The 49,008-nt window shown below is 63.6% G+C and carries 47 protein-coding genes and 1 riboswitch (1 of these 48 running past the window's edge); of the genes, 35 read left to right on the top strand and 12 right to left on the bottom strand.

Annotation, left to right across the window (positions count from 1 at the left end):
• Positions 1–1,231 carry the 5' portion of a M16 family metallopeptidase gene (locus KBZ14_RS04095; RefSeq protein WP_255117023.1) on the bottom strand. 50 nt of this gene lie to the left of the window's left edge, so the window shows 1,231 of its 1,281 coding nt (coding positions 1–1,231); it begins with the start codon at positions 1,229–1,231; its stop codon lies off the left edge, out of view.
• Between the two features lie 8 nt (positions 1,232–1,239).
• Positions 1,240–2,535 (bottom strand): M16 family metallopeptidase, encoded by a 1,296-nt coding sequence (locus KBZ14_RS04100; protein WP_255117024.1) that lies wholly within the window; start codon positions 2,533–2,535, stop codon positions 1,240–1,242.
• A gap of 42 nt (positions 2,536–2,577) precedes the next feature.
• Between KBZ14_RS04100 and KBZ14_RS04105 the strand changes: the two genes are divergently transcribed.
• The 11 genes from KBZ14_RS04105 to KBZ14_RS04155 all read left to right on the top strand — a co-directional run bounded on the left by KBZ14_RS04105 (position 2,578) and on the right by KBZ14_RS04155 (position 13,427).
• Complete coding sequence (locus KBZ14_RS04105) at positions 2,578–3,309, top strand: phycocyanobilin:ferredoxin oxidoreductase (RefSeq protein WP_255117025.1); 732 nt, start codon at positions 2,578–2,580, stop codon at positions 3,307–3,309.
• Positions 3,309–4,217, top strand: coding sequence for an HlyD family efflux transporter periplasmic adaptor subunit (locus tag KBZ14_RS04110; protein ID WP_255117026.1), 909 nt, complete (start codon positions 3,309–3,311; stop codon positions 4,215–4,217). The genes KBZ14_RS04105 and KBZ14_RS04110 overlap by 1 nt, the downstream gene beginning before the upstream one ends.
• A 28-nt stretch (positions 4,218–4,245) precedes the next feature.
• Entirely contained in the window at positions 4,246–5,415 is a 1,170-nt protein-coding gene (gene devC / locus KBZ14_RS04115; RefSeq protein WP_255117079.1) for an ABC transporter permease DevC, read from the top strand.
• Positions 5,415–6,089 (top strand): DevA family ABC transporter ATP-binding protein, encoded by a 675-nt coding sequence (locus KBZ14_RS04120; protein WP_255117027.1) that lies wholly within the window; start codon positions 5,415–5,417, stop codon positions 6,087–6,089. Before devC ends, KBZ14_RS04120 begins: the two co-directional genes overlap by 1 nt.
• A 92-nt stretch (positions 6,090–6,181) precedes the next feature.
• The gene (locus KBZ14_RS04125) at positions 6,182–6,337 is read left to right on the top strand and encodes a hypothetical protein (RefSeq protein WP_006171625.1); all 156 of its coding nucleotides are present in this window, start codon (positions 6,182–6,184) and stop codon (positions 6,335–6,337) included.
• 96 nt (positions 6,338–6,433) lie between these two features.
• Entirely contained in the window at positions 6,434–7,366 is a 933-nt protein-coding gene (locus tag KBZ14_RS04130) for a glycosyltransferase family 2 protein (RefSeq protein ID WP_255117028.1), read from the top strand.
• Between the two features lie 157 nt (positions 7,367–7,523).
• Positions 7,524–8,246: a 30S ribosomal protein S2 gene (rpsB, locus tag KBZ14_RS04135; protein WP_255117029.1), complete on the top strand. Its 723-nt coding sequence runs from the start codon at positions 7,524–7,526 to the stop codon at positions 8,244–8,246.
• Positions 8,247–8,356: 110 nt separating this feature from the next.
• Positions 8,357–9,013, top strand: a complete 657-nt coding sequence (tsf, locus tag KBZ14_RS04140; RefSeq protein WP_255117030.1) for a translation elongation factor Ts — start codon at positions 8,357–8,359, stop codon at positions 9,011–9,013.
• A gap of 9 nt (positions 9,014–9,022) precedes the next feature.
• The gene (locus KBZ14_RS04145; RefSeq protein WP_255117031.1) at positions 9,023–10,228 is read left to right on the top strand and encodes a hypothetical protein; all 1,206 of its coding nucleotides are present in this window, start codon (positions 9,023–9,025) and stop codon (positions 10,226–10,228) included.
• On the top strand, positions 10,180–12,678 hold the full coding sequence (gene recG / locus KBZ14_RS04150; protein WP_255117032.1) for an ATP-dependent DNA helicase RecG: 2,499 nt from the start codon (positions 10,180–10,182) through the stop codon (positions 12,676–12,678). The genes KBZ14_RS04145 and recG overlap by 49 nt, the downstream gene beginning before the upstream one ends.
• A gap of 26 nt (positions 12,679–12,704) precedes the next feature.
• On the top strand, positions 12,705–13,427 hold the full coding sequence (locus KBZ14_RS04155) for a M15 family metallopeptidase (RefSeq protein ID WP_255117033.1): 723 nt from the start codon (positions 12,705–12,707) through the stop codon (positions 13,425–13,427).
• A 163-nt stretch (positions 13,428–13,590) separates the two neighbouring features.
• Here the strand turns inward: KBZ14_RS04155 and KBZ14_RS04160 are convergent, their stop codons facing one another.
• Positions 13,591–15,375, bottom strand: coding sequence for an NADPH-dependent assimilatory sulfite reductase hemoprotein subunit (locus tag KBZ14_RS04160; RefSeq protein WP_255117080.1), 1,785 nt, complete (start codon positions 15,373–15,375; stop codon positions 13,591–13,593).
• Positions 15,376–15,477: 102 nt separating this feature from the next.
• Here KBZ14_RS04160 and glyS point away from each other — a divergent pair, with 102 nt between their 5' ends.
• Complete coding sequence (glyS, locus tag KBZ14_RS04165; protein WP_255117034.1) at positions 15,478–17,643, top strand: glycine--tRNA ligase subunit beta; 2,166 nt, start codon at positions 15,478–15,480, stop codon at positions 17,641–17,643.
• A 116-nt stretch (positions 17,644–17,759) separates the two neighbouring features.
• On the top strand, positions 17,760–18,872 hold the full coding sequence (locus KBZ14_RS04170; protein ID WP_255117035.1) for a fatty acid desaturase: 1,113 nt from the start codon (positions 17,760–17,762) through the stop codon (positions 18,870–18,872).
• A gap of 74 nt (positions 18,873–18,946) precedes the next feature.
• On the opposite strand, the gene chlP is transcribed toward KBZ14_RS04170, so the two are convergent.
• Positions 18,947–20,335: a geranylgeranyl reductase gene (gene chlP, locus KBZ14_RS04175; protein WP_255117036.1), complete on the bottom strand. Its 1,389-nt coding sequence runs from the start codon at positions 20,333–20,335 to the stop codon at positions 18,947–18,949.
• A gap of 111 nt (positions 20,336–20,446) precedes the next feature.
• Between chlP and KBZ14_RS04180 the strand changes: the two genes are divergently transcribed.
• The 8 genes from KBZ14_RS04180 (at position 20,447) to ccsB (ending at position 29,798) form a co-directional block, all read left to right on the top strand.
• A complete protein-coding gene (locus KBZ14_RS04180; RefSeq protein ID WP_255117037.1) occupies positions 20,447–21,193 on the top strand; it encodes a M15 family metallopeptidase in 747 nt (248 codons plus the stop codon).
• The gene (locus KBZ14_RS04185; RefSeq protein WP_255117038.1) at positions 21,193–23,724 is read left to right on the top strand and encodes a U32 family peptidase; all 2,532 of its coding nucleotides are present in this window, start codon (positions 21,193–21,195) and stop codon (positions 23,722–23,724) included. Before KBZ14_RS04180 ends, KBZ14_RS04185 begins: the two co-directional genes overlap by 1 nt.
• A 206-nt stretch (positions 23,725–23,930) precedes the next feature.
• Positions 23,931–25,739 (top strand): translational GTPase TypA, encoded by a 1,809-nt coding sequence (typA, locus tag KBZ14_RS04190; RefSeq protein WP_255117039.1) that lies wholly within the window; start codon positions 23,931–23,933, stop codon positions 25,737–25,739.
• A gap of 23 nt (positions 25,740–25,762) precedes the next feature.
• On the top strand, positions 25,763–26,146 hold the full coding sequence (locus tag KBZ14_RS04195; protein WP_255117040.1) for a DUF309 domain-containing protein: 384 nt from the start codon (positions 25,763–25,765) through the stop codon (positions 26,144–26,146).
• A gap of 388 nt (positions 26,147–26,534) precedes the next feature.
• On the top strand, positions 26,535–26,900 hold the full coding sequence (locus KBZ14_RS15820) for an LptA/OstA family protein (protein WP_315856125.1): 366 nt from the start codon (positions 26,535–26,537) through the stop codon (positions 26,898–26,900).
• Positions 26,897–27,625 carry an LPS export ABC transporter ATP-binding protein gene (gene lptB / locus KBZ14_RS04205; RefSeq protein WP_255117041.1) on the top strand — a complete coding sequence of 243 codons (729 nt, stop codon included), beginning with the start codon at positions 26,897–26,899 and terminating at the stop codon, positions 27,623–27,625. Before KBZ14_RS15820 ends, lptB begins: the two co-directional genes overlap by 4 nt.
• Before the next feature lie 11 nt (positions 27,626–27,636).
• Positions 27,637–28,827 carry an LptF/LptG family permease gene (locus KBZ14_RS04210; RefSeq protein ID WP_255117081.1) on the top strand — a complete coding sequence of 397 codons (1,191 nt, stop codon included), beginning with the start codon at positions 27,637–27,639 and terminating at the stop codon, positions 28,825–28,827.
• A gap of 56 nt (positions 28,828–28,883) precedes the next feature.
• A complete protein-coding gene (ccsB, locus tag KBZ14_RS04215; protein WP_255117042.1) occupies positions 28,884–29,798 on the top strand; it encodes a c-type cytochrome biogenesis protein CcsB in 915 nt (304 codons plus the stop codon).
• Positions 29,799–29,883: 85 nt separating this feature from the next.
• On the opposite strand, the gene rpe is transcribed toward ccsB, so the two are convergent.
• Positions 29,884–30,567 (bottom strand): ribulose-phosphate 3-epimerase, encoded by a 684-nt coding sequence (rpe, locus tag KBZ14_RS04220; protein WP_255117043.1) that lies wholly within the window; start codon positions 30,565–30,567, stop codon positions 29,884–29,886.
• 209 nt (positions 30,568–30,776) lie between these two features.
• Here rpe and glpX point away from each other — a divergent pair, with 209 nt between their 5' ends.
• From glpX to KBZ14_RS04255, 7 genes are all read left to right on the top strand, one after another.
• A complete protein-coding gene (gene glpX / locus KBZ14_RS04225) occupies positions 30,777–31,781 on the top strand; it encodes a class II fructose-bisphosphatase (protein ID WP_255117044.1) in 1,005 nt (334 codons plus the stop codon).
• 36 nt (positions 31,782–31,817) lie between these two features.
• A complete protein-coding gene (locus tag KBZ14_RS04230) occupies positions 31,818–33,125 on the top strand; it encodes a glutamyl-tRNA reductase (RefSeq protein WP_255117045.1) in 1,308 nt (435 codons plus the stop codon).
• Between the two features lie 142 nt (positions 33,126–33,267).
• Complete coding sequence (locus tag KBZ14_RS04235) at positions 33,268–34,563, top strand: glucose-1-phosphate adenylyltransferase (RefSeq protein WP_255117046.1); 1,296 nt, start codon at positions 33,268–33,270, stop codon at positions 34,561–34,563.
• Between the two features lie 106 nt (positions 34,564–34,669).
• Entirely contained in the window at positions 34,670–36,088 is a 1,419-nt protein-coding gene (gene gndA, locus KBZ14_RS04240; RefSeq protein ID WP_255117082.1) for an NADP-dependent phosphogluconate dehydrogenase, read from the top strand.
• A gap of 13 nt (positions 36,089–36,101) precedes the next feature.
• Positions 36,102–36,824 (top strand): 6-phosphogluconolactonase, encoded by a 723-nt coding sequence (gene pgl, locus KBZ14_RS04245; protein ID WP_255117047.1) that lies wholly within the window; start codon positions 36,102–36,104, stop codon positions 36,822–36,824.
• 34 nt (positions 36,825–36,858) lie between these two features.
• Positions 36,859–37,428: a CIA30 family protein gene (locus KBZ14_RS04250; protein ID WP_255117048.1), complete on the top strand. Its 570-nt coding sequence runs from the start codon at positions 36,859–36,861 to the stop codon at positions 37,426–37,428.
• A gap of 20 nt (positions 37,429–37,448) precedes the next feature.
• The gene (locus tag KBZ14_RS04255; protein ID WP_255117049.1) at positions 37,449–37,847 is read left to right on the top strand and encodes a DUF8659 family protein; all 399 of its coding nucleotides are present in this window, start codon (positions 37,449–37,451) and stop codon (positions 37,845–37,847) included.
• Here KBZ14_RS04255 and ilvD read toward each other — a convergent pair whose 3' ends face one another.
• The 3 genes from ilvD to upp are packed head-to-tail and all read right to left on the bottom strand — an operon-like array spanning position 37,848 to position 40,561.
• Positions 37,848–39,524: a dihydroxy-acid dehydratase gene (gene ilvD / locus KBZ14_RS04260; RefSeq protein WP_255117050.1), complete on the bottom strand. Its 1,677-nt coding sequence runs from the start codon at positions 39,522–39,524 to the stop codon at positions 37,848–37,850.
• A 46-nt stretch (positions 39,525–39,570) separates the two neighbouring features.
• Positions 39,571–39,870 carry a hypothetical protein gene (locus tag KBZ14_RS04265; RefSeq protein WP_255117051.1) on the bottom strand — a complete coding sequence of 100 codons (300 nt, stop codon included), beginning with the start codon at positions 39,868–39,870 and terminating at the stop codon, positions 39,571–39,573.
• A 19-nt stretch (positions 39,871–39,889) separates the two neighbouring features.
• Entirely contained in the window at positions 39,890–40,561 is a 672-nt protein-coding gene (gene upp, locus KBZ14_RS04270) for a uracil phosphoribosyltransferase (RefSeq protein ID WP_255117052.1), read from the bottom strand.
• A 57-nt stretch (positions 40,562–40,618) separates the two neighbouring features.
• Here upp and KBZ14_RS04275 point away from each other — a divergent pair, with 57 nt between their 5' ends.
• The 3 genes from KBZ14_RS04275 (at position 40,619) to cobW (ending at position 42,997) form a co-directional block, all read left to right on the top strand.
• Positions 40,619–41,116, top strand: a complete 498-nt coding sequence (locus KBZ14_RS04275; RefSeq protein ID WP_255117053.1) for a pentapeptide repeat-containing protein — start codon at positions 40,619–40,621, stop codon at positions 41,114–41,116.
• A 16-nt stretch (positions 41,117–41,132) separates the two neighbouring features.
• Positions 41,133–41,281: riboswitch (cobalamin riboswitch) on the top strand.
• 23 nt (positions 41,282–41,304) lie between these two features.
• Positions 41,305–41,931 carry a HupE/UreJ family protein gene (locus tag KBZ14_RS04280; RefSeq protein ID WP_255117054.1) on the top strand — a complete coding sequence of 209 codons (627 nt, stop codon included), beginning with the start codon at positions 41,305–41,307 and terminating at the stop codon, positions 41,929–41,931.
• Position 41,932: 1 nt separating this feature from the next.
• A complete protein-coding gene (gene cobW / locus KBZ14_RS04285) occupies positions 41,933–42,997 on the top strand; it encodes a cobalamin biosynthesis protein CobW (protein WP_255117055.1) in 1,065 nt (354 codons plus the stop codon).
• A 14-nt stretch (positions 42,998–43,011) separates the two neighbouring features.
• Here the strand turns inward: cobW and KBZ14_RS04290 are convergent, their stop codons facing one another.
• Positions 43,012–43,329 (bottom strand): hypothetical protein, encoded by a 318-nt coding sequence (locus KBZ14_RS04290; RefSeq protein ID WP_255117056.1) that lies wholly within the window; start codon positions 43,327–43,329, stop codon positions 43,012–43,014.
• Positions 43,330–43,422: 93 nt separating this feature from the next.
• Here KBZ14_RS04290 and purS point away from each other — a divergent pair, with 93 nt between their 5' ends.
• Together purS and purQ are read left to right on the top strand one after the other, a co-directional pair.
• On the top strand, positions 43,423–43,692 hold the full coding sequence (gene purS, locus KBZ14_RS04295; protein ID WP_255117057.1) for a phosphoribosylformylglycinamidine synthase subunit PurS: 270 nt from the start codon (positions 43,423–43,425) through the stop codon (positions 43,690–43,692).
• Between the two features lie 3 nt (positions 43,693–43,695).
• A complete protein-coding gene (gene purQ, locus KBZ14_RS04300) occupies positions 43,696–44,349 on the top strand; it encodes a phosphoribosylformylglycinamidine synthase subunit PurQ (RefSeq protein ID WP_255117058.1) in 654 nt (217 codons plus the stop codon).
• A 61-nt stretch (positions 44,350–44,410) separates the two neighbouring features.
• Here the strand turns inward: purQ and KBZ14_RS04305 are convergent, their stop codons facing one another.
• Positions 44,411–45,001, bottom strand: coding sequence for a peroxiredoxin (locus KBZ14_RS04305; protein ID WP_255117059.1), 591 nt, complete (start codon positions 44,999–45,001; stop codon positions 44,411–44,413).
• Between the two features lie 159 nt (positions 45,002–45,160).
• Here KBZ14_RS04305 and KBZ14_RS04310 point away from each other — a divergent pair, with 159 nt between their 5' ends.
• Together KBZ14_RS04310 and KBZ14_RS15905 are read left to right on the top strand one after the other, a co-directional pair.
• Positions 45,161–45,544: a hypothetical protein gene (locus KBZ14_RS04310; RefSeq protein ID WP_255117084.1), complete on the top strand. Its 384-nt coding sequence runs from the start codon at positions 45,161–45,163 to the stop codon at positions 45,542–45,544.
• A gap of 441 nt (positions 45,545–45,985) precedes the next feature.
• On the top strand, positions 45,986–46,174 hold the full coding sequence (locus KBZ14_RS15905; RefSeq protein WP_399210816.1) for a transposase: 189 nt from the start codon (positions 45,986–45,988) through the stop codon (positions 46,172–46,174).
• A 342-nt stretch (positions 46,175–46,516) separates the two neighbouring features.
• On the opposite strand, the gene KBZ14_RS04315 is transcribed toward KBZ14_RS15905, so the two are convergent.
• Positions 46,517–47,551: a VOC family protein gene (locus KBZ14_RS04315; protein WP_255117060.1), complete on the bottom strand. Its 1,035-nt coding sequence runs from the start codon at positions 47,549–47,551 to the stop codon at positions 46,517–46,519.
• A 160-nt stretch (positions 47,552–47,711) separates the two neighbouring features.
• Positions 47,712–48,128, bottom strand: coding sequence for a VOC family protein (locus tag KBZ14_RS04320; protein ID WP_255117061.1), 417 nt, complete (start codon positions 48,126–48,128; stop codon positions 47,712–47,714).
• Between the last annotated feature and the right edge of the window lie 880 nt (positions 48,129–49,008).

Below are 49,008 nucleotides of genomic sequence, written 5' to 3' on the forward strand. Positions count from 1 at the left end.
CCCGCGCGGGGCCGCAGAGGCTCAGGCAGGGCCGGGCCAGCAGGCTGCGTGCAGCTGTCTGCAGATCTGTTGGGGTAAGGGCCTGGGCTTGCTCCAGGCAGCGGTCTGCAAAATCGAAGTCCAGGCCGTGGCCCAGCACCAGGGCATGGCGGTCGGCCACCTGGCTGCAGGTCTGGCGACCCAAGGCCTCCTGGCCACTGAACTTGGCTAGGGCCAGCTCGAGTTCCGCGACGCTGATCGGCACCTCCAGTAACCGCTGCCACTCATTCAGTAGTTCACGGGTGGCCTCTTCGGCCCGTTCGCTGGAACTGGAGAGGTGGAACACAAACGGGGCGTCTCCCAGGCGGGCCGGGTGATGCACCCCCACGTCGTAGGCGAGGCCATGCTCTTCGCGGAGTGCCACGAACAACCGGCTCGACATGCCGATGCCCAGGTGGCAGTGGAGCAGCCGCAGGGCCAGGGCCTGGCTGGCGCCCAGGGGCACGGTGGTGGCCCCCAGCATGAGCACCAGCTGTTCCGTTTCATCGCCACTGGCGGTAAACCGCTCCCCGGTGCATCCGGCTGGACCCTGCCGGCGTTGGGGTGCCGCCACCGTCCAGACCGGTTGCCCCGCGCCCTCCAGCAGTCCCTCGACATCCATGGGGATCTGGCCCGCCAACACCAGCACGGCTCCGTCGCTACCGAGCCGACTGGCATGGCGCTCTAGGGCAGCGCGATCCAGGGTCCTCAGCTCCTGCTCGACTCCCAGGGCGTCGTGGCCGTACGGGCCGTCGCCATAGAGCTGCTGGCGCAGCTTGTCGTGGGCCAGCTGAAAGGGGTCTTCCTTCTGGCGCTGCAGGGTCTGCAGATTCAGTTGGCGCTCCAGGGCGATCTGGTCGTCCACCAGCCAGGGTTGTTGCACAAGTTGCCTCAACAACGGCAACAGCTGCGGCGCATCCTCACTGGCGCACTTGAGGCTGATTAGGGTGCCGTCCTCGGCGGCCTCGCAGCGCAGCCCAGCGCCCAAACCCTCCACCAGGTCGGCGAGGGCATCGCCGCTGTGGGGCCCGCAGCCGCGGCTGAGTACCCCGGCCAGTAGCTGGGCCGCTCCCCGCTCGCCTGGGCGGTCACCACTGCTGCCTCCTCGCAGCCACAACTTGGCCGAGAGGATCGCGGGTCCTGGGCGATGCAGCAGCCACAGTGGGCATCCGCCTGGTAGCTGGCGACTCTCCACTTGGGGATGCAGGGGCATGACAGCGCTCATGCGGGAACCGCCCGTAGGCAAAAGGCCTGCTCGGGGTTGAGCAGGGGCAGCACCTCCTGGCTGAGGCGAGCGCTGTCCCAGTACTGCATCCAGTCCAGCGGGGCCTGCAGGTTGTGGCGCCTGCCCCAGAGGCTGCTGTTGCCCAGCATCCCGGCCACGGAGCCGGCCGCCTCCAGTCCGAAGCGATAGCCGTTGGCCACCAGACGGCGGGCTCGTTCCACTTCAGCCTCCTGGGCTGGGTGCTGGCTCAATTCCTCCCACACGCGCCTCACTTCGGCCTGCACCCGCTCGATGACCTCGGCCTCGCACACCGCCTCCAGCAGGACAAGGCTGCCGGATTCCAACACGTTCAGGTCGAGGTCAATGCTCTCCACCAACCGCAGCTGTTCCCGCAAGCGCTCCACCAGCCGGCTGCGCCGCCCCTCCGCCATCAGGGTGGTAAGTAGGTCGGCGCCCACCACGGCATCCTGCTGGGCTGCAGCGGGCAACCTCCAGGCCATCAATAGGCGGGCCGCTTCCAGGCGAGGCAGCTCCAAGGTGTGGTCGCCTGGCTGCAGAACCAGGCCGGAGGGTGCAGTGGTTTCTGTGCTGGCCTGCAGGCGGCCGAGGGGAGAATCCTCCAGTTGCGCCAACAGATCAAGTCCCGCGAGGGGGCCTGCCAGCGCCAGACAACAGCGATCTGCCCTGTACTGGCGCTGGTGGAACCGGACCATGCTGTCCGGTGTGTGGTCCTCGAGGGCCTCGCGCCTCCCCAAGATCGGCAGCCCATAGGCATGGTCTGGGCAGGCACGCCGCAGCAGCTCCTGGAACGCCACTTCCTCAGGTTGGTCTTCGCTCTGGGCCAGCTCCTCGAGCACCACCTGGCGCTCCATGGCGAAATCGCCCCCATCCAGCCGCGGTTGCAGCACCAGATCCAGCAGCAACTCCAGGGCCTTGGCCGCTGCTGCAGGGGGAATCAGCACGTGGTAGTGCACGTCATCAAAGCCGGTGGCCGCGTTGCTGTTGCCACCGAGGGCCTCCACCTGCCGATCGAATTCACCGGCTGGCAGCTGATTGCTGCCCTTGAAAACCATGTGCTCGAGGAAGTGGGCCAGGCCGGATTCCGCCGGCCTCTCCCAGGCGCTGCCGGCGCGGCACCAGAAATCGATGCAGATCACCGGAGCCTGGGGCAGGTCGAGCTGCACCAGCTCCACCCCATTGCTCAACTGCTGGCGCAGCGGTTCCGGCAAAGGTGAGGCCGCAGGTGAGGGCGAGTGGGGCAAAGCCGTGACGGGCTGTGTCGTGATCTGCATTCTGCTGGCAGGATCACGGAGCTGGTGGCAGGGAGATTGCCGATGACCACATCTGCCCTGGGCATTCATCCCCTGGTGGACGCTCTGGCCGACCGCATCCGCGGCTGCTGGGACACGCTGCCGGACTTGGCCCCGTTGGCGGTGGACCCTGAGCTGGAGGCCATCAGCGGCAGCCTCGACGGCGAGGCCCTGTTCATTCGCAATGAACTGCGTCGCAGCCGTGGCCTGCGCAAACTCCACCTGGAAACAGCGCGCCTGGGCGCCGGGCTGCAGATCCTCCACTGCGTGTTTTTCCCGGACCCCCGCTACGACCTGCCCGTGTTCGGAGCCGACATCGTGGCCGGCCGCGGTGTGGTGTCTGCGGCGATTGTGGATCTCTCCCCCGTCACGGCTCAATTGCCCGCCGCCGTGGCGGCCCCCCTGGCGGCTCTGCCCCAGCGGCGGTTCAGCCAGGAACGGGAGCTGCCTGAGTGGGGCACGATTTTCTCCCCTTACGTGCGCTTTGTGCGCCCCGCCGACGCCGAGGAAGAGCAGCAGTTCATCGCCGTGGTGGTGGAGTTTCTGGAGGTGTTGGCCCAGGCCAGCCGCACCGCTGAACCGCAGGCGATCGACCACCCCGATACGGTGAAGCGCTATCAGGGTCAGTTGAGCTATTGCCAGCAACAGAAACGCAACGACAAGACGCGGCGGGTGCTCGAGAAGGCCTTCAATCCACAGTGGGCGGATCGCTACATCGAGGAGCTCCTGTTCGACGATCCGGTGCTGGCGGGGTGATGGCCAAGAGGTTGACGCGACGCCCCTGGCTGTTCGCCGGTGGGGTTCTGGTGCTGTTGTTGGCCCTAGGCGCCTTGCTGCGCAGCAAGCCGGCCGCCAAGCCTCGGCCTGCACCATCGCCGGCTCAGCTGCGGCCGGAAGGCGTCTCTGCCCTCGGCCGACTTGAACCCGCTGGTGATGTGCGCAGGCTGGCCGCTCCGATCACAGGCATGGGCGGCAGTCCTCGCATCACGGAGCTGTTCGTGCAGGAAGGGGATCGGGTGCAGCAGGGGCAGGTGCTCGCCAACTTCGATAACCGGCCGGGCCTGGTAGCCGATCAGCACCTGTTGCAAACCCGCATCGCCAATCTCAGTCAGCAACTCACCCTGTTGGAGCGCGATACCCGCCGCTACCGGGGCCTCGCCAAGGGTGGCGCCACCCCCACCGGCGACCTCGACAACCGTGAGATCAAGCTGATCGCCCTGCGGGGTGATCTCTCCCAGGCCCGGGCCCAGCTCACCAAGGTGCAGGCTGATCTGCAGCTCAGCCAATTGCGAGCGCCCATGGCCGGCACGGTGTTGCGCATCACCAGCCGCCCCGGAGAGCGTCCTGAGGCCTTGGGGATCCTCGAGCTGGGTGCCACCGACCGCATGGAGGCCGTGGCGGAGGTGTACGAGAGCGATATCGATCGCGTGCGGGTAGGCCAGAGCGTGCGCCTCACCAGTGAGAACGGTGGTTTCGACGGCTCCTTGCAGGCCAGGGTTCTGCGCATCAGTCCCCAGGTGCGTCAGCGTCAGGTTCTGTCCACCGATCCCACCGGCGATGCCGATGCCCGGGTGGTGGAGGTGAGGTTGGAGCTGGATCCCAGTGCCGTGGCCAAGGTGCGTGATCTGGCGGGTTTGAAAGTGATTGCCCGCTTCACCCCATGAGCTCTCCAGCGTGAATCCTCTGGCCTCTATGAGTGCCCTGTGGAGGGCACGAGGAATTCCCCTGTCGTGGTTGCTGCTGACTCGTCAGCCGGTGCGCCTGCTGGTGGCACTGGCGGGCATCAGCTTCGCTGGAATCCTGATGTTCATGCAGCTGGGATTCCGCGATGGCCTGTTCGACGCCAGCGTGACGGTTCACAAGCTCTTCGATGCCGATCTGGTGCTGATGAGCCCCCGCACCATGAGCTCGATCAGTATGGCCGGCTTCCCCCGCCGCCGCCTAGTGCAGGCCATGGCCGACGCGGATGTGGAGGGGATCACCCCCGTTCACTGGAATTTTCTGCTCTGGCGCAATCCCGAAACCCGCGCCACCCGCTCGATCCTTGCCCTGGGCTTTGAGCCGGTGGATCCCCTGTTCACCGATCCGGCCCTGGCCCAGAAGGTTCAGGTGCTCAGCCAGCGGGGCCGGGTGCTGTTCGATGAGCGCTCGCGTCCCGAATTCGGACCGGTGGCCGATTGGTACCGCCAGGGCCGCACGGTGGAGAGTGAGGTGGGGGGCAAGCGGGTTCGGGTGGCTGGCCTGGTGAGCCTGGGCCCCTCCTTCGGCGCCGACGGCAATTTGATCACCAGCAGTGAGACCTTCCTCTCGCTGTTGCCCAACACCCCACCGGGCAGCATCGAACTGGGTTTGATCCGCCTTCGACCTGGTGCAGACCCTGCCGCCGCGGCCTCCCGGCTGCAGGCCACCCTCCCCCAAGACGTGAAGGTGTACACGAAAGCTGGTTTTGTGGAGTTCGAGAAGAACTACTGGCGCACCAGTACCTCCATCGGCTTCATCTTCACCCTCGGGGCTGGGATGGGCTTTGTGGTGGGCTGCGTGATCGTGTATCAGATCCTCTATTCGGATGTGAGTGATCACTTGCCGGAATACGCCACCTTGATGGCCATGGGCTACAAGCTCACCAGCTTGCTGGGGGTGGTGGCGCGGGAGGGCCTGCTGCTGGCCGTGCTCGGCTATCTGCCCGCCTATGCCACGGGCCAGGGGCTTTACCTGATGATCCGCAACGCCACCCAGCTGCCGGTGGCCATGGACACGCCCCGGGCGCTCACGGTGTTCACCATGATTCTGGTGATGTGCATGGGCTCCGCCACCCTTGCCATGCGCCGCTTGGCGGACGCTGATCCCGCCGAGATCTTCTGATGGCGATCCAGGTACGCGATCTCAACCACTGGTACGGCAGTGGTTCCACGCGTCGTCAGGTGTTGCAGGGGGTGGATCTCGCGGTAGCAGCCGGTGAAGTGGTGTTGCTCACAGGGCCCTCGGGCTGCGGCAAAACCACTCTGCTCACTCTTGTGGGCGCCCTGCGCCAGGTGCAGGAGGGTCAGGTGCGGGTTCTGGGCCAGGAACTGGCCCACTCCAGCCGTGATCGACGCCAGCAGCTGCGTCGTTCCATCGGCATGATTTTTCAGGGGCACAACCTGCTGCGCTGCCTCACCGCCGAGCAGAACGTGCAGATGGGCGCCGATCTGCTGCCTGGGCTTGGCTATCGCGCCCGCCGCGATCAGGCGCGCGAGTGGCTCCGCTCGGTGGGTCTGGGCGATGAGCTGAACAAACTTCCCCATGATCTCTCCGGCGGCCAGAAACAGCGCGTGGCCATTGCTCGAGCCCTGGCCGCTCAACCGCGGTTGTTACTTGCCGATGAACCCACAGCCGCCCTGGATTCCCGCACGGGTCGTGAAGTGGTGGAACTGCTGCAACGCCTGGCCCAAAACCAGGGCTGTGCCGTGCTGATGGTGACCCACGATCCGCGCATCCTGGATATCGCCGATCGGCTCCTGCGCATGGAAGATGGCCGCATCGTGGAGGCCAACTGACGCCCCTGGCGCTCTCACAGGCCTGACTCACACCCCCCTAGCTGCACGCCATTCAGTAGGGTGGTGGTTCTCCCAGATCTTTCGCCGCCGCTATGGCCAAGCGCCGCAACCTCAAGAAGGAAAAGCAAGAGCGCAATCGCGCCTACGCCCGCAAGTTCAAGAAGCGCAAGCTGCGCAATGACGGCCGTGGCGAAGGCGCTGGCAACGGCGTCACCGGTACCGCCAACAATGGTGGTGCCGCCGACTGATCGGCTGCCCCGCGTGTTGGTTCAGTCTTGGGGATCCTGCGGGGTCCCTTTTTTGTGACCTCCCTGGCCTCTCCCTCCTCCCCCGTCGACCTGGTCATGTTTCTCAGCGTCGTCATTCCTACCTACAACCGCAGGCCGATCCTCGAGAAGTGCCTGAAGGCCCTCGAACAGCAGCGGCTGGAGGCCTGCATCAGTGGCTACGAGGTGGTGGTGGTGGACGACGGTTCCACCGATGACACCGTGGCCTGGTTGCAGCGGGAGGCGCCTCGTTATCCCCATGTGCGGTTGATCCAGCAGGACCACGGCGGACCAGCGGCGGGTCGCAATCGCGGTGTGGAGCATGCCGATGGTGACGTGATCGTGTTCATCGACAGCGATCTGGTGGTGACGGAGACGTTTTTGCTCAGCCATGCCCGCGCCCTCCAGCGACAGTGGCAGCAGACTGGCAACCGCCTCAGCTTCACCTATGGCGCGGTGATCAATACCGCCAATTTTGAGAACCCCACCAGCGAGCCCCACAAGCTCCGGGATCTCTCCTGGGCCTATTTCGCCACCGGCAATGTGGCGATCGACCGACAGGTGCTAGAGACGAGCGGACTCTTCGACACCCACTTCCGCCTTTACGGCTGGGAAGATCTGGAGCTCGGTGAGCGCCTGCGGCGCATGGGTGTGGTGCTAGTGCGCTGCCCTGAGGCGGTTGGCTACCACTGGCACCCTGCCCTGAGCCTCGAGCAGGTGCCACGCCTGATCCAGGTGGAGGGTGAGCGAGCCAAGATGGGCCTTGTGTTCTACCGGAAGCACCCCACCCGCAGGGTCCGTTTCATCATTCAGTTCACGGTGCTGCATCGGCTGCTCTGGGAACTGCTCACCCTTGGTGGCCTGGTGAATGAGCGCAGTCTGCGGCCGCTGTTGGCCTGGCTGATCCGCCACGGCAAGCCCGGACTGGCGATGGAGTTGCTCCGCCTACCGCTCAACCGCATCGGTGTGCGGGCGTTGTTCGCCGAAGCCCGGGCGGAGGGTCTGGCCTGAGTGACTCCAGGCCATTTGGTAAGGTGATGGAGTCCACATTCACTCCGCACACCTGCGTGTTTCGGGTGATCTGAGCGACACCAGCCTCGGCGAATTCTCTGCCTTGGCTTGCTCCAGATCCCTGGCAGGTGGAGGCGAACCCGAAACCCCTCAAACAATGGCTGTTGTTACCCTCGCCGAAATGATGGAGGCGGGTGCCCACCTCGGGCACCAAAACCGCCGCTGGAACCCCCAGATGTCGCGCTACATCTACTGCGCGCGCAACGGTGTTCATATCATTGATCTCGTGCAGACCGCCGTCTGCATGAACAACGCCTACAAGTGGACGCGCAGCGCCGCTCGTAGTGGTAAGCGCTTCCTGTTCGTTGGCACCAAGAAGCAGGCCTCCGAGGTGATTGCCCAGGAAGCCACCCGTTGCGGTGCCTCCTACGTGAACCAGCGCTGGCTGGGCGGCATGCTCACCAACTGGACCACGATGCGTGCTCGTATCGACCGCCTCAAGGACCTGGAACGCATGGAGAGCTCCGGTGCCATCGCCATGCGTCCCAAGAAGGAGGCCGCAGTGCTGCGCCGTGAACTAGAGCGCCTGCAGAAGTATCTGGGCGGTCTGAAGAACATGCGACGCCTGCCCGACGTGGTGGTGCTGGTGGACCAGCGCCGCGAAACCAACGCTGTGCTCGAGGCTCGCAAGCTCGATATCCCCCTGGTGTCGATGCTGGACACCAATTGCGATCCCGACCTTTGCGACGTGCCCATCCCCTGCAACGACGACGCTGTGCGTTCCGTGCAGTTGGTGCTTGGTCGTCTGGCCGATGCGATCAACGAAGGTCGCCATGGCGCCAATGACCAGCGCGGTGGTTACGACGAGGAAGAGGGCTGATCTGCGGCGTGATGCCGCACCTCTCCTGGGCCCCTTGGAGCTTTCCTACGGGGGAGCTCCAGGATTTTTGATTCCGTTTGAACCCGCCCCAACCGATTCCCACCCCACCCATGGCTGAGATTTCCGCCAAGCTCGTTAAGGAACTGCGCGACAAGACTGGCGCAGGCATGATGGATTGCAAGAAGGCCCTTGCTGAGTGCGCCGGTGACGCCGATAAGGCCGTCGAATGGCTGCGCCAGAAGGGCATTGCCACAGCCGAGAAGAAGTCTGGCCGCACGGCCGCTGAAGGTGCTATCGGTAGCTACATCCACACCGGCGCCCGCGTGGGGGTGTTGGTGGAAGTGAACTGCGAAACCGACTTCGTCGCCCGTGGCGAGGTGTTCCAGGAGTTACTGCGCAATGTGGCCATGCAGATCGCGGCCTGCCCTGGCGTCGAGTTTGTGAACGTCGCGGATATCCCCGCCGATGTGTCCGAGCGTGAGACGTCCATCGAGATGGGTCGTGACGACCTGGCTGGCAAGCCCGACCAGATGAAGGTGAAGATCGTTGAGGGCCGCATTGGCAAGCGCCTCAAGGAACTGGCTCTGATGGATCAGGCTTTCATCAAGGACACCTCGATCACCGTTGCTGAAATGGTGAAGCAGGTGGCCGGCAAGGTGGGCGAAAACATTCAGGTGCGTCGCTTCGTGCGTTTCAACCTGGGTGAAGGCATTGAAGTGGAGAAGATGGACTTCGCCGCTGAAGTGGCTGCTATGCAGGCGGCCTGAGTTCTGGCCTTGGATCCCAATGCCAGCCCCCTGATCGAGGCCAATCGCCAGCTCGCTCTGCTGCTGGAGCGGCAAGAGCAGTTGGCGCCCGGTCTATATCGCGAGCTGGCTCTCTATCTCCAGGTCCTGCGTGATGGCCTGCTGCATGCCGTGCAGCAGGCCTGTTTTCATTTGGCTACCCAGGTGGTGCCAGAGCGCTACGGCCAGCTGTCCGGCGAACGCCGCACGGCCCTGCAGCAGCGCCTTCAGGGGCTGGTGCAGCGTTGCTGCACCCTGCTCACCGTGGAGCAACTGATGGGGCTTGCGGCTCAGCAGCAGCGCCGTGAGCAGCAGCGGCAGCGTGCTCAGCGGCAGCGCCTGATCGATGCCCTCGTGGCCGATCAAGACCCTGAGCCCCCGCTCGCTTCTTTGGCTTCGGCTTCCGAGCCAGCTGCGACCCAGGGCTCCATCACCCTCGGGTTGGACCTTCCCTTGTCCGCTGATCTGTTTGAGGCAGGATTGCCTGGCCTGGCTGGGATGAACCGCACGCCCCCTGAGCGCGAGGACACCGCCTCCCCCCCCACAAGGGGCGAGGAGCTGGAGTTGCTGCAATCGCTGTTTGCCATGGCCGCCGAGGGCCTGGGCCAGGAGCCCATGCCCGCCGTCGCTGATCCACCGGAGCAAGCTCCTCAAGTGGAGGAGGCCTCGTTGCAGTTGTCGGTGGCGGTGCAGCCCGAACTCAGCCCTCACGACCAAGCCGTTACCGGTACCCAGCTACCCCGTGATCCCCTCCTGCAGCTCCGCTGGTGGGCTCACCTGGACCAGGCCCTCAGCCGCCGCTTGCGCAACCTTTCCCACGCCGTGAACGTGGAACTGATGCGCTCCGGCCTTGCCCAGGGACTGCTGCCCCTGAACCTGCTGGATGCGGTGCTGCAGGGCCAGGTGGAGGTGTTGCCAGCGCCCATGAACCTGCTGCGCCTGCCTCTGCCCATCCCGGCAGCCGCCTCCGGCACGGCTCCAGCGGAAGTCCTGTCGCTGTTGGTACGCAGCGGCGACCTGGAATTTCAGCAACCAAAGTTGCGCACCTGTCGCAAGCGGCTCCAACAGCGCCAGCGTCAATTGCGCACAATGGCCGAGCGCTACCGCTACTGGCAGCGCCGGGTTTCGGCCCTCGAGGCGGAGCAGCAGTGGTTGCAGGACAGTGCCCAACCCCAGAACCCGGCGGACCGGCCCTAGTGCTGGAGGCCTGGCTGCGCCCCTTGCAGCAGGCCCTTCAACTGGAGGTCGAGCGCGGCTTTGAGAATCTCCAGGGGCGGCGCGAACGCTTTCATGCCTTTATGGCTCGGGAGTTACGGGTCCATCCCGGGAGTGTCACCCCACCCCAGGGCCAGGCCTTGGTGGAGCTGGCCGGGGCCTTTGATGCCTACCCCGAGCGGAGCCTGGCCAGCCGCCAGATCCTGGTCCGGCGCAGTCGCCAGCTGTTGCACGAGCTGCACCGCTCCCAGCAGCCTGTGTTGCCGGTAGCTCCCCCGCGGCTGCGGTTGGTGCAGACACCGGCCGTTGTTCAGCGGATCCAACCGGACACCCCCCTCTCGCAGATCCGGGGGGTGGGTCCGAAGACGGCCGAGAAATTTGCCGTGCTGGGTCTGTTTGTGGCGGCAGATCTGCTCCGCTACTACCCGCGCGACTACCTCGACTACGCCAATCTCGTGCGGATTGCGGCGCTGGTGCCTGGCAGCACCGCCACGATCGTGGCCACCGTGCGCCGCACCAATAGCTTCACTAGTCCGCGTAATCCCAATCTCTCGATCCTGGAGCTGCAGCTCCAGGATGTGACAGGCAGGCTTCGCGTGTCGAAGTTCTTTGCAGGCAAGCGGTTCAGTTCGCCTGGCTGGTTGAAGGGGCAGCAGCGCCTGTATCCCCCCGGCGCCACCGTGGCGGTGAGTGGCCTGGTGAAGGAAACGCCCTACGGGCCTGTGTTTCAGGACCCTCTGATGGAGGTGCTGGAGAACCCCAACGCTCCCCTCCAGAGCCGCGACATCGGCCGGTTGTTGCCTGTGTACGGACTCACTGAGGGGCTCAGCGCCGAGAAAGTGCGTGCTGCCGTGGAGTCGGTGGTCGCGGCTGCCCTCGCTTGGGGCGATCACCTGCCGCCAGCCCTGCTGGAGTTGGAGGGCTTGATGGTCCTGTCCCTGGCCCTGGCCCAGATCCACCAGCCCCAAAGCGAGGAATCCCTCAGTGCCGCCCGGCGGCGGCTGGTGTTTGACGAATTCCTGCTGCTGCAGTTGGGCCTGCTGCAGCGACGCCGCGAGCTAACCACCCGGCCGGCGCCCCCCCTGGCCCTGCCCAAAGCCCCTGGCTCCACCAGCCTGGTGGCTGACTTTCTGGACCTGCTCCCCTTCTCGCTCACCGGCGCACAGCAACGGGTTCTGGCGGAGATCCAATCGGATCTGGCGGGCGAGCAGCCCATGGCACGCCTGGTGCAGGGGGATGTCGGGAGCGGCAAGACCGTGGTGGCTATTGCCTCACTCCTCACCGCCATCGATGCGGGTTGCCAGGGGGCACTGATGGCCCCCACCGAGGTGTTGGCGGAGCAGCACTACAAGAAGCTGTGTGAGTGGTTGCCGCAGCTGCATGTCACCTGCGCTCTGCTCACGGGATCAACGCCGGCCCGGCGGCGTCGGGAGCTCCTGGCAGACCTGGCCCAGGGCAACCTCAAGATGCTCGTGGGTACCCACGCCCTGCTGGAGGATCCCGTGCAGTTCGCCCGCCTGGGGCTGGTGGTGGTGGATGAGCAGCACCGCTTCGGCGTGGCCCAGCGGAACCGGTTGCTGGATAAGGGGCTTCAGCCCCACCTGCTCACGATGACCGCCACCCCGATTCCGCGCACCCTGGCCCTCTCCCTCCACGGCGACCTGGAGGTGAGCCAGATCGATGAGCTTCCCCCTGGGCGCACGCCGATCCGCACCACCATGCTCAAGGCCGGCGAGCGGGATCAGGCCTACGGCCTGATCCGCCAGGAGGTGGCCCAGGGGCAGCGGGCCTACGTGGTGTTGCCCCTGGTGGAGGAATCGGAAAAACTTGATTTGCGTTCTGCCGTGGACGTGCATCGCCAGCTGAGCGAGGAGGTCTTCCCCGACCTCCAGGTGGGGCTGCTGCATGGCCGCATGCCCAGTGCCGACAAGCAGGGCGCCATTGGCGCCTTCGCCCGCGGCGAATGCCATGTGTTGGTGAGCACCACCGTGGTGGAGGTGGGTGTAGATGTGCCAGAAGCCAGCGTGATGGTGATCGAGCATGCCGACCGCTTCGGTCTGGCCCAGCTGCACCAGCTACGGGGCCGTGTCGGCCGGGGTGCAGCCGCCTCCCACTGTCTGTTGATCAATGACAGCCGCAATGTCATGGCACGGCAGCGCTTGGAGGTGCTTGTGCACTCCACCGATGGCTTCGAAATAGCTGAGATGGATCTGCGACTGCGGGGGCCCGGAGCCGTCCTGGGAACGCGCCAGAGCGGCCTGCCGGATCTGGCACTGGCAAGCCTCACCGACGATGGCGATGTGCTCGAGCAGGCCCGCAGCGTTGCCCAACGCCTGATGCAGCAGGACCCCACGCTGCAGCACCACCAGCCCCTCGCCACCGTTCTGGCTCAGCAGCGCCAGAGGGTGAGCCAGGGCGCGCGGTTGAATTAGTCACCCTTCGGCGCCGCCTTCCCGCCATGGCTCTGCGTCCCTGGAGTCCGGTTCCCATCCACGACTGTGCTGAGCCCCTGGTGGAGCTCCCCGCCGGTTTGCTCCGGCTCGAGCCCCATCCCTACGCTGGCCTCGGAGCCCCCTACGGAGCGGGTGCCTCGCCCTTCCGGTTGCGAGCGGCCGTGGTGGAACGCCTGCTAGAAGCGCAGCTGGCGCTGCAGGCCGCAGCCCCAGGTTGGCGACTCGCCATTTTCGATGCCTGGCGGCCCTTGGCGGTGCAGCGATTCATGGTGGAGCACACCATCGGCGAGGAATGCGCCCGGCTTGGTGTGGATCGTGAGCAACCCTCTGCCCTGTTGGACGCGGTGGTGGCGGAGGTGGGGCGCTTCTGGGCCCCGCCCAGTGAGGATCCCGCCACACCGCCACCCCACAGCACCGGTGCCGCGGTGGACCTTACCCTTGCCGATGGCTCCGGCATGGTTGCGAGCATGGGCTCCGCCATCGATGCGATCGGAGCCGTATCAGCACCAGATCACTACCTGGAGGTTGCTGACTCAGTCCAGGAGATCTCCGTGAAGCAGCAAGCCCAAGAATGGCATCGGCGGCGATGCCTGCTGCGGCATGCCATGGGGGAAGCCGGTTTTGCCCAGCACCCCAACGAGTGGTGGCACTTCAGCTGGGGGGATCAGCTGTGGGCTTGGCGCCAGGATCAGCCCCAAGCCTGCTACGGCCGTTGGCTGGAGAGCTGAGGGGAAGGGCTGGACTGGCTTGTAGCCAACGGTTCAGCGATCTCGCTCGATGCCATGGAGCTCGCCAGAGCGCTGGCCTACGACTTGCTGAGCCCAGTAGCGGGCGCCATCGCCAGCACTGGTGCAGCAACCGGAGGGCGACTGACCGTCATCGCGGGGAGCTTCATCCCGTGGTGAGGAGATGTTCAACCTGTTCCCGGCCCAGTTTGGCGACGTAATCCCCGAAGCTGCGCCGACCGCCAACGGCCTTCCAGCCCAGCAGCAGTGGCTCCAGTGTGGTTTCCAGCTTCTCCAGAGGCATGCGCTCTACGTAGGGCTCGGCCAGCCGGCTGAGGTTCGGGGTGCCCCCTAGCCAGAGTTGGTATTGGTCAACGCCATCCCCCACCAGGCCCAGTTCGGCCATGTAAGGCCTGGCGCAACCGTTGGGGCAGCCGGTCATGCGCACGAGGATCGGCTTCTCGATCTCCAAGCGCCGCAATTGGCCATCGAGCCGCTCCAGCACATCCGGCAGGATGCGCTCAGCTTCGGTCACCGCCAATCCGCAGAGGGGCAGGGCGGGACAGGCGATTGCGTGGCGGGCCAGGAGGGGGGGAGCCTCCGGAGCCGTGATGCCGAGGGCTGCCAAGGCCTCTCTCACACTGCTGCGCTGGGCGGTGCCAATGTTGCAGAGCAGCAGATCCTGGTTTGGGGTGAGACGGATTTCCAGTTGGTAGGTGTCCACCAACTGCCGCAGTCCCTGTTTCAGTTCACCCTGTAGGCGGCCGCAGAGCAGGGGTAGGCCCACAAACCACTTGCCGGCGCTCTGGCGATGCCAGCCGAGGTAATCCTGCAGTTTGGTGGTCGGTTCAAGCCGTAACCCCTTGATCGGGTGCGGGAAGTAGTTGGTCTTGAGCTCCTTCTTGAACCAGGCAATGCCCCGATCGTGGATCAGATATTTCATGCGGGCGTGCCGCCTGGTCTGGCGGTCGCCGTAGTCCCGTTGCAAGGCTGCGATCGCTTGAACCAGGTCGAGCACGTGCTCAGCAGCTACGTAGCCGAGGGGATCGGCCGTGCGCGCGAAGGTTTCCTCCTTGTTGTGGGTGCGCCCCATGCCGCCACCCACGTACACATTGCAGCCCTTAAGGGCGCCACTGGCATCGGCGAAGGCCACCAACCCGATGTCCTGGGTCAGCAGATCGACTGAGTTGTCGCCGGGCACCGTCACGGCGCACTTGAACTTGCGGGGCATGTACGTGCCGCCGTACAGGGGTTCGTTGGTGTCGCCGCTGAACACCTTGCCCTCCAGCTGACGGGCACGCACCTTCTTCACCGGTGTCGAGGGCTTGATGCGGTACGACAGTTCCCCGTCCACCCAGAGGTCGAGGTACGACCCCTCGGCGGCCGTTGGTGTGAGCAGATCAGCCACGTCGTCCGCCAGTTGGCGTGCAGCCGGATAGGCCCCCTTCTCGTAGGGCGCGGCCGGCGCCATCACATTGCGATTGATATCACCACAGGCGGCCAGGGTGGAGCCCATGGAGCGCACAATCGTGCCGATCACCTCCTTGAGGTTCTCCTTGCGGATGCCGTGCATCTGAAAGGCTTGGCGGGTAGTAGCCCGCAGGGTGCCGTTGCCCAGGCGATCGGCCAGATCATCCATGGCCAGATACAAGGCGGCAGGGATTCGGCCCCCCGGGCTGCGCAGACGCAGCATCATCTGCCAGTCCTTGTCCTGGCCCTTGACCCGGTTTTCGCGGTTGTCCTGTTGATAGCTGCCGTGGAACTTCAGCAGCTGCACTGCCCCATCGGTGAAATGGTGACTGTCGTTGGCCAGCTCGGTGGCCAAGGGCTCCTTCAGATAGCCACTGTCGGCCTTGAGTTGCTCAAACTTGGTGCGCTCGGCTCCAGTGGCGAGGCAGGGAGAGAAGGCCGGATCGGCAGCGGTGCCCTCTGAGGTCTGCCCTGGAGTCACGGTCACGGCGTCGCCACTTACCTCGCTCGACCGTAGCGAAACGGGCGCAGGGCTTCGGGCGCAGGGCTTTCAATACAGTGCTTGGCTGCCGTGGCCTGCTCTGTGTCGACCTTTCTTCTTGAGATTGGAACCGAGGAGCTCCCCGCCGATTTCGCACGCCTTGCCCTGCCACAGCTGGAGCAGAGGGTCCGCTCCGACCTGGCAGAGCAGCGTCTGGGCCATGGGTTGATCCACTGCACCAGCACCCCACGCCGGCTGGCTCTGCTGGTGGAGGAGTTGCCAGCCAACGCCGCCGATCTCGAGGAAGACCGCAAGGGGCCCCCCGCAGGCCAGGCCTTCAAGGATGGGATGCCCACCCAGGCGGCGATCGGCTTTGCCAAGCGCTGTGGCATTGAGCCCGCTGCCCTGGAGGTTCGCGACACTCCGAAGGGCCCGTTTGTGTTTGCCCGTGTCCTGGAGCAGGGACGCTCCAGTGTGGAGGTGCTGGCCGAACACATTCCCCAGTGGATCCAGGCGTTGCAGGGACGTCGCTTTATGCGTTGGGGCGAGGGGGAGAGTCGTTTTTCCCGCCCGGTGCGCTGGTTGGTGGCGCTGCTGGATTCAGCCGTGATTCCCGTCACGCTTCAGGGCAGTGATCCGCTGGTCCAGGCCGGCAACCTGAGCCGTGGCCATCGCCTGCTGGCCGACTCCGTGGTGATCCCTTCTGCCCAGGCTTACGCCGAGACCCTCGCGGGGGTGGGCGTGGAGGTGCAACGCAGCAGTCGAGCCGATTCCATTCGCTCTGCCGTTACCCAGGCGGCTGGCGCCCTGCAGGGCCGTCCCGACCTGCCAGACAACCTCTTTGAAGAGCTCACGGACCTGGTGGAAGCCCCTATGCTGATCGAGGGTTCTGTGGATGGCCACTACCTGGGCCTACCCGCGGAAGTGCTCAGCACGGTGATGCGATCCCACCAGCGCTATGTGCCCCTCTACCGCCAAGACGCTGCGGTTGACCCCCTCGCCCTGGAGGCCAGCACCAGCCTGTTGCCCACGTTCCTGTTCATCGGTAATGGCCTGCCCGCCGCCACCGAGACGGTGCGCCGTGGCAATGAACGCGTGCTCAAGGCACGCCTGGCGGATGCCGAATTCTTTCTGCAGGCCGATCGAGCCGTGCCCAGCATCGACCGCCGTGATCAGCTCGCCCGGGTCACCTTTGCCGAGGGGCTCGGTTCCCTCCGCGATCGGGTGGAACGGCTGGAGTGGCTCACCGATGTGGTGCTCGAGCAGCTGAACCTGGCCCAGACGGCCGCAGAGCATGCCCGCCGTGCCGCGCACCTCTGTAAACACGATCTGGTGAGCCAGATGGTGGGCGAGTTCCCCGAGCTGCAGGGGCTGATGGGGGGCAAGTATCTGTTGGCCGAGGGTGAACACCGTGGGGTGGCTCTGGCCGTGGTGGAGCACTACCTGCCCAAAGGTGCTGGCGACCAGCTGCCCAGCTCCGACGCCGGCGCGGTGGTGGCACTAGCCGAACGTCTTGAGCTGTTGTTAAGCATCTATGCCAAGGGGGAGCGTCCCAGCGGCTCCTCCGATCCTTATGCCCTGCGCCGGGCCGGCAATGGCCTTTTGCAGATTCTCTGGAACCGCGGCTGGAGCTTCGATCTGCTGGCCTTGCTGGAACGGGCCACCGTTCATTGGGGCCAGTTGCTGCCGCACTTCCAGGTGGATGCGGCTGGCCTTAGCGCTGAATTGGCTGAGTTTTTGCGCCAGCGCCTGGTGAGCCTGCTGGAGGAGGAGAGCTTCGATCCGGATCTTGTTCAGGCCGTGGCAGGTGACGGCGTGGCTCTGGAGAGGGTGATCCGAGATCCCGGCGATGTCCGCCAGCGGGTGGAGCTGCTTTCAGAGCTTCGCCTCACGGGGGATCTCGCCGCTGTTCAGGCTGTGGTGACTCGAGCAGCCCGTTTGGCGGACAAGGGAACCCTGGAGCCTGCCGTGCTCAGTGCCACTGGGGTTGTGGATCCTGCGCTGTTTGAACAGCCCAGTGAAGCCGCCATGCTCGCGGTGCTGAGTGGACTGGAGCCGATCGCCACCGGACCCTCCGCTAATCGCTATCGCGAGTTGGCGGTGGGGCTGAGCGCCGGTGCAGAGGCCCTGGCCGCCTTCTTTGACGGAGATTCCAGCGTGATGGTGATGGCCGACGACGCAGCCGTACGGACGAACCGACTGAATTTGTTGGGTGTGCTGCGCAACCAGGCGGCAGTTCTGGCGGATTTCCGCCGGATTTCCGGCTGATTGCAGGTCAGAGCTGCGTAGGCTGAGGCTTGAGCAGGTGACCTGGTGCACCTGAGTGCCAGGGCAATCACCTGAACTCCACGTCTTCCAGCCTCCAGGGCGTCACCGTACGTCCGATGTCCGTTCAGCCCCGCAGTCGCCGGGATTTCAACCTGGTGGGCTTCCGGCAGCGCGACAACCGCATCGCGGCCTGGCAACTGGTCACAACCCTGGTGCCAACCGCAGTGCTCTGGGCGATGGTGCCCTCCCTGGCAGCAGCACCCGGGGTCGTACGCCTGCTGCTGCTACCCGTCCTGGCTCTGCTGGTGTTGTTCTCCGCCCGCAGCTTTTCGCTGATGCATGACTGCGGCCATGATTCGCTGTGGTCGAGTCCCCAACTGAATCGCCTTACTGGCTTCCTGCTGGGTGGCGTGAATGCCATCCCCCAGTACCCCTGGTCACGGGGCCATGCCTTTCACCACAAACACAATGGCAACTGGGAGCTCTATCGCGGGCCCTCAGCGCTACTCAGTGTTGAGCAATTTCGAAAGCTGTCACCCGCTGAACAACGGCGCTATGCCATCACTAGGCATCCGTTGATGCTCTTCCCCGGTGGCTTCTTCTATCTCATCCTGCGGCCGAGGTTGCAGTTGATTCTGGGTGTGTGGCAATGGGGGGGCACCATGCTGCGGCATCTGGCCACCAATGGATGGCGAAAATGGACAGAGCTTCCCAGGCTCACCCGTGAGTTTCGTTCTGGCCATTGGTACACCGCCGGTGAGTTTTACGATCTCGTGCTGAACAATCTTGTTGTTCTCGGTAGCTGGTGGCTGATGGGCCGCTGGCTGGGCTACGGCCTGTTCTGGTCGTGCTACGCCACTGTGATGACCTTCTCGGCAGCCATCTTCATCTGTATCTTCTTTGTCCAGCACAACTACCCTGGTTCCTATGCCCATGGAACGGATGGGTGGAGTTATTTCAAGGGTGCCATTGATGGTAGTAGCAACCTGCTGCTGCCGCCAATTCTGAACTGGTTCTCCGCTGATATTGCCTTCCATAGTATTCACCATCTCTGTGAGCGGATTCCCAACTACCGGCTACGGGCCTGCCACGAAGCCCATGCCCACCTCCTAGAGAGCTGCACCTATTTGCGAATTCGAGATATTCCAGCCTGCTTCAGGCTGATTCTCTGGGATAGCCAAGCCAAGCAATTGGTGTCGATTCATACGGCTCTTCAAGCCAGTTTCTAGGCATAAAAAAGAACCTGGCTCCAGCCAGGTTCTTTTGAGAACTGACGCGCTAGCGCTTTGTCAAACGCTGAATCTCAGCCTTTGCCTGCGAGGGCCGGTTCACGCTCATCGTTTTCGGCTGCTGCTGAGGCGGTTTGGGCTGCTTTCTGCCCGCGCACCTTGATTCCGCCTTTGATGGTGCTCACTGCCAGCATCGCGTTCACTTCTGCGTCTTCGCGCACAGCGCTGGGTACGGGCTTGTAACCCTGAGGTGCCAAGGCGTTGCCGCGGAGAACAGACCCGAGGGTGAGCAGGGTGAGCTTGAGCTGCTGCCAGGGGTTCATGGTTACCACCCGCTTGTACAGGTAGCTGTCGAAGGTGAGGCGCTGCACGTCTTTGTCATCACACATCTCCACGAAAGCCTCGCGAGCCGCATCGTTGCGGTAGAAGATGTTTTGCAGGATTTCCAGAACCTTGTAGGTGGCACCGTATTGGCGGTCCCACTTCTTCAGGTATTTCTTGAGATCAGCCTCGGTGGGCACCTTGGTGCCACCTGCGCTGGATTCCACGATTTGCTCGGCACACATACGGCCGCTCTTAGCGGCAAAGTAGATGCCTTCACCAGAGCTCTTGGTCACGTAGCCGGCGGCATCACCCACGAGGGCCATGCGACCCACAACCCGGCGGGGGCGTGGATGCTCAGGAATCGGATGGGCTTCTACCTTGATCACTTCACCGTTCACGAGGCGCTTCTTGGCACGCTCGCGGATGCCCTCCTGCAGGCTCTTGATTAGGGCCTGATTGTTCTGCATGGTGCCGGTGCCCACCGCCACGTGGTCGTACTTGGGGAACACCCAGGCATAGAAATCAGGAGAAACGTCGGTGCCGACGTACATCTCAGCCAGGCTTTCGTAATACTTCATCTCCTCGGCAGGAAGCTTGATGCGCTCCTGAAAGGCGATGGCCACGTTGTAATCGCCGGCATCCATGGCCTTGGCCACACGGCTGTTGGCTCCGTCGGCGCCAATGATCAGATCCACCTCAAGGGTTTTGGCCTCACCGGTGGCCTCACCGGCGGCGTAGTCCGAATAGGTGAGGGTGTAAGGGCCCTGGCGGTTGGCACCGGTATCAATCTTGGTTACGAGACCGTTCACCAGGTGAGCACCCAGATCGGCGGCACGGTCGCGAAGGAAGGCATCCATCACCTCGCGACGGCACATGCCGATGTATTCGCCCTCGTTCTCCAGGTTGATGTCCACCTCGCGGTTGGAGGGGGAGATCATCTTCATGTTGCGGACCTTGCGGTCGATGATCGACTCAGGCAGGTCAAATTCGGCCACCATGCACAGGGGAATGGCGCCACCACAGGGCTTGGCGTTATCGAGTTTGCGCTCGAAGATCCAAGTTTGGATGCCGGCCTTGGCCAGCACTTCCGCAGCACAGGATCCGCTCGGGCCGCCGCCCACCACCGCGACTCGCAACATCTTGAAACCCGCTCCGCCAGAAGGATGTTGGGGCGAAGCTAACACTGTTGATTCGTCTGCTGCTGGCGTGTGTGAGCCATCGGCCTACGATCGGCCAACGCCAATGCTGGGGTGAGTCGGTTGCCAAGCGCCGGTCGGGTTCCGTCAGCCCTGAGGGACGACATCCCCCTGGCCCGTCGCACCGTGTCCCCGGCGCTCCGCCGCACGGGCGGTTTCCGCCGTGGCCTGGTGGCCGCCGCCCTGTTGCTCGGTGGCTGTGCCGCTGGACTGATTGTGTTTCCCCAGCCCCTACGTCGGCTGCTGGCACCGCCTCCCGTTCAGGGTTTGAGCGCTCGCCCGGGATTGGATGGCCGGTTGCTCGGCCACTTCCCCTATGGCGAGGCCACGGACGCTGATCTGGTGAGCATTGCCCCTGGCCTGGAGCTCCATGCCGATGCCGCAGAAGCTCTGGTGGCCATGCAGGAGGCAGCACGAGCTGAGGGCATTGACCTGCTGGTTCTGAGTGCTTTCCGTTCGATCGCCAGCCAGAAGCACATCTTTTTTGACGTGAAATCCGAGCGCAACCAGAGCGCCCAGCAACGGGCTCAGGTGAGTGCTCCACCTGGGTATTCAGAACACAGCACGGGCTATGCGGTGGATTTGGGCGATGCCCGCCGTCCCGCCACCAACCTCTCGGTGGCGTTTGAGACCACCGAGGCCTTTGCCTGGTTGCAGACCCATGCCAATCGCTTTCACTTTCGCCTGTCCTTTCCCGTTGGCAATGGCCAGGGCGTGAGCTACGAACCCTGGCACTGGCGCTTTGAGGGTTCGGCCGAGGCCCTCAAGACCTTTGAGCCAGCCCAGCGGTTGGATCGCTGATGGAGCCCCGCAAGGTCTTGCCGGAGTTGCTCGCTCCCGCTGGGTGCTGGGAGTCCCTCAAGGCCGCGGTGGCCAACGGTGCCGATGCGGTGTATTTCGGTGTTGAGGCGTTCAACGCCCGCCTGCGCGCTGAGAACTTTCGACAGGCCGACCTGTCGGAGGTGATGGACTGGCTGCATCGCCGAGGGGTGAAGGGGTTTCTCACCTTCAACGTGCTGGTGTTCCCGGATGAACTGGAGCAGGCGTCTCAGCTGTTGCTGGCGGCAGAAGCGGCTGGGGTGGATGCCCTGATCGTGCAGGACATCGGCCTCACCCAACTGGCCCAGCAGCTCACCCCCAGGCTTGCCCTGCACGCCTCCACGCAGATGTCGATTACCAGCAGTGCTGGGGTGGCCATGGCAGCGGAGCTGGGCTGTGAGCGGGTGGTTCTGGCCCGCGAGCTCACCCTCAAGGATTTCCGCCGGATCCGCCAGCAACTGGATCAACGCGGCCTACCGATCCCCCTGGAGGTGTTCGTGCATGGTGCCCTCTGCGTGGCCTATTCGGGCCAATGCCTTACCAGTGAAGCCTTGGGGCAACGCAGTGCCAACCGCGGTGAGTGCGCCCAGGCCTGCCGGCTTCCCTATCAATTGATCGTGGACGGTGAGGAGCGGGAGCTCGGCGATCAGCGCTACCTGCTGTCGCCCCAGGATCTAGCCGCCTGGGACTTGCTGCCCCAACTGGTGGAAGCAGGGATTGCCAGTCTCAAGATTGAAGGCCGCCTGAAGGACGCCACCTACGTGGCTGCGGTGACGGATGCCTATCGACAGGGGTTGGATCAATGCCGCCCTGACAGCCACCCTGAGAACTCCGCTGATCCACCGGATCAGCTGCGCCGCCACCTGGAACTGAGCTTTTCCAGGGGGCTCAGCAGTGGCTGGCTGGAGGGGGTGAATCACCGCAAGTTGGTGCACGGCCGCTGGAGCAAGAAGCGCGGCCCTTGGCTGGGACGACTTGAAGGCATAGAGCCTGGAGGCTGGCTGGTGCTGCGCAGCCTGACTCCCCTGAAACCTGGCGATGGGGTGGTGTTGGAGGTGGGCTCCACGGACCCCCTCCATCCTCCCCGCGAGGTGGGGGCACGGCTGATGGCAGTGGAGCCCCGTGCCGGCGGACGGCTGGCCCTCAGGCTTGGGCCGGGTCGCATCGACACAGCCGGGCTGGGCACCGGCAGCCCCTGCTGGCTCACCAGTGACCCGCAACTGGAGAAGACGTTCCAGCGGTTGGCCCAGCAACCTGTTCCGGAGCGCCGTCGATCCCTACCCATCCGCGTGCGGGGGCGCCTGGGCGAGCCGCTCATCCTCCAGGTGGAGGTGATTGAAGGAGTCCCCGGTGGCCCCTGGCAGGTGCATTCACAGCAGTCCCTGGAGCCCGCCCGCGGCGCCGGCCTGGATCACGAGCGCCTGGCGCAGCAGTTGGGGCGCCTGGGGGGCACCCCCTGGGAGCTGGGCTCCCTGGTGGTGGATCTGGAGGGCGAACTGTTCCTGCCCGTGGCGCAACTGAATCAGATGCGTCGTCAGTTGGTGGACTTGCTGGCACCAGCGGCCAGCAGGCCAGAACCGCCGGTGCAGGTAAGGCCGGCCAACAGCGTCACACCGGTTCTATCGGGCCCTGCCAAGAATGAGTCCCTGCAGAAGCACGAGGCTGGGGATCCGCAACTCAGCGTGCTGGTGCGCAGCCTTGATCAGCTCGAGGCCCTGCTGGACCAACCCGTGTATCGGGTGATTGCCGATCTGGAGCAGCCGGCCCAGCTTCGCCAGGCCGTTGCCATCGGCCGTGGGGCCTGGCCTGGGGGAATCTGGCTCACGGGGCCGCGCATCTGCCGGCCTGATGAGCAGTGGAGCCTGGCGCCGCTGCTGAAGGCCCAAGCCGATGGCTATCTGGTGCGCAATGCCGACCAGCTGGAGCAGCTCACGGCTCTGGCCCCCTGCATGGGCGATTTCTCGCTGAACGTGGCAAATCCGCTCACGGCCCGCTGGTTCCTGGAGCGCTGGGGGCTTGAGCGCATTACCGCCAGCTACGACCTGGCCCTCGACCAGGTGCTGCAACTCGTGGCGGGCTGTGCCGCGGGGTCTGTGGAGCTCACCCTGCACCAGCACATGCCCCTGTTTCACATGGAGCATTGCCTGTTCTGCGCCTTCCTCTCCGACGGCCATGACCACACCGATTGTGGCCGTCCCTGTGACCAGCACACCGTTCTCCTGCGCGACCGCAGCGGCGCGGAGCATCCGCTGCGTGCCGACCTTGGCTGCCGCAACACGCTGTTCAACGGCACCGCCCAGACGGCCGCTGAGGCCATTCCCCAGTTTCGACGCGCCGGCGTGCGCCACTTCCGCCTCGAACTGCTGCAGGACAGCCCTGCGGATGCCACCCGTCGGGTTGAGCTCTATCGCCAGGCCCTGGCTGGGCAGATCAGTGGCCGTGAGGTGTGGCAGCGGGAGCAATTGGAAAGCCGCCTGGGGGTCACCCGAGGCACCCTGACCCGCCGCCGATGAGGGCTGAGATACGATGGCGCCATCGAACCGTAGGGGTCATCGGTCTGTCTTCCATTCAAGACGCCTTCTACCAGGGTGTCTTTGCGCGGCGGCGTTCTCAGTAACCGAAAAAATCCACGTCCTGGCCGGAAGCTGTACAGCTTTCGTGGTCATGTAGACGAACCTCCAGTCGATTCTTCATCCGAGTCATCATCGAGACAACATTTATGAGCGGCGAGCACAAAGGCACTCCGATCCGCAACATCGCGATCATTGCCCACGTTGACCACGGCAAGACCACCCTTGTGGATGCGCTGCTCGGCCAGTCGGGCATCTTCCGCGAAGGTGAAGCGGTGCCAACGTGCATCCTCGACTCCAACGATCTGGAGCGGGAGCGGGGTATCACGATCCTGTCCAAGAACACCGCTGTTGATTACAACGGCATCCGCATCAACATTGTGGACACCCCTGGCCACGCCGACTTCGGCGGCGAGGTGGAACGTGTGCTGGGCATGGTGGATGGCTGCCTGCTGATCGTGGATGCCAACGAGGGGCCTATGCCCCAGACCCGCTTTGTGCTCAAGAAGGCGCTGGAGAAGGGCCTGCGTCCGATCGTCTTCGTGAACAAGATCGACCGCGCTCGGGTGGATCCTGAGCAGGCCGTGGACAAGGTGCTCGACCTCTTCCTGGAGCTCGGCGCCGACGATGACCAGTGCGACTTTCCCTACCTGTTTGGTAGCGGCATGGGCGGCTATGCCAAGCCGGACATGAAGACCGAGAGCGAGACCATGAAGCCGCTCTTTGACGCGATTCTGCGCCATGTTCCGCCCCCGGTGGGCGACCCCGAGAAGCCCCTGCAACTGCAGGTCACCACCCTCGACTACTCCGACTTCCTGGGTCGGATCATGATTGGCCGTATTCACAACGGCACCATCAAGGGCGGACAACCCGCGGCTTTGATCCGTGACGACGGCAGCATCAAGCGTGGCCGGATCAGCAAACTGCTGGGTTTCCAGGGCCTTCAGCGGGTGGAGATCGCCGAGGCCCGCGCTGGGGATCTCGTGGCCGTGGCCGGCTTCGATGAGGTGAACATCGGCGAGACAATCGCCTGCCCGGATCACCCCGAAGCGCTCCCCCTGATCAAGGTGGACGAGCCCACCTTGCAGATGACCTTCGTGGTCAACGACTCGCCCTTCGCCGGTAAGGAAGGCAAATTCGTCACCAGCCGTCAGCTGCGCGACCGCCTACAGCGCGAGCTGCTCACCAACGTGGCCCTGCGGGTTGAAGACACCGATTCTCCCGATCGCTTCGCTGTCAGCGGCCGTGGTGAGCTCCACCTCGGCATCCTGATCGAAACCATGCGCCGGGAGGGCTATGAGTTCCAGGTGAGCCAGCCTCAGGTGATTTTCCGCACCATCGATGGCACCCCGAGCGAGCCCTTCGAAACCCTCGTGATGGATGTGCCCGAGGAGTCTGTGGGCGCCTGCATCGAGAAGCTCGGCATTCGCAAGGGCGAGATGCAGAACATGGAGAACACCAACGATGGTCGCACCCAGCTGGAGTTCGTGGTGCCCTCCCGCGGCCTGATCGGCTTCCGCGGCGAGTTCATCCGCGCCACCCGCGGCGAAGGGATCATGAGCCATTCCTTCCTGGACTACCGCCCCATGCAGGGCGATCTGGAGGCCCGCCGCAACGGCGTGTTGGTGTCCTTCGAGGAGGGAACTGCCACCTTCTATGCCCTCAAGGGTGCCGAGGACCGCGGTCAGTTCTTCATTACCCCAGGCACCAAGGTCTACAAGGGGATGATCGTGGGCGAACACAACCGTCCACCCGATCTCGAGCTGAACGTCTGCAAGGCGAAGCAGGTCACCAACATTCGCTCCGCGGGTGCTGAAGTGTTGGACACCCTCCAATCCCCGATCCAGATGACCCTGGAGCGGGCTCTGGAGTACATCGGTCCCGACGAGATGCTGGAGGTCACTCCCGAGTCGATCCGTCTGCGCAAACTGCCCGCCAAGAAAGCCGCCAAGCGCTGAGCGCTTCCCTCCGCTCACCACCGATGGATGAGGAAACCAGCCTGATGGCCGATCCCCGCTTCGGGGAAGCCGTCAGGCTTTTCAATGCCGGCGAATGGTATGCCTGCCACGACGGCTTTGAGGAGCTCTGGCATGAAACCCAGGGTCCGTGTCGGAAAGCCCTGCAGGGCGTGCTGCAAATCGCCGTGGCCCAGCTCCATCTCGAGCGGGGCAATCTCCGCGGAGCCACCGTGTTGTTTGGGGAGGGGATCGGACGTCTCAGGCCCTACGGCACTTCGGTGCTGGGCTGGAGCCTCGATCCGCTCCTGGATGCGGCGCAGCGGCGGCTGCGGGTGCTGCAGCAGGGCCTTGATCCTGCGGAGGAACCTCTGCCCCAACTTGTCGGCGCCATGGATCGGGATCGCTGAAATGTCAAACGAACCGGGCTCTACATTGCATCCACTCAGGGTTTGGGGAACAGGGTTGGTTGCACAACAGGGCCGGGTCAACCCCACACGCAGAGCATCCGCAGGGTTACGCCTTGTTCTGGCTGGTGTCAGTGCCGCCAACCTTGTGCTCGGCCCCGTTGAGGTCTGGGCTCAACGGCGCATGCCCGTGATTGCGTCGCCAGTTCCGGCCCCTCCAGATGCTGCCCCTGGGAGCGCACCTCCTAGGCCGCTGGCTGAGTCAGCCGCTTTCAGCTCATCAGCCCCTGAGCCCGTCATTACCCCCGCTGCTCAAGCTCCCGCTCAGATCAACACGGGCCTTGTCACCATCGAGTCCGATCTGCAGAAGACAGATCAAGCCACCGGTGTGGTGACGGCCACGGGTAACGTTCGGATCGTCTACCCCGATCAACGGGTTGTGGCGACGTCCCGGCAGGCTCAGTACTTCAGTAAAGAAGGCCGGGTGGTGCTCAGCGGTGATGTGGACATTGTGCAGGAGGGTGGCAATCTGCTCCGCGCTAACCAGGTGGTGTACTTCCTGGATTCTGAGCGTCTCATCGCCATGCCTCCTGAAGGCCAGCAGGTGTTCAGCCGAGTGCGGATCACCACGCTTCAGGCTGAGCAACCCCCGAAGGGCGTTGTGAACAAGCAGACCTTGCCCGCCACCAACACCCGGAGGATGTTTCCCATCAGTCCCATGGTCCAACCCGCTATTCAGCCCGGGGTTGAGCCATGAGCTTGGTGCTGGATCAAGTGGCTCTCACGATTGCGGGTCGCCCTCTGGTGAAAGGCGTGAGCCTCAGTCTCAATCCCGGTGAGGTGGTTGGTCTGCTGGGTCCCAACGGTGCGGGCAAAACCACCACGTTTAATCTGGTGACAGGTTTGCTGCGTCCAGATGCCGGTCAGGTGCTGATGGATGGCCTGGCGATCGCACACCTCTCCATGCCCAAGCGAGCGCGCCTCGGTATTGGTTACCTTCCCCAGGAAGCGAGTGTTTTTCGCACCCTCGATGTGCGTGACAACCTATTGCTCGCCTTGCAGGAAAGCGGAACACCCAGAACGCTTTGGCGCGAACGGGTGGAGCAACTGGTAGACGAATTTCATTTGCGGCCTTTTGTGCATCGCCGCGGATTCCAGCTCTCAGGTGGAGAGCGCCGCCGCTGCGAAGTTGCTCGAGCACTAGCTGTTGGAGAACAGGGCCCGCGTTATCTTTTGCTGGACGAGCCTTTCGCAGGCGTGGATCCCCTGGCAGTTTCCGATCTCCAGGGTTTGATCGGACGGCTGCGGGAGCGAGGTATGGGGGTTCTCATTACTGATCACAATGTGCGAGAGACTTTGGCAATCACTGATCGCGCTTATATCCTCACGGAGGGAAGTATTTTGGCTAGCGGGCCATCTCAAGACATGGCGAATGATCCGTTGGTCCGTCGTCACTATCTCGGTGAGGGATTCAGACTTTGACCATGACGCAAATGTCTCTGCCAGGGCCCCTGCATCGTGCCGTCAATCGTCTGCATCGTCAGTGGCTGCGCATACCGCTGATGGATCGGTGGCTTGCCAACGAACTTGTCGGGCCTTTGCTCTTCGGTATCGCAGCATTCACCACGGTGTCGCTTTCTGTGGGTGTGGTGTTCGAGCTTGTGCGCAAGGTGGCCGAGGCTGGCCTACCACTCCTGGCGGCTGGTCATGTGCTGTTCCTGCGGCTTCCTGGCTTCCTGGTGCTCTCGTTCCCGATGGCCACCCTCATGGCCACGCTGCTTGCCTACAGCCGGCTCTCCAGCACGAGTGAACTCACCGCCCTGCGAAGTATCGGCGTTGCCACATGGCGGATGGTGGCATCTGGGCTTGTGGTGGCCCTGTTGATGAGCCTGCTTACTTTTGTTTTTAATGACGCGATTGTGCCGAATGCCAACCTCTTGGCTTCCAGCACCCTGGATAATGCCTTGGGTCGAGCAATCTCAGCACAGCGCGGTCAAAATGTAGTTTACTCTCGGTTTGGTCGTGTTCGCCCAAGGGTTGCTGGTGGTGATGCTGGCGAAGGCTTGACTCAGTTGTTCTATGCCAAGGAATTCAAAGATGGCCAGATGGAGGGGGTTACCTTGTTGGACTTTTCTCTGGAATCCCAGCAACAGGTCTTGACGTCAAATCATGCTGTCTGGAACGACGCAAAGGCGATGTGGGAGTTTCGCAATGGACGAATCGTCACCATAGATGGTGAATCAAACTCGACAACCTCAGCCGTTTTTGATCGCTATTACTATCCCTTCACTAGGGCTCCACTTGAGCGCGCCCAGCTGCCCACTGATGCGGCTCAGATGACCGTGGCCCAGGCGATCCGAGCGGAGCAATTGCTGTTGCAGGCTGGGGATCAAAAGGAGGCTCGCAGGCTCCGGGTTCGGATCCAGGAGAAGTTCGCCTTTCCTGCGATCTGCCTGGTGTTTGGACTGATCGGAAGCAGCCTGGGGGTGCGACCTAATTCGCGCACGAGTCGCAGCCAGGGATTCGGCATCAGCGTGCTGCTGATCTTTGGTTACTACCTGATGTCGTTCATTTTCAGCTCCCTGGGCGTGAAGGGGACGCTGATGCCTTTCTTTGCAGCTTGGACCCCCGTGCTGATCGGTTTGGCCGGTGGCCTTGTGTTGCTCAAGCAGGCCAGCCGCTAAATGCCGCTGTGCCGCGGCAGACTGACTCCCTCATCCAGACCTCCCTCTCCATCCCTGTGACCGATCCGGTTCTGCTGCTGGGCCTGGGCGCCTTTGCTCTGTTGTTACTGGCCCTGCCCCTGTCCTTCTGGAGTGTCAGCGGCTCTGGCCAGGGCAGCAGTGTGGTGCGGCTGCTGGTGGCTGGTGCCAACCTCGCCCTTACGGCTCAGCTGGTACTGCGCTGGTGGCAGTCCGGCCACTTCCCGATCAGCAACCTTTACGAGTCGCTCTGTTTCCTGGCCTGGGCCTGCACCCTCACCCAGTTGCTGGTGGAGCGCTCGTACCCCTCACCCCTGGTGGCGGCAGCCTCCACACCGATCGGCCTGGGCTGTGTGGCTTTTGCCAGCTTCGCCTTGCCCGATCAACTCCAGCAGGCTGCCCCGCTCGTGCCTGCCCTCCGTTCCAGTTGGCTGATCATGCATGTGAGCGTGATCATGGTGAGCTACGCAGCCCTGCTGGTGGGCTCTCTGCTCTCAGCTGCCGTGTTGGTCACTGATCGTGGCCAATCGCTCGAGTTGCGTAGCAGCTCCATTGGCAGTGGTGGCTACCGCCAGGCTCAGCTGGCGGCCGATGGCGGCGCAGCTGGGCTCACCCTGTCCAGCAGCAGCATCTCCCTCAGCGAGCAGCTGGACAGCCTCAGTTATCGCACCATCACCGTCGGTTTCCTGCTGCTGTCGATCGGGATCGTGAGCGGTGCGGTGTGGGCGAATGAGGCCTGGGGCAGCTGGTGGAGCTGGGACCCGAAGGAAACCTGGGCTCTGATCTGCTGGCTGGTGTACGCCGCTTATCTCCACACCCGTCTCAGCCGCGGCTGGCAAGGTCGCCGTCCAGCCCTGGTGGCCGTTGCCGGTTTCGTGGTGATTTGCGTCTGCTACATCGGCGTGAACCTTCTGGGCATCGGCCTGCACAGCTATGGCTGGTTCCTGAGCTGAACACTCGCTTAAACCGCCACCTGGCACAAAAAAAGGGGGGCCTAGCCCCCCAAATCCACGGGTTTGTCCGAATTCAGGCCCGCGATCAGGCAGCCACGGCCACGGGACGCTTGCTATTCCGGATGCCCGTGATGGCGTCGGCGTAGCTGGGCTGGTTGAACACGCCTGATCCGCTCACGATCGCGTTGGCGCCCGCCTCGATCACCTTCCAGGCGTTCTCGGCCTTGATGCCGCCGTCCACCTCAATCCACGGGTCGAGGCCTCGCTCATCACACATCCGGCGCAGGTCGCGGATCTTCTGCACCTGGTTTTCGATGAAGCTCTGGCCGCCGAAGCCAGGGTTCACGCTCATCACCAGCACCAGATCGCACAGCTCCAGGCAGTACTCGAGCGTGTCGAGCGGGGTGCTGGGATTGAGCACCGCACCGGCCATTTTGCCGAGATCCTTGATCTGGGCGAGGTTGCGGTGCAGGTGGGGGCAAGCCTCTACCTGTACAGAAATGATGTCCGCACCAGCCTTGGCGAAGTCGGCCACGTACTTCTCGGGCTCCACGATCATCAGGTGCACATCCAGGGGCTTCTGGGTCACCGGGCGGAGGGCCTCCACAATCAGGGGACCGATCGTGATGTTGGGCACGAACCGGCCGTCCATCACATCCACGTGGATCCAGTCGGCGCCGGCCTCGTCAACGGCGCGAACGTCCTCACCCAGGCGGGAGAAGTCGGCCGAGAGGATCGACGGAGAGATCACCAGGGGCTTGGTGCTCATGGAGGGTCCTGCGGGGCGAAGGGAGTTGGGAATTGTAGGAATTGACCCGAACGGGCGTTCCAACGGGCCCACGCAGCCACCACTGATACAGTGAGCGGCGCTCAAAGCCTGAGAGCCCCTGCAGCTGCTGGAAGCTGAGCCCCACAGCCCACTCCCCGCCGCTTCGGCACCGCTCCCCCGCTCAAGCCCCTTCCCCCCGCCGGACTGCTGTGGATCGCACCCTTATCCAGGAAATTCTCGAGGTCGTCGAACAGGCCGCCATCGCCTCTGCTGAGCTGACCGGCCTGGGCAAGAAGGACGAGGCCGATGCCGCCGCCGTGGAGGCCATGCGCAAACGCATGGGGCAGATCCAGATGCAGGGCCGCATCGTGATCGGTGAAGGCGAGCGCGACGAAGCTCCGATGCTGTACATCGGTGAGGAAGTGGGCAGCGGCACCGGTCCTGGTGTGGACTTTGCGGTGGATCCCTGTGAGGGCACCAACCTCTGTGCCAACAGCCAGCGGGGCTCCATGGCGGTGCTGGCCGCTTCTGATCGCGGTGGCCTGTTCAATGCCCCCGACTTCTACATGAAGAAGCTGGCCGCACCCCCGGCTGCCAAGGGCAAGGTGGACATCCGTAAATCTGCCACCGAGAACATCCAGATCCTCAGCCAGTGCCTCGGCCTGGCCGTGAGCGAGCTCACCATCGTTGTGATGGACCGTGCTCGCCATAAGGACCTGATCGCCGAGATCCGTGCCACCGGTGCCCGGGTTCAGCCCATTTCCGACGGTGACGTGCAGGCCGCCATTGCCTGTGGTTTCGCCGGCACCGGCACCCACTGCCTGATGGGTATTGGTGCGGCTCCTGAAGGTGTGATCTCCGCTGCCGCCATGCGGGCCCTGGGCGGCCACTTCCAGGGTCAGCTGGTGTACGACCCCGCTGTGGCTCAAACCTCCGAGTGGGCTGACTACACCAAGGAAGGCAACATCGCCCGCCTCAATGAGATGGGCATCACCGATGTGGACAAGATCTACGAGGCCGAGGAGCTGGCCTCCGGTGAGAACGTGGTGTTCGCCGGTAGCGGCATCACCGATGGCCTGCTGTTCCACGGCGTGAAGTTCGAGAAGGACTGCACCCGCACCAGCTCCCTGGTGATCAGCACCCTGGATAACACGGCCCGCTTCACCAACACCATCCACATCAAGGACGGTGCCCAGAGCATCGCGCTGAGCTGAGTTCACCCCTAGTCAGCGCTATCGAGGTCTGCCTCCATGCACATCGCCGTCGTCGGCCTTAGCCACCGCACGGCCCCGGTGGAAATCCGGGAACGCCTCAGCATCGCTGAGCAGACCATGGAGGACTCCCTCCAGAAGCTGCGGGCGGATGAGCAAGTGCTGGAGGCCTCGATCCTCAGCACCTGCAATCGGCTGGAGATCTACACCCTGCTGCGCCATCCGGAGCAGGGTGTCACTGCCGTGGGATCGTTCCTGAGCGACCATTCGGGTCTGGACCTTGGGGAGCTCACCCCCCATTTGTTCACCTACCACCACGAGGAGGCCGTTGGCCACCTAATGCGCGTGGCGGCAGGCCTCGATTCACTGGTGTTGGGTGAGGGTCAGATCCTCTCCCAAGTGAAAAAAATGTATCGGCTCGGCCAGGAGCACCGCTCCATCGGGCCGATTCTCAACCGCTTGCTCAACCAGGCGGTGAGTACGGGCAAGCGGGTTCGTACTGAAACCAACCTTGGCACCGGGGCTGTGTCCATCAGTTCGGCTGCGGTGGAGTTGGCCCAACTGAAGGTGGGCCAAGCCCGCGGCGTTGACGATCTTGTGCCCCTCGATCAGGAGCAGATTGCCGTCGTTGGCGCCGGCAGGATGTCACGTCTGTTGCTCCAGCATCTCCAGGCCAAGGGGGCCAAGGGCGTGGTGCTGCTCAACCGCACCGTTGCCCGTGCGGAACTGATGGCCGCGGATTTCCCTGCCCTGCCGGTGCAGTGCCGTCCGCTCACGGATCTCGACCATTGCCTCAGCACCTGCTCGCTGGTGTTCACGAGCACTGCCGCCGATGAACCGATCATCACGGCCGAGCGGCTCTCCAAGCTGAACCGGCGTTCTTCACTGATGCTGGTCGACATCGGCGTGCCCCGCAACATCGCCGCCGATGTTAGTGGGCTCTCCGGCGTGGACTCCTTCGATGTGGACGACCTCCAGGAGGTGGTGGCCCGCAACCAGGAAGCCCGCCGTGAGATCGCTGCCGAAGCCGAAGGGCTCCTGCAGGAGGAGGGGCGCCAGTTTCTGGAATGGTGGGATGGTCTCGAGGCCGTGCCGGTGGTGAACCGCCTGCGCCTGCAGCTGGAAGACATTCGTGAACAGGAGCTGCAGAAGGCCTTGAGCCGCATGGGTCCCGATCTCTCCGCCAGGGAACGCAAGGTGGTTGAGGCCCTGAGCAAGGGCATCATCAACAAGATCCTGCATACCCCTGTCACCAACCTGCGGGCACCGCAGCCCCGGCAGCAGCGCCATGTGGCCATGAAGGTGATTCAGGATCTGTTTGAGCTCGAGGACGGACCGGCCGGCTGAGCGGCCCTCTCGAGGCTGCCATTCATCAGGGCGGATCCCACGGGACCCAAGAGATTTGGGTCAATGTGCTGCAGGAATCGACGCCACGCCTAGGGCATGGCGTAGGGTCTTCGAACCCTGAAAGATCAAGGGTGGAGGGGCAATGAAACGCGTTCTGGCCATCATTCTCGGCGGTGGTGCCGGTACTCGTCTTTACCCACTCACCAAGACGCGCGCCAAGCCTGCTGTGCCCTTGGCTGGCAAGTATCGTTTGATTGATATTCCCATTAGCAATTGCATCAATTCCGGCATCAATAAGATGTACGTGTTGACGCAATTCAACAGCGCATCGCTGAATCGCCACCTCACCCAGAGCTATAACCTCTCGGCGGGTTTTGGTCAGGGTTTTGTTGAGGTGTTGGCCGCCCAGCAGACCCCAGACAGCCCCAGCTGGTTTGAGGGCACGGCGGATGCCGTTCGCAAGTACCAGTGGCTGTTCCAGGAATGGGACGTGGATCACTACCTGATCCTTTCGGGAGATCAGCTCTACCGGATGGACTACAGCCTGTTCGTGGAGCACCACATCGCCACCGGTTCTGACATCAGCATCGGGGCTCTGCCGGTGGATGCGGCCCAGGCCGAGGGGTTTGGGCTGATGCATACCGACGACCGTGGTCGCATTCGTGAGTTCCGCGAGAAGCCCACTGGTGAAGCCCTCAAGGCGATGTGGGTGGATACCTCCCGCATGGGCTTGGCGCCCGAGGAGGCCCTGAAGCGCCCCTACCTGGCGTCGATGGGCATCTATGTGTTCAGCCGGGACACGCTGTTCGACCTGCTCAGCAAAAACCCCAGCTCCACCGATTTCGGCAAGGAGCTGATCCCTGCGGCCTTGGAGCGCGGAGATCATCTGCAGAGCTACCTCTTCGATGATTACTGGGAGGACATTGGGACCATCGGTGCCTTCTATGAGGCCAACATGGCCCTGACCGATCAGCCCAACCCCGCGTTCTCCTTCTACGACGAGAAGTTCCCGATTTACACCCGCCCCCGCTATCTGCCCCCCAGCAAGTTGCTGGACAGCCAGGTGACCCAGAGCATCATTGGCGAGGGCTCCATGCTCAAGGCTTGCTCCATCCACCACTGCGTGCTGGGGGTGCGGACCCGTGTGGAAGACGAAGTGGTGCTGCAGGACAGCCTGGTGATGGGTGCCGACTATTTCGAGTCGAGCGAGGAGCGGGCCGTGCTGCGGGAGCGTGGTGGCACCCCTCTTGGGGTGGGCCGTGGCACCACCGTGAAGCGAGCCATCCTCGACAAGAACGTGAGGATCGGTCGCGATGTGACCATCGTGAACAAGGATCGGGTGGAAGAAGCCGACCGGCCTGAACTCGGCTTCTACATTCGCAACGGCATCGTGGTGGTGGAGAAGAATGCCACCATCGGCGATGGCATGGTGATCTGAGCTAGGAGCGCCCTTGTGTGGGCGCTCTCTCACGGTTCGCTAACGCTGGCAGCAGGCACCGATGCGCATGGCCACACTGGCTGTGTCTTCAGCGGTACCGCTCCCTATGGACAAGGCCCACTTCGGTCTGATTGGCCTTGGCGTGATGGGTGAGAACCTCGTGCTCAATGCCGAGCGCAATGGCTTCTCCAGCGTCGTTTACAACCGCACCTACGCCAAAACCGAGGAGTTTCTGGCTGGTCGTGGCGCCGGCAAGCAGATCATCGGCGCCAGCTCCCTCGAGGATTTCGTGGCGAAGCTGGAGAAACCGCGACGGATCCTGATGATGATCAAGGCGGGCGAGCCCATCGACGCCATGATCCAGCAGATCTCCCCCCTACTCGAAGAGGGTGATTTGCTGATCGATGGCGGCAACTCCCTCTACACCGATACTGAACGGCGCGTGGCCGAGCTCGAGAGCAAGAGCTTCGGCTACATCGGCATGGGCGTGTCGGGTGGAGCCAAGGGTGCCCTTGAGGGGCCCAGCATGATGCCCGGTGGCACCCGAGCGGCCTATGACGCCATTGCCTCGTTGGTGTCCAAGATGGCGGCCCAGGTGAGCGATGGGCCCTGTGTCACCTACATCGGCCCCGGTGGAGCCGGCCACTTTGTTAAGACCGTTCACAACGGCATTGAGTACGGCATCGAGCAGATCCTGGCCGAGGCCTACGACCTGATGAAGCGCTCTGCCGGCATGGACGGCGAGGCCATGGCCGATGTGCTCGGCCAGTGGAACAGCACTGAAGAGCTCTCCTCCTTCCTGGTGGAGATCACCGAGATCTGCCTGCGCACCAAGGATCCCGCCACCGGTAACGATCTGGTGGAGATGATTGTGGATGCGGCGGGCCAAAAGGGCACAGGCCTTTGGACCGTGGAGAGCGCCCTGCAGATGGGGATTCCGGTGCCCACCATCTACGCCGCCCTCAATGCCCGGGTGTTGAGCTCCATGCGCCCCCAACGGATGGCGGCAGAGCCCCTGCTGGCTGCACCCTCGGGCGCTGAGCCCATCAACCTGGGCTCCCCCAGCGATGCCATGGCGCCGCTCATGGATGCCTGCGTGCTGGCCTCGATCGCCAGCTATGCCCAGGGCATGGCGCTGATGAAGGAGGCCTCCGAGCTGCACAACTACAACCTCGATCTCTCGGCCATCGGCCAGATCTGGAAGGGGGGCTGCATCATCCGCGCTCGCCTGCTGCAGCGCATCCAGGATGCCTACACCGCCAACCCCGCGCTGGCCAATCTGTTGGTGGATCCCTGGTTTGCCGAGCAGGTGAATCGCCGCGTCGCCGGTCTGCGGCAGGTGGTGGCCGGAGCAGCGCTCGCGGGCATCCCCGTGCCCTGCCTGAGCAGTTCCCTCGATTACATCGACAGCTACCGAACCGCCCGTCTGCCCCAAAACCTGGTGCAGGCCATGCGCGACTGCTTCGGGGCCCACACCTACGAACGGGTGGATCAACCCGGCAACTTCCACACGGAGTGGATGTGAGGAGGATGAAGCCATGGGCCCCATCCCTGTGACCTATCAACTGGAGATTGCAGCGGATGCGGAGCAACTGGCGCGCCTTGCCGCCGAGCGCATGGCCAGCCTGCTCGATCTCGCCCTGGATCAGCGCGACCGTGCCCAGATCGCCCTCTCCGGCGGCAGCACGCCAGCAGCGGCCTACCGGCTACTGAGTCAGCAGCATCTGCCCTGGTCACGGGTGGATGTGGTGTTGGGCGACGAGCGCTGGGTGCCCCGCAGTGATCCCGCCAGTAACGCCCGCATGCTGGAGGACACCCTCCTGGCCGCCGGGCCCGCCCAGGCGGCCCACTTTCATGCGGTGCCCACGGAACTGGAGAGTCCTGCAGCCACCGCTACGGCCTTCGAACAGTTCGTGCGGCAACTCTGCCCGGGTGATCCACCAGTGTTTGATGTGATGCTGTTGGGCCTTGGCGATGATGGCCACACGGCCTCCCTGTTTCCCGGCACCCCGGCCACCACTGTGCGCAACCAGGCGGTGACAATCGGCACAGGAAAGGGGCTCGAGCGCATCACCCTCACGGCCCCTGTGCTCAGCGCGTCCCGCCAGGTGATTTTTCTGGTGAGTGGTGCGGCCAAGGCAGAGGCCCTGCGCCGCTTGCTGGATCCCAGTGAGTCGCCCGACCGCACCCCGGCCAAATTGGTGCAGCCCCGCAGCCCCGTGCTCGTGTTGGCTGATGCCGCCGCCGCCGCCGGGCTCTGAGCAGTGCGATCCTCACCCTATGGATGCCCTGCCGATGTCGCCTCTCTCTCCTGATCCTGCCCCGCTCCTGGTGGTGGCTGGCGATGGATTCAGCGGTTGGCACAGCCTCAACGACACGATCATGGGAGGCCGCAGCCAGGGGCAGTGCAGCGTCAGCTCCGAGGGCCTGGTGCTGGAGGCGGAGGTGGTGGAACAGGGCGGCGGCTTCGTGAGCTGCCGCTCGCCCCAGTTTGTTCCCCCTCTGGACCTGTCGGCCTACAGCGCTCTCCAGCTTGAGCTGCGGGGGGATGGCCGTCGCTACAAGTTGGCCGTGGCCTGCGCCGATGGCCTCGCCGGGTTAACCGAACTCATCCCTGGGGGCGTTCGCTGGGTGAGCGAGTTCGGCACCAATCCCACTGGGACGTCTCTGGTGACCCTGCCCCTCGATCAACTCAAGCCCAGTGTGCGGGCAAAACCCCTGGGGGTCCCCCTGCGCTTTGACCGGTCCCGAATCACGCGCTTGCAGGTGCTGCATTCCAAGTTCGGCGACGCCGGTGGGCTGAACCCCGGTTTTCGTCCTGGCCCGCTGCGCCTCGGGATCCGCTCCATCCGCGCCCTCCCCTGAACGCGCCCAGTCCTGACGTGATGGAAGACCTCGATCCAACCGGCCTGGCTCCGTTCATCGCCCAACTGGCCAAGGCGGCAGACCTGTGTCTGAAGCCCTATCGCCATGGCGTGCGACTCCACGGCCCCACCCCTGAACCGTTGGTTGATTGCAGCGATTGCTGCTTCCTGATCGAGGCGCGCGACGCCGAGGGTGTGCGCCAGGAACTCCACGATCTCGAACTGGAGATCTATCGCAGTGGCGCAGAACTCAACCTGATGCTCAGCCGCCGCGCCGATGAGCTGGCTCCCCTGCTGTGGCACGGGAGCCATGCGGTGTGGATGCGGGCAGAGAGTGGTGAGCGCTGTGAACGCCCGGAGAACGGCGCGGCGCTGGAGGCGCTGTGCCGCAGGATTCGGGCCCTGGTGGCTGGGGACTGATCAGAGATCCACCGGATCGGTGACCGCGCCCTTGCTGCTGCTGCTCACCAGACGGGCGTACTTGCCCAGGACGCCGGTCTTGTAGCGGGGCTCGGGCTTGGTCCAGGCGGCGCGGCGGCTAGCCAATTCGGCTGCGTCCACATTGAGTTGGATCAGCAGTTGGTTGGCATCCACGGTGATGCTGTCGCCTTCGTGGACCAGGCCAATCGTGCCGCCCACGGCGGCCTCGGGGGCCACGTGGCCCACCACCAGGCCAAAGGAACCACCCGAGAAGCGGCCATCGGTGATCAGCGCCACCGAGTCGAGCAGCCCCTGGCCCACGATCGCGGCGGTAGGGCTGAGCATCTCGCGCATGCCGGGGCCACCAACGGGACCCTCCTGGCGCACCACCACCACATCACCGGGGTTGATCTGTTTGTCGAGGATCGCGGCCAGGCAGGTTTCCTCGCTTTCGAACACCCGGGCCGGGCCGGTGATCACGGGATTCTTCACACCGCTGATCTTGGCCACGGCCCCCTCCTCGGCCAGGTTGCCCTTGAGGATCGCCAGGTGGCCCTTGGCATAGAGGGGATTGCTGAGGGGCCGGATCACGTCCTGCCCAGCGGGGGGCTCGGAGGGCACATCAGCGAGCACCTGCTTGAGGGTCTTGCCCTCGATGGTCTTGCAATCGCTGTGGAGCAAACCGGCATCGAGCAGCAGCTTCATGACCTGGGGGATGCCTCCGGCGTTGTGCAGGTCGACGGTCACGTAACGGCCGCTGGGCTTGAGGTCGCAAATCACCGGCACCCGTTGGCGGATGGTCTCGAAGTCGTCGATCGAGAGATCCACCCCTGCGGTGCGGGCCACGGCCAGCAGGTGCAGCACGGAGTTGGTGGAGCCGCCCACCGCCATGATCACAGCGATCGCGTTCTCAAAGGCCTCGCGGGTGAGCAGATCACGGGGGCAGATGTTCTGCTTGATCGCCTCAGCCAGCACTTCGGCGCTGCGGGCTGCACTGTCGGCCTTCTCGGGATCCTCGGCCGCCATGGTGGAGCTGTAGGGCAGGCTCAGGCCCAACACTTCGAAGGCGGCGCTCATGGTGTTGGCGGTGAACATGCCACCGCAGCTGCCAGCGCCGGGGCAGGCATTCTTCTCGATGGCAGTGAGCTCCTGCTCATCGATCTTGCCGCCACTGTATTGGCCCACTGCCTCAAAGGCGCTCACCACGGTGAGATCGCAGGCACCAAGTTTGCCGGGTTTGATTGTGCCGCCATACACAAAGATGGCGGGAATGTTCATGCGGGCCATGGCCAGCATGGCGCCGGGCATGTTCTTATCGCAACCGCCGATCGCCAGCAGGGCATCCATGCTCTGGCCGTTGCAGGCCGTCTCGATCGAATCGGCGATCACCTCCCGGCTCACAAGGGAATACTTCATCCCCTCGGTGCCCATGGAGATGCCGTCGCTCACCGTGATGGTGCCGAACAGTTGCGGCATCGCCCCGGCCGCATGGGCGGCCGCTTCCGCCCGTTGGGCCAGCTCGTTCAGGCCGAGGTTGCACGGGGTGATCGTGCTGTAGCCGTTGGCGATGCCGATGATCGGCTTGTTGAAATCGCTGTCGCCGAAGCCCACGGCCCGCAACATGGCGCGGTTGGGGGAGCGCTGGATCCCCTGGGTGATCGCGGCGGAGCGGAGCATGGGCGGCGATGGAGTCTGTCGGTAGGAACCTACCGACCGGCCCAGATCAGTTGGTGGTGCTCAGGCTCTCGAGCTGACGGCGCACGTCATCGATGGCTTGGTTGAGCTGGTGCACCTTGTCCTGGAGCTCGCTCTCCCGCACGGGGCGATTGCCCTCCACCGAATCGAGGGCCTCGGCATCATTGCCCTGCAGCTGAGACAGCCGCAGGTTGCGGAGCTGGCGCTGTCGCTGTTGCCGCCGCTCGGTCTCCGACAGGAGCCACCAGGCCAGACCAGCGGCGCCAAGCACGGCGCCGGCCAGGGTGCTGGCCAGAAAGCTGGAGCCGCTCTCGCCTCGGTTGGCCATCGCCACGGAAACTCTGCGATCAGCCTAAGGAGCTACCCCGTTCCAAGCCATACAGACGGTCACCGGCGTCACCGAGTCCCGGCACGATGCGATGGGCTGAATCGAGTTCGGCGTCAATGCAGCCGGTGTAGAGGGTGAGGTCACCGAAGCGTTCCCCCAGGGTTTTCAGTCCCGGAGCTGCGGCCAAGGCACTCACCACCCGCACGCGAGGTCCTGTGACGCCCTTGGCCTCTAGGCGCTCCAGCACCTGAATCAGCGTTCCCGCTGTGGCCACCATCGGGTCGAACACCAGCACCCCCGCATTGGCTGGGATCTGTTCAGGCAGGCTGTCGAGGTAGCAGTGCGCCACCCCGCTGGCCTCATCCCGCACAAACCCCATGTGGGCAACGGCGGCGTTGGGAACCACGGATCGGGATCCCTCCCACAGCCCCAGGCCAGCCCTGAGCACGGGAACGGCCAGCATCGGCACCGTGCCGTCCACCACCGTTCCCTCCGTGAGAGCGAGGGGGGTTTGCACCTGCACGCGCTGGTAAGGAATCCAGTCGCGCAGCGCTTCGTAGGTGAGCCAGCGGCCCAGCTCGGCCATGGCCGTGCTGAACAGGGCTGTTGGCGTCTGCTGATCCCGCAGCAGCGTGAGCCAGTGGCCAATCAAGGGATGGGGCGGCACCACCACCCGCAGGGTCTTGCTCATGGGGTCGCGTTGCGGCTTGCGGCTGCAATAACTTGAGCGGCCCAAGCTAGTTGTGCGGTGCTGCGCGTCCTCTCCCTGATCTTGGGTTTTGTGCTGGGCTGCACAGGGCTGTGGTGGGCTGAGCCTGCGGCCGCCATCACGGCACCGGAACTGCGGGGGCAGCGCAGTGTCCAGGATCTACAGCCCGACATGCATGGTCGCAACCTGCAGCAGCAGGAATTCCTCAAGGCCAAGCTGCAGGGCTTTGATTTCAGTGGTGCGGATCTGCGCGGTGCCGTGTTCAACACAGCGGACCTGCAGGAGGCCAACCTCCGCGACGCCGACCTTGAGGACGTTGTGGCCTTTGCCAGCCGCTTTGATCGCGCCAACCTCAGCGGCGCTGTGCTCCGCAACGCCATGCTGATGAACAGCAAATTCAGCGCTGCCGTGATCGACGGGGCCGATTTCACTGACGCCGTGCTCGATCTGCCCCAGCAGAAGGCCCTCTGCGCCCGGGCCTCCGGCAGCAATCCACGAACTGGCGTCACCACCCGCGACAGCCTGGCTTGCCGCTGACAGGGAGCGACTAGATTCCGGTTCCGGTTCTGCTGGTGATTCAGCCAGTGGAGGAAACGGGGAAAGTCCGGTGTGAGTCCGGCGCTGTCCCGCAGCTGTGATGGATCCCGCGGCCCCGGCCCCGGCTATCCCAGTCAGAACGCCCGCCGGCCCTACCCCACCATCCCTGGCGCGGACCAGTTCATCGGATGCCCAATCTTTCTCAGGCAGGCCCAAGGGCCGCCGTTCTTGCCGCTAGCGGCCTCGGTGTGATCGGCGTGCCCCTGGTGCTGGCGGCGCCCGCTCTGGCCCACCACCCCATGGAGGCCATGGGGCTTGAGCCCTCGCTATTGACCGGCTTGTTGAGTGGTCTGGCGCACCCGCTGCTGGGGCCCGATCACCTGGTGTTTCTGCTGGCCCTCGGGCTTGTGGGCCTGCACAGGCCCCTCCGCTGGGTGTTGGGTCTTCTCACGGCCGGCCTGGTGGGTAGCGGCCTCGGTCTGGTGCTGCCCGGTCTCCCGGGAGCCGAGGCACTGGTGGCCCTGTCCTTGGTGGTCACCGGGCTGGTGTTGATGCAACGCCTGCCCTCGGCGTTGTTGCTGCCAGCCTTTGCTCTGCACGGCTATGTGCTGAGTGGTTCGGTGTTCGGCTGGGAAAGTACCCCGATTGCGGCCTACCTGTTGGGCCTGTTGCTCAGCCAAAGCCTCCTGATGCTGACGGCCCTCACCGTGGTGCGGCGCTGGGCAACAACTCTTACCGCGGCCAACCTGCGCTTGGCGGCGGGTCTGCTCATGGGCGCTGGTACTGCCTTCGCCTGGTCGGCTTTGGTGGCCTGAGATGAGCACCAACAACCTGGCGCGCCTGCCGGTCACCGTGGTGACCGGGTTCCTTGGTGCCGGTAAATCCACACTCCTGCGCCAGTTGCTGCTCCACAGCGGCCTGCGTCTGGCGGTTCTGGTGAATGAATTCGGGGAGGTGGGGATCGATGGCGATCTGATCCGCAGCTGCGGGTTTTGCCCAGAGGAGGAGGCTGAGAGCCGCGTGGTGGAGTTGGCGAACGGTTGTCTCTGCTGCACCGTCCAGGATGAGTTCCTGCCCACCATGCAGACCCTGCTGCAGCGGGCTGACCAGCTGGACGGCATCGTGGTCGAGACGAGTGGCCTGGCCCTGCCCCTTCCCCTGGTCCAGGCCTTCCAGTGGCCTGAGATCCGCACCCGTACCCGGGTGACCGGCGTGGTGACCGTGGTGGATGGGGAGGCGTTGGCTGCTGGCAGCGTCGTGGGCGATCCCGCAGCCCTGCAGGCCCAGCAGCAGGCCGATCCAAGTCTGGATCACCTCGCCGATCTCGACGATCTGTTTAGCGACCAGTTGCAGGCCGCCGACCTCGTACTGGTGAGTCGCGGTGACCTGCTGGATGACAACCAGCTGGCTGTCGTGCGGGGGCGGTTGCAGGCCGGGCTGCGGCCAGGGGTGGAGGTGCTGCCGATGCAGCGGGGTTCGATTCCTGCGGCGCTGCTGTTCGGCCTCGATCGTGAAGCCGGGCCCCACGATCACGACCACCATGACCATGAGCACGACCATGAGCATCACGACCACAGCCATGTGGCGATGCAGTCGGCGTCGCTGCGTCTGAACGGCAGGTTCGACCGTGCAGCCCTGGAGTTGGCGCTGCGCCAGCAGATTGAGCGGCAGTCGCTGTTACGGCTGAAGGGCCGTGCCTGGTTTGCCGGTAAGGCCCATCCCCTCCAGATCCAGGCTGTGGGACCGCGGCTGGAGTGCTGGTTTGACCCTCACACCCCTGCACAAGCCACCCCGCCCGAGCCAGGCTTGGACGTGGTAGCCCTGGGTCTGAGCCTGGATGCGTCGGCTCTCCACCAGGCCCTGTCCGCCCTGCTGGCCTAAAGCGTGGCTGGGGCCTAGTCGAGGGGGATCTCCCCCCTCGCACACACGCCGTCCCAACAGAGGGCCTGCTCCTGGTTCCACGCCGGCATCACAGCCCGCGTGCTGCCTCCACCAGCGCGCAGGCTCACGGATCCGCGACCATCGCTGCGGAATTCAAACCGCTCCGGGCCCACATCGAGCCACCAGTGGGTCCCCAGCTGCTCGATGGTCATGGTGCAGGCTTGCCAGGGGCCAGCGGCCAGGCGGCATTCCAGGGGAACGCGCATGGGCTGGGCTCCAACTGGCGGCAGGGGGAGTGCCACGGCAAGGAGAAGGGTGAGGCGCGCGTCCATGGCCTCGCTGGCAGGGCCTACCTCCAACCTGACCAGCGGCAAGGGCGGGTGGGACTCGGCCTGCCAAGATTTAACAATCCTCGTGGAGCTCAGGTGCCCGTCTTCTCCGCCCGTGTTCTGGTCTCACTGAGGCCATCGGTGCTCGATCCCGCCGGTGAGGCCACCCGTGCAGCGGCGGCCCGTCTTGGCGTCGATGGGGTCACCAAGCTGCGGATTGGCAAGGCTGTGGATCTCGAGATCGAAGCTGCGGATGCTGCCAGTGCCCGCCAGCAACTGGAACGACTCAGTGATCGCCTGCTGGCCAACCCCGTGATTGAGAACTGGACCCTCGAGCTCCAGGACACCGCCGCCCAGGAGGCTTGATCCATGGCCATCGGGGTGGTGGTGTTTCCCGGTTCCAACTGCGATCGGGACGTGCAATGGGCGGCCGAGGGCTGCCTGGGCATTCAGACCCGCTTTCTCTGGCATGAGGAGAGGGATCTCTCAGGGCTGGATGCGGTGGTGATTCCCGGTGGCTTCAGCTACGGCGATTACCTGCGCTGTGGAGCGATTGCCCGCTTCGCTCCCGTGTTGCAGGAGGTGGTGCAGTTCGCCGAGCAGGGAGGCCGCGTGCTGGGGATTTGTAACGGCTTTCAGGTGCTCACCGAAATTGGACTGCTTCCTGGAGCCCTCACCCGCAATCACAAGCTGCACTTTGTCTGTGAACCAGCGGAACTCACCGTTGAACCGGGAGGCTGCAGCTGGCTGCAGGGTTACAGCAGTGGCGAGGTGGTGACCTTTCCCATCGCCCATGGCGAGGGGCGCTATCAGGCCGAGGCCGACACGCTCAAGAGCCTCGAGGATGGTGGCCAGGTGGCCTTCCGTTACTGCCGCAACCCCAACGGGTCCATGGCTGATGTGGCGGGTCTCACCAACCGCAACGGCAATGTGCTTGGCCTGATGCCGCACCCAGAACGGGCCTGTGATGCGGCCACCGGTGGGGTGGATGGTCGGCGGCTCCTGGCCAGCCTGCTCGGTTGAGTGGTGGCAAAAAAAAGGGGCCCTGAGGGCCCCTCTGCACACCAGTGGCTGAGCTGAAGGCTCAGTTCACAGCCGCGAAGAACTCCTTGCTCTTGACGGGGTCAGGGTTCATGGTCTTGTCGCCGGGGGTCCAGTTGGCGGGGCACACCTCGTCGGGGTTGTTGCGAATGTGCTGGAAGGCCTGAAGCAGGCGCAGGGTCTCGTCGACGCTGCGGCCCACGGGCAGATTGTTGATGGTGCTCTGCATGATCACACCATCGGGGTCGATGATGAACAGGCCGCGCAGGGCCACACCGGCATCCTCATCGAGCACCTCGTAGGCACGGGCGATGTCCTTCTTGAGGTCGGCCACCAGGGGATAGGCGATATCGCCCAGACCACCGTTCTTGCGATCGGTCTGCACCCAGGCCAGGTGGCTGAACTGGCTGTCCACGGACACGCCCAGCACCTCGCAGTTGCGGCTGGAGAAATCGCTGTAGCGATCGGAGAAAGCGGTGATCTCCGTGGGGCACACGAAGGTGAAGTCCAGGGGATAGAAGAACAGCACCACATACTTGCCGCGGTACTGGGACAGGGTCACCTCCTTGAACTCCTGGTCCACCACAGCGGTGGCGGTGAAGTCGGGAGCTTGCAGGCCAACGAGCCGGGACATAGTCACAGAAAATGGAGGTGTTGAAGCACCGGAGCAACGCTTTCGAGCAGGCTTCTCGAAGGCGGATCGACTACCAGTTGCTGTGGCAACAATTTATCACGCTTTCGCGGACTGCTGTTGCCGCCATAGGCTGGTTGTACTCGTCAATGCCTCACGCCAATGGCCTGGGATCCGGCCCTGCTGCGCAAATACAACACCACAGGTCATTTCCGCCTGTTGAATCAGGTGCGCAGCGAGCTCAAGGACAAGCCGCTGCAACGCACCACACGATCCACGTCGGCACGCAATGCCAGCGCCGGTCCCCGCCCCCAAGCCCCCAGCACCACGGCCTCCCAGCGGGAACCACGCTCCGAGCCCAGGTCCGAAGCTCGCGGCCTGGGTGTCACACGCCGCCGGTCCAGCTCCTTCACGCCGGTGGATTTCCCTGTTGTGCCGTTGCTGATTGATCCCTTACTGGATCAGCATGGTTTTGAGCCAGCCATGGACGACGACTCCGACGCGACATCCTTCCGGGATCGCCTCGGGGCCGTCGACATGCGCTGAAGCGATCAGATTGCTTCATGCCTTAACCCGCCGTCGACGGTGGGTTGAGGCAGCTTGGTGCCGGTTGAGCTTGTGATATTCGGGGACCCAGTGCACGGTCTCCACGGTGGCACCCGTACAGAACAGGGCATTGCCGGGGATGGCAGGTGCAGGTACGGGCCCATGGGCACGCCTCAGAGCACCAGAACCAGCTGGAACGCGGAGGTGATCGCCATCTTTCCTGGCAGTCACCGGTACGCCTGCCAACAGGTTCCAGAGAAACAGGAGGCGATCACAAGGTGACCGAGGCTGATGTTGTCCGTGAGGCTCTGATCGAGTGGGGCGCTGCGGTCTTCCAGCAGTGCCTGCAGCTCTGATTGCAGTTCAGATGTGAACGGCTAGAGGCCTTTGCTGCTGAAGCACTGGATTTCATCCAGCGGCGCGATCAATCCCCTCCGCGCAGTGATCTGTGCCGATCCGATTGACCGAACAAGGGCCAACCGCGCGTTCTGTCAGCTCCATGGGATTTGCCTGAGTGGTCCACGCCTTGGTCGATCCAACAGCGACCTTCAGCTGGCAGCAGAAGCTACGCGACAATCTGCCGATGATCAGCATCGGCAAAATGCCGTTGAAGACAAGATCGGCGGTTGAAAACGTAGGTGTGGCCTAGGGCTGATAGGCGACAAGCTTGCTCACACCCAGGGATCAGTACTCTCACAGATCTTGCTGCTGATGAACCTTGAGCAGCTGTTGGAGCTCCTTGTGATCTTGATGACGTTCTGGCTATAGCTATTGAACGCTAATGCAGAACCCGAAAGGACGTGCAAGAGGCACCAAGGCTTTCAGACAGCTTCCGTCTGAAGATCATTCAGCGGAGAGCCGGAGTGACGGTTTTTTTGCGTGCCGAAGAATGACGCCCACTTTCTCAGGAGGTGCCAAGTGGAAGGGATGCGTTCGCGGGCGTTGCAATAAGCGGTCAGTCGGAATCGTGCCTTAAACTGAAGAGCCATTAAAAATAGATTGATACTCCTTGTCTCCATTGGTTGTCAATTCAAACCAGTTACCCTCAGCATCGCCAATAAGGCAACTTGCTTCGGAGGAAGATTCCTGAATCTCGCCAACAGTAATCTCACCGTATTGGGCGCCACTGGCGAGGGCTCGATCGCGAATGGCGCGAAGATCAGCTACGTCAGCGACATTAAGGACCCAGCGTACATCACTATGCATAGGAACTGAATTCGGTACAGGTATTCCTAGGCTAACAACAGCAAAATTTGCCACACCCGTAGCATCGCTATTCCCAGCAAATAAAATGGCTTGGGGAATGTATTGGACGGTATTCAGGCCAAGGACATCGCGTAGCAGTCCCCGCTCCCGCTCAATCTCTATTGCCTTCATCGTTCCGTGGGTCAGGTCGCCGTCGCCGAGAATGCAATCAGGAGCACTCTTTGGCTTGACTCGCTTGGCTTTGGAAGTCAGGGTGCCGCCAGGCGTGATCGCTCGATCCATGGAGTCGCCGCGGGAAAATATCCCCGCATTGTCGTAACCATGCACGACATACTGAACCTCCCACCAGTTTTGATCAGCATCGATCGAATAAAATCCATGGGCGCCATGGGCGCCATGGGCCTTGGTGATCGGCATGATCTTGATCAAACCCAATTCTTCTTGGCGTTCCTTAAATGCCTCATAAATGCGATCAACCTCGTCGCTTGAATCTACATCAAAACCCCAATGGTTGCACATGCGGTGTGGTGTGACAATCTCACTGACTTGCCTGACATCAAGGACAATGAAGTCGTCACTGCCATTGTCCATAGCCGCTTTTGCATAGCGGTCGCGTATCAGTAGGTGATCATCACCATGTCGTACACATTCAAATCCGAATGCCTCCTCGTAAAAGTGGCGAGCACGGTCAAGATCCGTAGAGACCAGTGTGCCGGAAAGCATTTTTAATGGCTTTGTCTCGGCAAGAGGTGCCAAAGAATCATCATGGCTTTGTTCCATTGAGGACTGCGTCACGGCCATTGACGTACCAGGCGAAGGAGAAGACACTGATGATTTAACTGGTGACGGGCTTGTAGTGCCAGTGACCCAGCCAACCGGCGGGAGGCTGGCCAAGGGCCCTGCCCTTGTTTCTGCTGCCTCGTGGAGCAGAAAACACCTGGGATGAACGATGAACCGCTCACTAGCTTTCCTGCGTGACTGTTAGACCAATCTCTTGGCCGTAGGACAGTTCCAGCGTATGACCGTCAGGATCTCGCAAAAAAGCCCAATAGCCAATGGGATAGCCAGAATCCTTAGGTTCTTCCAGCAATAGCCCAGCCTGGCGAGCCTTGTCGCACAACATGTCCACGGCCTCCCGGCTCTTGCAGCCAATGCCAAGATGGGCTAGGGGGGAGAGAACTGGCTGCACAGAAGAGGCTTGAATCAAAACAATCACAAACGGTCGCGTATGGTCAGACAACCAGACAACCTCAGCCCCTGTTTCCCTATCAATGCGCCGATGCACCACTTGCATTTCAGCGTAGGTTGCATAGAATTCAATGCTGCGTCCAATATCTGAAGCGGGTAAGGCGACGTGGGTAAGTCCAATGTCAAGCACGGTCAGCTCCCCTGGCTTGGTTGATGACAGTTTAATCCTGGAAGCAATTGAGGGGAGTTTACCTTTGTCCGGCGTTGACTATTGTTTATCTGCGGCGGCGGTGGCCATTGGAATCTGGTGGTGGGCTGCGATCCCAAGATCCAGCAGTTTTTGATTCACTACCTCTACGGAGAAGCCGATTTGGTGGCAGGCGGGTTGGGGCGCACAACGCTGAGCAGCGGCACAGGCTTGCGATAGTCACTCAAGACCTGGGGAGTCCGCTGGCAGGCCGCTGGATTCAGATCAATCCCTAAAAGGGGGGAGCTGTTGGGGGTGGCAATCACCAAGCCCCCAGGGCTCCCTAAGCGTTTGCTCAGAATGTGCTTGGTGCAGTCGCCACTCCTCCCAGCGCCAGCATCCCTCTAGTGGGCGTCCACACCCAGCTGGGCATCTTTGGGCCCAGTGCCACGCGTTCTTCATGCTCCATCGCTGCCGGATCAGGCGCAGCAGGGCTTCTGGTAGGGTCCGCCCGCCGGTGATGTAGACGCAGTCGACTGGAGGTCATACCGGTGCCGCGTCTCTCCGCGCTGTCCCTTCCGGGTCGTGGTGGTGGTGTTCATGTCCACCCATCAGATGTGGACCGGTGATGTGGTGGTTGAGCTCAACAAAGGGCGTCGCAAGCCCCAGCTCCAGTCCATGCCTGCCGTCTTCGGAGCGGAGGTGCTGTTTCCGGGGTCCACGTCAGCCGCTGAGACTGTGGTTCCCGCAACTGAGCTGCAGCGCCTGTCGCAAGCGGTTCGATCCAGGAGAGATAATGAAAGAATCCACCTGACGAGGGTCGCATGGGCTATGCGACTGGCAACGGTGCTCCCGCTCCCCTGAGGGATCAGAGCAGGAGCCC

This window comes from Synechococcus sp. HJ21-Hayes, from assembly GCF_024345835.1.
Lineage (GTDB): Bacteria > Cyanobacteriota > Cyanobacteriia > PCC-6307 > Cyanobiaceae > Vulcanococcus.

Excerpts from the sequence above, each read along its gene's own strand:
- KBZ14_RS04310 (WP_255117084.1), top strand. The coding sequence starts at position 45,161 with ATGGCCTGGGATCCGGCCCTGCTGCGCAAATACAACACCACAGGTCAT.
- upp (WP_255117052.1), bottom strand. The coding sequence starts at position 40,561 with ATGAGCAAGACCCTGCGGGTGGTGGTGCCGCCCCATCCCTTGATTGGC.
- devC (WP_255117079.1), top strand. The coding sequence starts at position 4,246 with ATGAGTGCCCTGTGGAGGGCACGAGGAATTCCCCTGTCGTGGTTGCTG.
- KBZ14_RS04280 (WP_255117054.1), top strand. The coding sequence starts at position 41,305 with ATGCCCAATCTTTCTCAGGCAGGCCCAAGGGCCGCCGTTCTTGCCGCT.
- tsf (WP_255117030.1), top strand. The coding sequence starts at position 8,357 with ATGGCTGAGATTTCCGCCAAGCTCGTTAAGGAACTGCGCGACAAGACT.
- KBZ14_RS04290 (WP_255117056.1), bottom strand. The coding sequence starts at position 43,329 with ATGGACGCGCGCCTCACCCTTCTCCTTGCCGTGGCACTCCCCCTGCCG.
- cobW (WP_255117055.1), top strand. The coding sequence starts at position 41,933 with ATGAGCACCAACAACCTGGCGCGCCTGCCGGTCACCGTGGTGACCGGG.
- purQ (WP_255117058.1), top strand. The coding sequence starts at position 43,696 with ATGGCCATCGGGGTGGTGGTGTTTCCCGGTTCCAACTGCGATCGGGAC.
- typA (WP_255117039.1), top strand. The coding sequence starts at position 23,931 with ATGAGCGGCGAGCACAAAGGCACTCCGATCCGCAACATCGCGATCATT.
- KBZ14_RS04210 (WP_255117081.1), top strand. The coding sequence starts at position 27,637 with ATGTCTCTGCCAGGGCCCCTGCATCGTGCCGTCAATCGTCTGCATCGT.
- KBZ14_RS04305 (WP_255117059.1), bottom strand. The coding sequence starts at position 45,001 with ATGTCCCGGCTCGTTGGCCTGCAAGCTCCCGACTTCACCGCCACCGCT.
- rpsB (WP_255117029.1), top strand. The coding sequence starts at position 7,524 with ATGGCTGTTGTTACCCTCGCCGAAATGATGGAGGCGGGTGCCCACCTC.
- KBZ14_RS04105 (WP_255117025.1), top strand. The coding sequence starts at position 2,578 with ATGACCACATCTGCCCTGGGCATTCATCCCCTGGTGGACGCTCTGGCC.
- KBZ14_RS04125 (WP_006171625.1), top strand. The coding sequence starts at position 6,182 with ATGGCCAAGCGCCGCAACCTCAAGAAGGAAAAGCAAGAGCGCAATCGC.
- KBZ14_RS04170 (WP_255117035.1), top strand. The coding sequence starts at position 17,760 with ATGTCCGTTCAGCCCCGCAGTCGCCGGGATTTCAACCTGGTGGGCTTC.
- KBZ14_RS04130 (WP_255117028.1), top strand. The coding sequence starts at position 6,434 with ATGTTTCTCAGCGTCGTCATTCCTACCTACAACCGCAGGCCGATCCTC.
- KBZ14_RS04100 (WP_255117024.1), bottom strand. The coding sequence starts at position 2,535 with ATGCAGATCACGACACAGCCCGTCACGGCTTTGCCCCACTCGCCCTCA.
- KBZ14_RS04120 (WP_255117027.1), top strand. The coding sequence starts at position 5,415 with ATGGCGATCCAGGTACGCGATCTCAACCACTGGTACGGCAGTGGTTCC.
- KBZ14_RS04230 (WP_255117045.1), top strand. The coding sequence starts at position 31,818 with ATGCACATCGCCGTCGTCGGCCTTAGCCACCGCACGGCCCCGGTGGAA.
- KBZ14_RS04250 (WP_255117048.1), top strand. The coding sequence starts at position 36,859 with ATGTCGCCTCTCTCTCCTGATCCTGCCCCGCTCCTGGTGGTGGCTGGC.
- lptB (WP_255117041.1), top strand. The coding sequence starts at position 26,897 with ATGAGCTTGGTGCTGGATCAAGTGGCTCTCACGATTGCGGGTCGCCCT.
- rpe (WP_255117043.1), bottom strand. The coding sequence starts at position 30,567 with ATGAGCACCAAGCCCCTGGTGATCTCTCCGTCGATCCTCTCGGCCGAC.
- KBZ14_RS04235 (WP_255117046.1), top strand. The coding sequence starts at position 33,268 with ATGAAACGCGTTCTGGCCATCATTCTCGGCGGTGGTGCCGGTACTCGT.
- KBZ14_RS04255 (WP_255117049.1), top strand. The coding sequence starts at position 37,449 with ATGGAAGACCTCGATCCAACCGGCCTGGCTCCGTTCATCGCCCAACTG.
- KBZ14_RS04265 (WP_255117051.1), bottom strand. The coding sequence starts at position 39,870 with ATGGCCAACCGAGGCGAGAGCGGCTCCAGCTTTCTGGCCAGCACCCTG.
- KBZ14_RS04185 (WP_255117038.1), top strand. The coding sequence starts at position 21,193 with ATGGAGCCCCGCAAGGTCTTGCCGGAGTTGCTCGCTCCCGCTGGGTGC.
- KBZ14_RS04110 (WP_255117026.1), top strand. The coding sequence starts at position 3,309 with ATGGCCAAGAGGTTGACGCGACGCCCCTGGCTGTTCGCCGGTGGGGTT.
- KBZ14_RS04315 (WP_255117060.1), bottom strand. The coding sequence starts at position 47,551 with ATGGCCGTGACGCAGTCCTCAATGGAACAAAGCCATGATGATTCTTTG.
- gndA (WP_255117082.1), top strand. The coding sequence starts at position 34,670 with ATGGACAAGGCCCACTTCGGTCTGATTGGCCTTGGCGTGATGGGTGAG.
- chlP (WP_255117036.1), bottom strand. The coding sequence starts at position 20,335 with ATGTTGCGAGTCGCGGTGGTGGGCGGCGGCCCGAGCGGATCCTGTGCT.
- ilvD (WP_255117050.1), bottom strand. The coding sequence starts at position 39,524 with ATGCTCCGCTCCGCCGCGATCACCCAGGGGATCCAGCGCTCCCCCAAC.
- pgl (WP_255117047.1), top strand. The coding sequence starts at position 36,102 with ATGGGCCCCATCCCTGTGACCTATCAACTGGAGATTGCAGCGGATGCG.
- KBZ14_RS04155 (WP_255117033.1), top strand. The coding sequence starts at position 12,705 with ATGGCTCTGCGTCCCTGGAGTCCGGTTCCCATCCACGACTGTGCTGAG.
- KBZ14_RS04195 (WP_255117040.1), top strand. The coding sequence starts at position 25,763 with ATGGATGAGGAAACCAGCCTGATGGCCGATCCCCGCTTCGGGGAAGCC.